Annotated in this window: 53 protein-coding genes and 2 pseudogenes; 38 read left to right on the top strand and 17 right to left on the bottom strand. The window is 51.5% G+C overall.

Going from position 1 to position 55602, the window contains the following annotated elements:
• Positions 1–122 precede the first annotated feature (122 nt).
• The 13 genes and pseudogenes from FYJ45_RS19660 to FYJ45_RS19600 form a co-directional block, all read left to right on the top strand.
• Positions 123–377, top strand: a pseudogene (locus FYJ45_RS19660) (VirB4-like conjugal transfer ATPase, CD1110 family); the annotation flags it as partial.
• Positions 358–726, top strand: a complete 369-nt coding sequence (locus tag FYJ45_RS19655) for a hypothetical protein (RefSeq protein WP_154466843.1) — start codon at positions 358–360, stop codon at positions 724–726. The pseudogene FYJ45_RS19660 and the gene FYJ45_RS19655, both read left to right, overlap by 20 nt.
• Positions 719–2416 (top strand): C40 family peptidase, encoded by a 1698-nt coding sequence (locus tag FYJ45_RS19650; protein WP_154466841.1) that lies wholly within the window; start codon positions 719–721, stop codon positions 2414–2416. Before FYJ45_RS19655 ends, FYJ45_RS19650 begins: the two co-directional genes overlap by 8 nt.
• A 25-nt stretch (positions 2417–2441) precedes the next feature.
• The gene (locus tag FYJ45_RS19645; protein WP_155521203.1) at positions 2442–2687 is read left to right on the top strand and encodes a DUF4315 family protein; all 246 of its coding nucleotides are present in this window, start codon (positions 2442–2444) and stop codon (positions 2685–2687) included.
• The gene (locus tag FYJ45_RS19640; protein WP_154466839.1) at positions 2677–3435 is read left to right on the top strand and encodes a DUF4366 domain-containing protein; all 759 of its coding nucleotides are present in this window, start codon (positions 2677–2679) and stop codon (positions 3433–3435) included. The genes FYJ45_RS19645 and FYJ45_RS19640 overlap by 11 nt, the downstream gene beginning before the upstream one ends.
• Positions 3432–3626, top strand: a complete 195-nt coding sequence (locus tag FYJ45_RS19635) for a hypothetical protein (RefSeq protein WP_025579406.1) — start codon at positions 3432–3434, stop codon at positions 3624–3626. Before FYJ45_RS19640 ends, FYJ45_RS19635 begins: the two co-directional genes overlap by 4 nt.
• A complete protein-coding gene (locus FYJ45_RS19630) occupies positions 3623–4306 on the top strand; it encodes a conjugal transfer protein TraG (RefSeq protein WP_154466837.1) in 684 nt (227 codons plus the stop codon). Before FYJ45_RS19635 ends, FYJ45_RS19630 begins: the two co-directional genes overlap by 4 nt.
• Positions 4293–6395, top strand: a complete 2103-nt coding sequence (locus FYJ45_RS19625) for a type IA DNA topoisomerase (protein WP_154466835.1) — start codon at positions 4293–4295, stop codon at positions 6393–6395. Before FYJ45_RS19630 ends, FYJ45_RS19625 begins: the two co-directional genes overlap by 14 nt.
• Positions 6392–6673, top strand: coding sequence for a hypothetical protein (locus FYJ45_RS19620; protein WP_002578878.1), 282 nt, complete (start codon positions 6392–6394; stop codon positions 6671–6673). The genes FYJ45_RS19625 and FYJ45_RS19620 overlap by 4 nt, the downstream gene beginning before the upstream one ends.
• A 2-nt stretch (positions 6674–6675) precedes the next feature.
• Positions 6676–9447 carry an LPD28 domain-containing protein gene (locus tag FYJ45_RS19615; RefSeq protein WP_154466833.1) on the top strand — a complete coding sequence of 924 codons (2772 nt, stop codon included), beginning with the start codon at positions 6676–6678 and terminating at the stop codon, positions 9445–9447.
• 1 nt (position 9448) lies between these two features.
• Positions 9449–9664 carry a transposon-transfer assisting family protein gene (locus FYJ45_RS19610; RefSeq protein WP_154466831.1) on the top strand — a complete coding sequence of 72 codons (216 nt, stop codon included), beginning with the start codon at positions 9449–9451 and terminating at the stop codon, positions 9662–9664.
• Positions 9665–9757: 93 nt separating this feature from the next.
• On the top strand, positions 9758–9985 hold the full coding sequence (locus FYJ45_RS19605) for a hypothetical protein (RefSeq protein WP_021659625.1): 228 nt from the start codon (positions 9758–9760) through the stop codon (positions 9983–9985).
• Between the two features lie 29 nt (positions 9986–10014).
• Entirely contained in the window at positions 10015–10638 is a 624-nt protein-coding gene (locus FYJ45_RS19600) for a class I SAM-dependent methyltransferase (RefSeq protein ID WP_154466829.1), read from the top strand.
• Here FYJ45_RS19600 and FYJ45_RS31875 read toward each other — a convergent pair.
• Together FYJ45_RS31875 and FYJ45_RS31870 are read right to left on the bottom strand one after the other, a co-directional pair.
• The gene (locus FYJ45_RS31875; RefSeq protein ID WP_321170268.1) at positions 10583–10846 is read right to left on the bottom strand and encodes a hypothetical protein; all 264 of its coding nucleotides are present in this window, start codon (positions 10844–10846) and stop codon (positions 10583–10585) included. The two genes, FYJ45_RS19600 and FYJ45_RS31875, sit on opposite strands and share 56 nt — an antisense overlap.
• A 375-nt stretch (positions 10847–11221) precedes the next feature.
• Positions 11222–11506 (bottom strand): hypothetical protein, encoded by a 285-nt coding sequence (locus FYJ45_RS31870; RefSeq protein ID WP_226915952.1) that lies wholly within the window; start codon positions 11504–11506, stop codon positions 11222–11224.
• Here FYJ45_RS31870 and FYJ45_RS30895 point away from each other — a divergent pair.
• From FYJ45_RS30895 to FYJ45_RS19520, 17 genes and pseudogenes are all read left to right on the top strand, one after another.
• On the top strand, positions 11505–11849 hold the full coding sequence (locus FYJ45_RS30895) for a TnpV protein (protein WP_330378457.1): 345 nt from the start codon (positions 11505–11507) through the stop codon (positions 11847–11849). The two genes, FYJ45_RS31870 and FYJ45_RS30895, sit on opposite strands and share 2 nt — an antisense overlap.
• A 767-nt stretch (positions 11850–12616) precedes the next feature.
• A complete protein-coding gene (locus tag FYJ45_RS19595; protein WP_330588763.1) occupies positions 12617–19117 on the top strand; it encodes an SNF2-related protein in 6501 nt (2166 codons plus the stop codon).
• Positions 19118–19119: 2 nt separating this feature from the next.
• Positions 19120–19926, top strand: a complete 807-nt coding sequence (locus tag FYJ45_RS19590) for a DUF3849 domain-containing protein (protein ID WP_154466825.1) — start codon at positions 19120–19122, stop codon at positions 19924–19926.
• 2 nt (positions 19927–19928) lie between these two features.
• Complete coding sequence (locus FYJ45_RS19585; protein WP_154466823.1) at positions 19929–20267, top strand: plasmid mobilization protein; 339 nt, start codon at positions 19929–19931, stop codon at positions 20265–20267.
• A 156-nt stretch (positions 20268–20423) separates the two neighbouring features.
• Positions 20424–20735: a CD1845 family protein gene (locus FYJ45_RS19580; protein WP_058722595.1), complete on the top strand. Its 312-nt coding sequence runs from the start codon at positions 20424–20426 to the stop codon at positions 20733–20735.
• Positions 20736–20840: 105 nt separating this feature from the next.
• Positions 20841–21881, top strand: coding sequence for a PDDEXK nuclease domain-containing protein (locus FYJ45_RS19575; RefSeq protein ID WP_154466821.1), 1041 nt, complete (start codon positions 20841–20843; stop codon positions 21879–21881).
• The gene (locus FYJ45_RS19570; protein ID WP_154466819.1) at positions 21874–22302 is read left to right on the top strand and encodes a hypothetical protein; all 429 of its coding nucleotides are present in this window, start codon (positions 21874–21876) and stop codon (positions 22300–22302) included. Before FYJ45_RS19575 ends, FYJ45_RS19570 begins: the two co-directional genes overlap by 8 nt.
• A 55-nt stretch (positions 22303–22357) precedes the next feature.
• Positions 22358–23773, top strand: coding sequence for a relaxase/mobilization nuclease domain-containing protein (locus FYJ45_RS19565; RefSeq protein WP_154466817.1), 1416 nt, complete (start codon positions 22358–22360; stop codon positions 23771–23773).
• A 220-nt stretch (positions 23774–23993) separates the two neighbouring features.
• Positions 23994–24080, top strand: a pseudogene (locus FYJ45_RS19560) (TnpV protein); the annotation flags it as partial.
• A gap of 217 nt (positions 24081–24297) precedes the next feature.
• Positions 24298–25254: a helix-turn-helix domain-containing protein gene (locus FYJ45_RS19555; RefSeq protein ID WP_321170267.1), complete on the top strand. Its 957-nt coding sequence runs from the start codon at positions 24298–24300 to the stop codon at positions 25252–25254.
• 126 nt (positions 25255–25380) lie between these two features.
• A complete protein-coding gene (locus FYJ45_RS19550) occupies positions 25381–25992 on the top strand; it encodes an MptD family putative ECF transporter S component (RefSeq protein WP_154466815.1) in 612 nt (203 codons plus the stop codon).
• The gene (locus tag FYJ45_RS19545) at positions 25989–26690 is read left to right on the top strand and encodes an energy-coupling factor transporter transmembrane component T family protein (protein ID WP_154466813.1); all 702 of its coding nucleotides are present in this window, start codon (positions 25989–25991) and stop codon (positions 26688–26690) included. Before FYJ45_RS19550 ends, FYJ45_RS19545 begins: the two co-directional genes overlap by 4 nt.
• A 10-nt stretch (positions 26691–26700) precedes the next feature.
• Positions 26701–28179, top strand: coding sequence for an ABC transporter ATP-binding protein (locus FYJ45_RS19540; protein WP_154466811.1), 1479 nt, complete (start codon positions 26701–26703; stop codon positions 28177–28179).
• A gap of 2 nt (positions 28180–28181) precedes the next feature.
• On the top strand, positions 28182–29996 hold the full coding sequence (locus tag FYJ45_RS19535) for an ABC transporter ATP-binding protein (protein ID WP_154466809.1): 1815 nt from the start codon (positions 28182–28184) through the stop codon (positions 29994–29996).
• 3 nt (positions 29997–29999) lie between these two features.
• Positions 30000–31733 carry an ABC transporter ATP-binding protein gene (locus FYJ45_RS19530; protein ID WP_154466807.1) on the top strand — a complete coding sequence of 578 codons (1734 nt, stop codon included), beginning with the start codon at positions 30000–30002 and terminating at the stop codon, positions 31731–31733.
• Between the two features lie 24 nt (positions 31734–31757).
• A complete protein-coding gene (locus tag FYJ45_RS19525) occupies positions 31758–32129 on the top strand; it encodes a metal-dependent transcriptional regulator (RefSeq protein WP_154466805.1) in 372 nt (123 codons plus the stop codon).
• Positions 32130–32593: 464 nt separating this feature from the next.
• Entirely contained in the window at positions 32594–33019 is a 426-nt protein-coding gene (locus FYJ45_RS19520; protein ID WP_154466803.1) for an RNA polymerase sigma factor, read from the top strand.
• Positions 33020–33079: 60 nt separating this feature from the next.
• On the opposite strand, the gene FYJ45_RS19515 is transcribed toward FYJ45_RS19520, so the two are convergent.
• On the bottom strand, positions 33080–33454 hold the full coding sequence (locus FYJ45_RS19515; protein ID WP_154466801.1) for a helix-turn-helix domain-containing protein: 375 nt from the start codon (positions 33452–33454) through the stop codon (positions 33080–33082).
• Positions 33455–34177: 723 nt separating this feature from the next.
• Between FYJ45_RS19515 and FYJ45_RS19510 the strand changes: the two genes are divergently transcribed.
• The 4 genes from FYJ45_RS19510 to FYJ45_RS19495 all read left to right on the top strand — a co-directional run bounded on the left by FYJ45_RS19510 (position 34178) and on the right by FYJ45_RS19495 (position 39314).
• A complete protein-coding gene (locus FYJ45_RS19510; RefSeq protein WP_057572774.1) occupies positions 34178–34390 on the top strand; it encodes a DUF6870 family protein in 213 nt (70 codons plus the stop codon).
• 122 nt (positions 34391–34512) lie between these two features.
• The gene (locus FYJ45_RS19505) at positions 34513–36141 is read left to right on the top strand and encodes a recombinase family protein (protein WP_142411306.1); all 1629 of its coding nucleotides are present in this window, start codon (positions 34513–34515) and stop codon (positions 36139–36141) included.
• 3 nt (positions 36142–36144) lie between these two features.
• On the top strand, positions 36145–37803 hold the full coding sequence (locus FYJ45_RS19500) for a recombinase family protein (protein WP_321170265.1): 1659 nt from the start codon (positions 36145–36147) through the stop codon (positions 37801–37803).
• Positions 37788–39314 carry a recombinase family protein gene (locus tag FYJ45_RS19495; RefSeq protein WP_321170264.1) on the top strand — a complete coding sequence of 509 codons (1527 nt, stop codon included), beginning with the start codon at positions 37788–37790 and terminating at the stop codon, positions 39312–39314. The genes FYJ45_RS19500 and FYJ45_RS19495 overlap by 16 nt, the downstream gene beginning before the upstream one ends.
• A 37-nt stretch (positions 39315–39351) precedes the next feature.
• On the opposite strand, the gene FYJ45_RS19490 is transcribed toward FYJ45_RS19495, so the two are convergent.
• The gene (locus FYJ45_RS19490; protein WP_154466799.1) at positions 39352–40332 is read right to left on the bottom strand and encodes a site-specific integrase; all 981 of its coding nucleotides are present in this window, start codon (positions 40330–40332) and stop codon (positions 39352–39354) included.
• Between the two features lie 2 nt (positions 40333–40334).
• A complete protein-coding gene (locus FYJ45_RS19485; protein ID WP_154466798.1) occupies positions 40335–40529 on the bottom strand; it encodes a helix-turn-helix domain-containing protein in 195 nt (64 codons plus the stop codon).
• A gap of 301 nt (positions 40530–40830) precedes the next feature.
• On the opposite strand from FYJ45_RS19485, the gene FYJ45_RS19480 reads away from it, so the two are divergent.
• Entirely contained in the window at positions 40831–41319 is a 489-nt protein-coding gene (locus FYJ45_RS19480) for a helix-turn-helix domain-containing protein (RefSeq protein WP_154466796.1), read from the top strand.
• Between the two features lie 197 nt (positions 41320–41516).
• On the opposite strand, the gene guaA is transcribed toward FYJ45_RS19480, so the two are convergent.
• The 6 genes from guaA to FYJ45_RS19450 all read right to left on the bottom strand — a co-directional run bounded on the left by guaA (position 41517) and on the right by FYJ45_RS19450 (position 47708).
• Positions 41517–43058 carry a glutamine-hydrolyzing GMP synthase gene (gene guaA / locus FYJ45_RS19475; protein WP_154466794.1) on the bottom strand — a complete coding sequence of 514 codons (1542 nt, stop codon included), beginning with the start codon at positions 43056–43058 and terminating at the stop codon, positions 41517–41519.
• 428 nt (positions 43059–43486) lie between these two features.
• Positions 43487–44827 carry an MATE family efflux transporter gene (locus FYJ45_RS19470; RefSeq protein ID WP_154466792.1) on the bottom strand — a complete coding sequence of 447 codons (1341 nt, stop codon included), beginning with the start codon at positions 44825–44827 and terminating at the stop codon, positions 43487–43489.
• Positions 44828–44927: 100 nt separating this feature from the next.
• A complete protein-coding gene (spoIIID, locus tag FYJ45_RS19465; protein WP_025487534.1) occupies positions 44928–45194 on the bottom strand; it encodes a sporulation transcriptional regulator SpoIIID in 267 nt (88 codons plus the stop codon).
• 435 nt (positions 45195–45629) lie between these two features.
• Positions 45630–46901, bottom strand: a complete 1272-nt coding sequence (locus tag FYJ45_RS19460; RefSeq protein ID WP_154466790.1) for a PTS ascorbate transporter subunit IIC — start codon at positions 46899–46901, stop codon at positions 45630–45632.
• Positions 46902–46926: 25 nt separating this feature from the next.
• Positions 46927–47217, bottom strand: coding sequence for a PTS sugar transporter subunit IIB (locus FYJ45_RS19455; protein ID WP_154466788.1), 291 nt, complete (start codon positions 47215–47217; stop codon positions 46927–46929).
• Between the two features lie 35 nt (positions 47218–47252).
• The gene (locus FYJ45_RS19450; protein WP_321170262.1) at positions 47253–47708 is read right to left on the bottom strand and encodes a PTS sugar transporter subunit IIA; all 456 of its coding nucleotides are present in this window, start codon (positions 47706–47708) and stop codon (positions 47253–47255) included.
• A gap of 291 nt (positions 47709–47999) precedes the next feature.
• Here FYJ45_RS19450 and FYJ45_RS19445 point away from each other — a divergent pair, with 291 nt between their 5' ends.
• Positions 48000–50012, top strand: coding sequence for a BglG family transcription antiterminator (locus tag FYJ45_RS19445; protein WP_154466784.1), 2013 nt, complete (start codon positions 48000–48002; stop codon positions 50010–50012).
• Entirely contained in the window at positions 50002–50745 is a 744-nt protein-coding gene (locus FYJ45_RS19440; protein ID WP_154466782.1) for a sugar isomerase domain-containing protein, read from the top strand. The genes FYJ45_RS19445 and FYJ45_RS19440 overlap by 11 nt, the downstream gene beginning before the upstream one ends.
• Before the next feature lie 158 nt (positions 50746–50903).
• Here the strand turns inward: FYJ45_RS19440 and FYJ45_RS19435 are convergent, their stop codons facing one another.
• The 5 genes from FYJ45_RS19435 to FYJ45_RS30880 all read right to left on the bottom strand — a co-directional run bounded on the left by FYJ45_RS19435 (position 50904) and on the right by FYJ45_RS30880 (position 52453).
• On the bottom strand, positions 50904–51074 hold the full coding sequence (locus FYJ45_RS19435) for a response regulator (protein ID WP_154466780.1): 171 nt from the start codon (positions 51072–51074) through the stop codon (positions 50904–50906).
• Between the two features lie 128 nt (positions 51075–51202).
• Complete coding sequence (locus FYJ45_RS30890; RefSeq protein ID WP_235930904.1) at positions 51203–51535, bottom strand: extracellular solute-binding protein; 333 nt, start codon at positions 51533–51535, stop codon at positions 51203–51205.
• A gap of 44 nt (positions 51536–51579) precedes the next feature.
• Positions 51580–51702: a hypothetical protein gene (locus FYJ45_RS31495; RefSeq protein ID WP_268890956.1), complete on the bottom strand. Its 123-nt coding sequence runs from the start codon at positions 51700–51702 to the stop codon at positions 51580–51582.
• A complete protein-coding gene (locus FYJ45_RS30885; RefSeq protein WP_276893212.1) occupies positions 51684–52166 on the bottom strand; it encodes an extracellular solute-binding protein in 483 nt (160 codons plus the stop codon). Before FYJ45_RS30885 ends, FYJ45_RS31495 begins: the two co-directional genes overlap by 19 nt.
• Before the next feature lie 20 nt (positions 52167–52186).
• Entirely contained in the window at positions 52187–52453 is a 267-nt protein-coding gene (locus FYJ45_RS30880; RefSeq protein WP_235930903.1) for a hypothetical protein, read from the bottom strand.
• A gap of 314 nt (positions 52454–52767) precedes the next feature.
• On the opposite strand from FYJ45_RS30880, the gene FYJ45_RS19425 reads away from it, so the two are divergent.
• Complete coding sequence (locus FYJ45_RS19425) at positions 52768–54627, top strand: glycoside hydrolase family 2 protein (RefSeq protein WP_154466778.1); 1860 nt, start codon at positions 52768–52770, stop codon at positions 54625–54627.
• 73 nt (positions 54628–54700) lie between these two features.
• On the opposite strand, the gene FYJ45_RS19420 is transcribed toward FYJ45_RS19425, so the two are convergent.
• The gene (locus FYJ45_RS19420) at positions 54701–55282 is read right to left on the bottom strand and encodes a CDP-alcohol phosphatidyltransferase family protein (protein WP_154466776.1); all 582 of its coding nucleotides are present in this window, start codon (positions 55280–55282) and stop codon (positions 54701–54703) included.
• Between the last annotated feature and the right edge of the window lie 320 nt (positions 55283–55602).

The following is a 55602-nucleotide window of genomic DNA, read 5'->3' as shown; positions in this document are numbered from 1 at the left end:
TTGATTGTTTAGACAACGAAATCTACTAACCGATGGAACGCCGTGTGCGGTGAAAGTCGCATGCACGGTGTGAAGTGGGGGAAAAGCCTGAGATGATATCAGGGGCTTACCTATCACTATAAAACTCCGACTTCGTGTATATGCTCAACCAGGCGGGCGGAGACCGGCAGATTCTTGCCAAACAGCTGGGCATTTCCCCGCACCAGCTTTCCTATGTGACCCACTCCGGCGAGGGTGAAGGGCTTTTGTTCTACGGCTCCACCATCCTGCCCTTCGTGGACCACTTCCCGAAAAACACCGAACTCTATGCCATAATGACCACCAAACCGTTGGACTTAAAAAAGGAGGATGAACAGCATGACAAAGAAAGAAATTGAAAAAGGCGCAGGTCTGCTTCTGGCCGCCGTCAGCGGATGTGAGCAGATGGTGGAACTGCTTCGCGCCGCCGTCCATTACTGCTATGAGCAGGAAAAGACAGCAAAAAATCTCACGCCCAAGGGCTATGCCGGATTTACCCGGATTCACCATATCTGGACAGAGGGCATACCGGATGTTCCCAAGCTGTTTATAGGCAGCCCGATTCAGGATCGGGACATGGCAAGAGGAACCCTGATGGCGATTTTCCTGTCCACAACGGTCTTTCCGGCAGAAACCATTCAGATTCCGGTATATGCGGAAACCTGTGTGCTGCTGGATGACCTGATGGCGGGTGGCTGGTATGCGTAAGGAACCGCGCCTGCACTTTACAGACGAGGAACGCGCTGACCCGGCGCTGGAAAAGCCCATCCGCAAGGCTGACCGGGCCGCCGCCAAAGCAGACAAGGCGCAGGCGAAAATCTCCAAAAAGCAGGTGCGGCAAAAAACGGTGGACCCTAAGACCGGCAAAGTGACCACCAAACTGGTGCTGGAGGACAAGAAAAAACCGCCCTCCAAGCTGTCCCATGCGGTCCGGGATGCTCCGGGAGATGCGGTGCTGGGGAAACTCCACAAGGAAATCCGTGAAACGGAACAGGACAATGTGGGCGTGGAGAGCGCCCACAAGTCTGAGGAAACCGCAGAGACCGGCGTTAGGCTTGTTCGGGAAGGCTACCGCAGTCACAATCTGAAACCTTACCGCAAGGCGGCACAGGCGGAGCAAAAGCTGGAAAAGGCCAATGTAAATGCCCTGTATCAAAAGTCCCTGCGGGAAAATCCCCAGCTTACCAGCAATCCGTTTTCACGCTGGCAGCAGAAACAGACCATCAAAAAGGAATACGCCGCCGCCAAGCGCGCCGGAAACACCGCCAACACCGCAAAAAAGACCGGCAAGGCCGCCAAGACGGTCAAGGAAAAGGCACAGCAGGCCGGAGCATTTGTTATGCGCCACAAAAAAGGTTTCTTGCTTGTGGGCGCAATTTTTCTGCTCATCTGCCTGCTGCTCAACACCATGTCCTCCTGCTCCATGATGGCGCAGAGCATCGGTTCTGCCATTTCCGGCTCCACCTATCCGTCGGATGACCCGGAACTTGTTGCGGTGGAGGCCGATTACGCCGCCAGAGAAACGGCGCTGCAAGCCGAGATCGACAACATCGAAAGCAGCCATCCGGGATATGACGAGTACCGCTATGACCTTGATATGATCGGGCATGACCCCCATGAGCTGGCAGCCTACCTGTCCGCCGTGCTGCAAGGTTACACTCAGTCCAGCGCCCAAGGCGAACTGGAGCGCGTGTTTTCCGCCCAATATACCCTGACGCTCACCGAGGAAATCCAGATTCGCACCTATACGGACGAGGATGGCGACACCCACGAATACGAATACCGGATTCTTCATGTCAAGCTGGAGAGCCGCCCCATCTCCTCTCTTGCCACAGAGCTTTTGACCCCGGAGCAGCTGGAAATGTATCAGGTGTACCGGCAGACGCTTGGCAACAAGCCGCTGATCTTCGGCGGCGGCTCCACAAATACCAGTGATTCCGAGAGTTTGGACGGTGTGGAGTTTGTAAATGGCACACGCCCCGGCAACCCGGAGCTGGTGGAACTGGCCAAACGTCAGGTGGGAAATGTGGGCGGGCAGCCCTACTGGAGCTGGTACGGCTTCAATTCCCGTGTGGAATGGTGCGCCTGCTTTGTGTCCTGGTGCTATGGGCAGATGGGATTATCCGAGCCGCGCTTTGCCGCCTGCCAGTCCCAGGGCATCCCGTGGTTCCAGTCCCATGGACAATGGGGCGCGCGCGGCTATGACAACCTTGCCCCTGGCGATGCCATCTTCTTCGATTGGAATCTGGACGGCAGAGCCGACCATGTGGGCATCGTCATCGGTACAGACGGCAGCCGGGTCTATACCGTAGAGGGAAACAGCGGCGATGCCTGCAAAATCAGAAGCTACGATGTGAACTACGAGTGCATCAAGGGCTACGGTCTGATGAACTGGTGACAAATCTTTTGATAAGGAGTGATTGATTATGGCTACGAAAATCGAACGCATTGACCGGGAAATTACGAAAACCCGTGAGAAAATCGCAGAGTATCAGGAAAAGCTGAAATCGCTGGAAGCGCAGAAAACCGAAGCGGAAAATCTGGAGATCGTCCAGATGGTGCGCGCTATGCGTATGACCCCGGAGCAGTTAAGCGCCATGCTGTCCGGCGGCACACTCCCCGGTATGGATGCTCATGAAGAACAGGAGGACACCGCCCATGAAGAATAAGAGAATTTTTAAGACCCTTTCCGCCCTCTGCGCCGCATTGGTGCTGATGGGCGGTTTTTCTGTCACCGCTTTTGCTCAAGGGCCGGAGCAGCCCCAGGCGGAGGATGCCACCAACGATACCAATGTGGTGGAAGAAACTGAGGACAGTCCTGCCCTGACCCCGGAGGGCAACGCTGCCCTGGTGGATGATTTCGGCGGCAACAAGCAGCTCATCACCGTCACCACAAAATCCGGCAATTATTTCTACATCCTCATTGACCGTGCCAACGAGGACAAGGAGACCGCCGTCCATTTCTTAAATCAGGTGGACGAAGCTGACCTGATGGCGCTGATGGAGGACGGGCAATCCGCCGAGAAACCGCCTGCTGTCTGCAACTGCACGGAAAAATGTGAAGCCGGTGCTGTCAACACCAAATGCGAAGTGTGCAGTACGGACATGACCGGCTGTACCGGCAAGAAGCCGGAGCCGCCAAAGGAACCCACGGAGCCGGAGAAAAAAGAACCCGCAGGGTTAAATCCGGCTGTCCTGCTGCTGGTGCTGGCTGTGATGGGCGGCGCTGCCTTTGCCTACTTCAAATTTATTAAGGGTAAAGCCAACCATAAAAACAACAGCAATCCAGACGATTATGACTATGAGGACGGCGAGGAACTGCCGGATGAGGAAGAAACTGAACTGGAGGACGAGGAATCGGGCGAGCTGGACGCTGACAGGGGCGGCGGTGAAGAAAGTGAGGATGACACCCCATGACCCGGTTCACCGACAGCCCCTATGAACGCATGATGACACGCAGGCCGGAGGGCGGGAAGGACACTTCCCGTCCTCTCTCTTTACCCAAAAGCCACCCCTGCTATGGCTGTGGGAATTATGGGCAGCCCTGCGTGGGAGTCTGCCATCGTGAGATGGAACGATGGCTCAAAGAAAGGAAACGAAAAAAATGAGTATTCTGATTACATTTATTAAGCTGCTTGCGATTTTTGACCTGCTGGTGATCGCCGTGTATTTTGGCAGCGACATTCTCTCAACTGTGTGGAGCAAATTTCGGAAAAAGCCCATACGGGAGGAACCTTTTGATTTCTCCCTGGATACCGAAGCGGTTCCCCTGTCCATAGATTCCATTCGTCAGCTTTATTCAGGCGACGCAGCGGATTTTGTGGAAGAAACGCTCCTGCCGGATGCTGCGCAGACAATGGCAGTTTTGACAGACCGGGAACAGACAGCCGCCCGCCTGCTCTTATCCGCACTGGTAGGCTTTCTGGCAGAAGAAGCCCCCATGGATGAACGGAGCTTCCCTATGGTGATGGAACTTCTGAACTGCATGGAGGGAGAAAAAGAGGATGGATGTCAGGACCCGGTGGATATTTTGTTTGAGGAAACCGTCCGCCGTACCCGCCGCCATGAGGAATATTACAGCAATTATCAACGCTACCGATTGTTGCAGGTGGACAAAACCCGTGTCATTCTGGCCTGCCGTATCCTTATCAACGATTTGCTGGGAAAGCTGTACCGCTATGACTACCGGTTCGGCTATGACCTGCTGCTGGATGAGGAAAACAGCATTGAGAAAAAACTGCACACGCCTGTGCGGGAAGAATGGGAGGATGAAGATGATGGGATATAAACTGGTAATCGCTGAAAAGCCGTCCGTTGCCCAAAGTCTGGCCGCCGTGATCGGCGCGACTGTCCGCAAGGACGGCTATTTGGAGGGAAACGGCTGGCGTGTCAGCTGGTGCGTGGGGCATCTGGCTGGGCTGGCGGATGCCGATGTATATAACCCGGACTACGCCAAGTGGCGCTATGACGATCTGCCCATCCTGCCGGAACACTGGCAGATGGTGGTGGGTAAAGACAAGAAGAAACAGTTTGCTGTGCTGAAACAGCTGATGAACGCCCAGGATGTGACCGAGGTGGTAAACGCCTGCGATGCCGGACGCGAGGGCGAACTGATTTTCCGCAGCGTCTATGAGCTGGCGGGATGCAGCAAACCCATGAAGCGGCTCTGGATTTCCTCGATGGAGGATTCCGCTATTCGGGAGGGCTTTGCAAACCTGCGCCCCGGTGCCGATTATGACGGTCTGCGCCAAGCTGCTCTCTGCCGCGCCAAGGCAGACTGGCTGGTGGGGATCAACGCCACAAGACTGTTTTCCGTGCTGTACCACCGTACCCTCAACATCGGGCGCGTCATGTCCCCAACGCTGGCGCTCATCGTCCAACGGGAAGCCGAGATCGACACCTTCAAGCCGGTTCCGTTTTACACGGTAGTCCTGGAGTTGCCCGGTTTTTCCGTTTCCGGGGAAAGCATGGCGGACAAGGCTGCTGCCGAGCAGCTGAAAGCCGCCTGCCAGAGTGCGGATGTGACGGTCAAAAAGGTGGAATGCCGCGACAAATCGGAAAAGCCGCCCTCCCTCTATGACCTGACTACCCTCCAACGGGATGCCAACCGATTGTTGGGATATACGGCCCAGCAAACCCTGGACTACCTCCAAAATCTGTACGAAAAGAAGCTCTGCACCTATCCCCGCACGGACAGCCGCTATCTGACGAGCGATATGGCTGAAAGCCTGTCTGTGCTGGTCAATCTGGTTGCCAATGCCATGCCGTTTCGCAAAGGGATCGCCATTTCCTGTGATGCGGCTCAGGTTATCAACGACAAAAAAGTGACCGACCACCATGCAGTGATCCCTACCCGCAATCTCCAAAACGCTGACCTGTCCGGCCTGCCGGTGGGCGAAAAGGCGGTGCTGGAGCTGGTAGCACAACGCCTGTTGTGCGCGGTGGCGGAACCGCATACTTACTCAGAAACTGCTGTCACCGTGGAGTGTGCCGGTGCAGAGTTTACCGCCAAGGGCAAAACGGTGAAACGCCCCGGCTGGCGGGCGCTGGACGCTGCCTACCGCGCTGCGCTGAAAAATGCGGAGCCGGAAGCTGAGGACAAGGCTCTGCCTGAATTAACCGAAGGTCAGACGCTTGCCCTGTCCGTCGCTGCCGTCAAGGAGGGCAAAACCAGCCCGCCCAAACACTTCACCGAGGATACGCTGCTTTCCGCGATGGAAACTGCCGGGAAAGACGATATGCCGGAGGATGCGGAGCGTCAGGGTTTAGGAACCCCGGCCACCCGCGCCGGTATTCTGGAAAAGCTGGTGTCCACCGGCTTTTTGGAGCGCAAAAAGAGTAAGAAAGCTGTGCAGCTCATGCCCTCTAAAGATGCGGTGTCCCTGATCACCGTGCTGCCGGAACAGCTGCAATCGCCCCTGCTGACCGCTGAATGGGAACACCGTTTAAGCGAGATCGAGCGCGGCGAGCTGTCCCCGGAGGACTTCATGGGCGGGATCTGCGCCATGCTCCGGGAGTTGGTGGAGACCTATCAGGTCATCAAGGGGACTGAGTACCTGTTCACGCCGTCCCGCGAAGTGGTGGGCAAATGCCCCCGCTGCGGCGGCGATGTGGCGGAACTGCAAAAAGGATTTTTCTGCCAGACAGAATCCTGCAAATTTGCCATCTGGAAAAACAACAAATGGTGGGCAGCCAAGAAAAAGCAGCCTACCAAGGCACTGGTGACGGCGCTGCTCAAGGATGGCCGCGCAAGGATCACCGGTTGCTATTCCGAAAAGACCGGCAAGACCTATGATGCCACGGTGGTTCTGGAGGACGATGGGCGGTACGCCAACTTCAAGCTGGAATTTGACCGGCAGAAAGGCGGTGCAAAATGAAGCTCTCCCTTTATGAACAGGAAACCATTCTCCTCTACAATCAGGCCGAGGACACCGCCGAAGTTTATACCCATGACCGAAAACTGATGGAGAAGCTGACCCGCCTTTCCAAAAAGCACCCGGAACAGGTCTGCAAAAAGGATAAGCACAATTTTACAGTCCCCAAACGCTGTGTGTCCGTCCGGGAGCCATACAGCGCCGAGCGCCGCAAGGCTGCCAGTGAACGGGCCAAGGCTGCCGGGTACAGGCCGCCCATCCCCAAACCGAAAGCTGATTGACGATGGGCGCAAATGTATTTGAGATGGTCAAGCAGTCTGTCACCGTCCGGGAAGCCGCAGAACGATATGGGATTGAGGTCAAAAGGGGCGGCATGGCCTGCTGTCCCTTCCACGATGACAAAAATCCCAGCATGAAGCTGAACGAAGAATATTTCTACTGTTTCGGCTGCGGAGCCACCGGCGATGTGATAGACCTGACCGCCCGGCTCTACAACCTGTCCCCCAAGGAAGCCGCCGAGAAGCTGGCGCAGGATTTTGGCCTTATCTATGACAGTCAGGCTCCTCCCCGGAGGAACTATGTTCGCCAGAAAACCGAGGCGCAGAAGTTTCAGGAGAACCGGGACCATGCCTTTCGGGTTCTGGCGGACTACTTCCATCTTCTCCGCAAGTGGGAAGCGGGCTACACACCCAAAACACAGGAGGAACCCATGCACCCCCGTTTTTTAGAGGCGGTGCAGCAAAAGGATTATATCGGCTATCTGCTGGATTCTTTTCTGGAGGACAGCCCGGAGGAACAAAAGCTATGGATCGCTGAACATCAATCAACAATCGCCAATTTAGAGAGGAGAGTGAACATCATGGCTGATAAGCCCACCAACCGGGAACGGTTGCAGGAAATCACAGCGGGTATCGAACAGGGTATCAAGGAGCTGTTCGAGAGCGAAAAGTATATGCGCTATCTGTCCGTCATGTCCAAGTTTCACCGTTATTCGGTGAACAACACCATGCTCATCTATATGCAGAAGCCGGAAGCTACGCTGGTGGCTGGATTCAACAAGTGGAAAAACCAGTTTGCGCGCCATGTGAAAAAGGGCGAGCATGACATCACCATCATCGCCCCCACGCCCTACAAAAAGAAAATCGAGGAAATGAAGCGCGACCCGGACACCCATGCCCCCATTCTGGATGCAGACGGTAAGGCGGTCATGGAGGAAAAAGAAATTGAAATCCCCATGTTTCGCCCGGTTAAGGTGTTTGATGTGAGCCAGACCGATGGCAAGCCCCTGCCAGAGCTGTCCTCCAGCCTTTCGGGGACTGTGCCGCACTATGAAGCCTTTCTGGAAGCCCTGCGGCGCTCTGCCCCGGTTCCCATCGAGTTTGAGCCGATGGTCGCCAACACGGACGGCTATTTTTCCCCCGACCAGCAGCGCATCGCCATCCGGGAAGGCATGAGCGAGGTGCAGACCGTTTCTGCCACTGTCCATGAAATTGCACACAGCAAGCTCCATAATCAGAAAAAAATTCAGATTGACAATGACGAACAATATCAGGAAGTAGAGTTATTTGAGAAACCCGCTCTGTTTTCCAACGGGCGTATTTCCCGTGATGATCTGCCCGAAGGCGTTTATTGCTATGACCTGCGTGGTTCGGATGAGGACCCCGGTTCCCCGATTTGTGTTGAGGAAAGAGTGGTGGTGAACCACGCTGGTTCTGTTATTTTGACTGCTCCGTTAGAGTTTTCAGAAGAAGGCAGGCTGTATTTTACAGATGAGACCGGACTGAATTTTAACGGCGGTATGCTTACCCTCTCGCAGTTTTTGCAGGAACAGAAAAAGGACCGTCGCACAGAAGAAGTCGAAGCAGAAAGCATTTCCTATGCAGTCTGCCAGTATTTTGGCATCCAGACCGGGGAAAACAGTTTCGGGTATATCGCCACCTGGAGCAAGGACAAGGAGCTGAAGGAGCTGCGAGCCAGCCTGGAGACCATCAATAAGACTTCCTGTGAGCTGATTAACAACATCGAATGCCACTACAAGGAAATCTGTAAGGAGCGCGGCATTGACCTGACCGCCAAACAGGAGCCGGAACAGGTCAACCAGCAGACCGCAGAAGCAACCGCCACCCAGCTGCCGGATGCTCAGGAACAGTCTTTGGATGAGTACCCCATGCCCGACAGCGAAGTATCTGTTTCGGATATGCAGGAATACGGCTACTTTTACGATGGGATGCTGCCTGTCACCAGAGAACGGGCGCTGGAACTGGACGCTGCCGGTCTGACCGTCTATGTCCTCCATGAAGATAACACGGAGAGCATGGTGTTTGACACCGAAGAAATCATGGAGCATGGCGGACTTTTCGGTGTGGAACACGAGGAATGGGAGAAAAGCCCCCAGTTCCATGAAAAGGTGCTGGAACGGCAGGAACGGCAGCTGGAACGGGAGCAGGCATTTCTTGCCCATGAGGGCTGCTGCTTTGCCATTTATCAGGTGAGCCGGGACGATCCGCAGAATGTACGGTTTATGAATCTGGACTGGCTGCAATCGCACAATCTGGCCGTGGACCGAAGTAATTATGACCTGATCTACACCGCCCCGCTGAACGGTTCCGGCAGCACTATGGAGCAGCTGGAAACGCTGTATGAACAGTTCAACCTGAAAAAGCCTGTGGATTTTCACAGCCCGTCCCTGAGCGTCAGCGACATCGTTGCCATCAAGCAGGACGGTAAGGTATCCTGTCATTACTGCGACAGCGTTGGTTTCACCGAGATTCCCGGATTCCTGCCGGACAATCCGCTGAAAAATGCGGAAATGATGCTGGAGGATGACTACGGCATGATCGACGGCATCATCAACAACGGCCCAAAAGAGCCGACCGTGGCGCAGCTGGAACAGCAGGCCCGCAGCGGCCAGCCAATCTCTCTCATGGATTTAGCGGAAGCTGTCCACCGGGAGGAACGGGACAAGAAAAAGTCCGTCATGGAGCAGCTGAAAAGCCAGCCCCGGACGGAACACAAAAAGACAGCGCCTAAAAAGAGCGCGGAAAGGGAGCTTTGATATGGGAAACTTTACTTTTGAAGAAATGAACCTGCTTTGTATCTACAACACCGGCAGCCGCACCGGGCTGATGGAGGCTCTGACCGAGATGCGCGGCGAACTTTCGCCGGAGGAAACGGAACTGAGGGAACTGACCGACAGCGCCCTGATGAAGCTCCAGGCTATGAGCGACGCCGAGTTTGCCCAGCTGGAACTGTACCCGGATTTTGATGAATAAGCAAATACTTGATAATTGCTGCCTGTTGTGGTATATTTATAGTTAGTTAATGCTAACCAGTAATATCTTCGGATATAAAAAGAGGTAGATGCTATGAAAAAAACACTAATTGGCGGTTTTTTAACTTTGAGTGGAACGATTGGCATTGTTATTCTGCTGGCGGCTTGTATCTTAAATCCCGTAACGAGTTGGATAACACCACCGGGCAGATTGATTTGTACCATGCTTGAACATGGTATTGCTGTTCCCATCGGTTGTTTTTCAATCATATTTATCACTGGGTTGTTTATTTTAGGAATTGAATACAGGAAAAAGATATAAATATATCAAGAACGGGTTGGAAATGGGAAATGGGAATTGTAAAAAAATTATTTAATAGCACAAGAAAACCAGAAGGCTTGCTGGGCGAACTTATGGTGAAAAGTATGAATAAAGGCCACGCTGCTGTTTCGGATTGGGGGATGGAGCATATTACAAAATTGCACCCATCTAAAATCATAGATCTGGGGTGTGGAGGTGGGCGAAATGCAGCAGAATTATTAAAGCGATTTCCGGCTGCAACGGTGCATGCTTTAGATTACTCTGAGATTTCTGTCCAAAAAACAAAACAGTTCAATCAGCAAGCGATTAAAAACGGAAGATTGCAGGTTACTCATGCAAATGTTTTGCAGCTTCCTTTTAACGCAGACACTTTTGATTTGGCTACAGCATTTGAAACTGTATATTTCTGGCCGGGACCTCTTGAGAGTTTTAAACAGGTGTACCAAATCCTCAAAAAAGGTGGCAGGTTTTTAATTGTGAATGAATCCGATGGTACAAATAAAGCGGATGATAAGTGGTTGAAAATCATTGACAACATGAAAATTTATACTGTAGAGCAGTTAGAATTTTTTCTAACTGAAGCAGGATTTTCAGAAATCACCATCGATCACAAAAACCAAAAACATCATATCTGTATTCTGGCAAAAAAATAGGTAATAAACGTATAAGCAGCAGGAAATCTTTCAAGGTTTCCTGCTTTTCTTTTACCCAAAACTGAAAGGAGGACAAAACACCATGCCATCCAAAACAGAATTTTACCGGCAGATGGCCGACCATGTGGCGACCCAGCTCACTGGCAGCTGGCAGGAATGGGCGGGATTTCTGAACACTGCTGCCCGCCTTTACAAGTATCCATTCCATGAACAGCTGCTGATCTATGCCCAGCGCCCCGACGCTACCGCCTGTGCGGAGTATGATTTATGGAATGAAAAAATGGGCCGCTATGTGCGCCGTGGCTCCAAGGGTATCGCCCTGGTGGACGATTCCGGTGATAAACCCCGTTTGCGCTATGTGTTCGACATCACGGACACCGGGACCCGCGAACATTCCCGCACCCCCTGGCTGTGGAAGCTGGAGGAACAGCACAGGGATTCTGTGTCGGCCATGCTGGAGCGCACTTACGAGGTTGGCGGCGATGACCTTGCCCAGCAGCTGGAGGCGGTGGCCGGAAAACTGGCGGGCGAATACTGGAACGAGCATCGTCAGGACTTTCTTTATATCGTTGACGATTCCTTTTTAGAGGAATATGATGAATTTAACATCGAAGTACAGTTTAAGGCAGCCGCCACCGTCAGCATCACTTACGCATTGATGTCCCGCTGTGGACTGGAGCCGGAACGCTACTTCGACCACGAAGATTTCATGGCGATCTTTGATTTCAACACCCCGTCTACCATCGGGGCGTTGGGAACGGCGGTCAGCCAGATCAATCAACAGGTGCTGCGGCAGATCGGCGTTACCATCCGAAATGCCGAGCGTGAGGCCATCAAAGAAAGGAGACCCCAACATGAAGAATCCCATGAACTACATCCAGAACGGAGATTATCTGATTCCCGACCTGAAGCTGAGCGAACAGCCGGAGAAGCCCCTGGGCAAGTACGGCAGGATGCGGAAAGCATACCTCAAGGAACACCGTCCCATCCTATACAACCAGCTGCTGATGAGCGAGAAGCTGTACCCACACCTGCTGGAAATCGACGAGACCGCACAGAGCCGTCTGGAGCAGCTGATGCCCCAGCTGGCGAAAGACGCGGGCGCGACGGAGCAGCTGAAAGCCAGCGATCCGATGCGCTGGGTGGGCCTGATGAACACCTGCAAGGCGCAGGCCGAGGAGATTCTGATGGCGGAGCTTATTCACAGCTGAGTTTCTTCCTCTCCGAAAACGAACAAATCCGAATCATAGATGAAGCAGAGAATGTGAAAACATCCTCTGCTTTTTCTTTTGCCCAGGCGGATATTGACCATGTGCTGCGGCTGGGCGGCAACACGGATCGCCAAAGGGAGCGCATTGTGGCGGCCTTTGAGAAGCAGAAATCCACCGCCGAAATCGCAGACACTCTGAAAAATCTGTATCACGGCGGCAACGGGATCGGCAGCGTCACCGCATGGTATGCCGAGGACGGCATCCATCTTTCCCACGGCAAAACAGCCCGTTACGACAAGTCCGCCCAGGTCATTTCCTGGGAGAGCGCCGCCGAGCGTATCGGCCAGCTTTTGCAGGAGGGCCAGTTTGCCGCCAATGTGGAGCTGGCTGAGGCGGCGGGCTATGAACGCTCCCTCCTTGCGGAAAAACTTTGGCATCTGTACCACGATTTCAGCGATAAAGCCAGAGATTCCGGGTATCTGTCCTGTCTGTCCGGTATTCAGAGAAACGGGTTCCCGGAAGAAACCGCATGGCTTGCCGAGCAGCTGAACCGCCCGGAGTTCCGTCAGACCCTTGCGGAAGAATACGCTGCCTTCTGGACGGCCTACCAGCAGGACCGGGAGTTGCTGCGCTTCCACTACCACAAACCGAGAGAGATTTGGGAAAACCTGAAAGACCTGTCCCTGTCCCGCAGGACTTTTTCTTCGGACCTTTCCCAAGTGCCAACCGTCCAGCACTTCATTACCGAGGATGAGATCGACGCCGCCATGACCAGAGGCAGCGGATTTGAAAGTGGTAAAGGCCGGATTTTTACCTTTTTCCAGAAGCCCCATACGGATAAAGAAAAGGTGGATTTTCTCAAAAATGAGTACGGCACTGGCGGACACTCTCACGCCCTGTCCGGCGCTGGGGGCAGCTGGGAAGATCACGATGGAAAAGGTCTGCGTTACAAAAAGGATGGCTGCCCGGATGTGCATTTCACATGGGAGAAAGCTGCCAAACGGATTACTGATCTGATTCAAAAGGGACGCTATCTCACCAAACAGGAACAGGCAGAGTACGACAAAATCCAGGCGGAAAAGGCGCTGGCGGAGGAAGATGAAGTCCAGTCCCAGCAGCCGGATACAAACCTTGACGATTTGCAGGAGGATGTGCCGGAACAGCCAGCTCCCACGATTCGGGAACTGCATGAGCAGTACAAACCCACTGTGCTTGCCGCTGTGATGGAGGATGTGCCATACCGCAACGCCTGCGGTCACAGCGACCATGAAAATGCTGTCATTGAGGGCAATGCCGCCATCCGCCGTGCCGTTCTCGGCTCCGGTGATTTGGAGCTGATTCGGCTCTATTCCGATGTGCCGGAGTTCCGCCAACGGCTGCACCGGGAAGTAATTGACGAAACCTACCCACGGCTCCATGAAATGCTGCGTCCTCTCTCGCAGGATGACATTGACGATGCCATCCGCGCATGGAACGGAGATATTCAGAGCAAACACGCCGTTGTCCGCTACATGGAACAGCATGGGCGGGAAAAAGATACCGCTGCATGGCTGGCTCAGGAATACAGCGGCAGTGACAGCAAGAGCCTGTTTGTGATCCGCGCCGGAAGTCCGGAGGGAATTGAGCTGCCCTGGCCCAAGGTACAGCGCCGGATCGCTCAGCTTATCAAGGAGGACCGGTTCTACACCGAAGCAGAACAGGACCGGTTCGACAACATCGACCCCATCGCCATCCGGGAGGCGCTGGCCGAGCGCGGTATTGTGAATGGCGAGCTGGTGGACGAAGAAAAGCTGGGCAATGACGCATTCATTCAGCGCGTGATGGCGGATGTGGAGCAGATTGCCGCTGAAGAACAGGAGCAGTCGAACCAATCGCTTTCCGATGCCGAGTATGCCCGTCACAACCTAATTCCCGGCGAGACCACCTTTGCATTGGATGGGCGCACTTTCCGGGTCAGCAAGCTGGAGCCGGATATTGGCCGGGTGGAACTTCAAGATGTGACCTTTGCAAATGCGGTGGGATTCCCCATCTTCCGGGTGGAGCCGATTTCAGTCATTCGTCAGCATTTGGAGCAGAAGCCGGAACCTGCACAGCCCGGTTTTACCACTGAGCCGGTGACAGTTTATCCCGGTGACAAGAACCATCTGCCCTATGATGTGGTTGTTCAGACCCTGCGAACCAATGAGCCAGAGCCGCCTGCATCTGCCGCTGAGCCGGAAAAAACTCTGGATGAAGTGCTGGACGAACACCCCGTTTCCATTCAGGTAAACGGCGAGTGGCAGACCTTCCCCAATGCCAGAGCCGCCGAGGAAGCCGCTTACGGGGAATACAAGGACAACCTGCGCCGCACCGCTGAGAATTTCCGTATCACCGACGACCACCTGGGCGAAGGCGGTCCGAAAGCCAAGTTTCAGGCCAATATCGCGGCAATCAAGCTGCTGAAATATCTGGAGGAAACCACTGAACAGGCAACGCCGGAGCAGCAGAAAATTCTTTCCCGGTATGTGGGCTGGGGCGGTCTGGCCGACGCCTTTGACCCGGAGAAGCCCGCATGGGCTGCGGAATATACCCAGTTGAAAGAGCTGCTGACCCCGGAAGAATATACTGCCGCCAGAGGTTCCACCCTCAACGCGCACTACACCAGTCCCACGGTAATCCGGGCCATCTATGAGGCCGTGGGCCGCATGGGTTTTGAGACCGGCAACATCCTGGAGCCGTCCTGCGGTGTGGGCAATTTCTTCGGTATGCTGCCGGAAGAAATGCGAAACAGCCGTCTGTATGGCGTTGAGCTGGATTCCATCAGTGGACGGATTGCAAAGCAGCTCTACCCCAAGGCCGACATCACCGTGGCCGGGTTTGAGACCACCGACAGGCGAGATTTCTATGACCTTGCCATTGGTAATGTGCCTTTCGGCCAGTATCAGGTTCGAGATAAAGCCTATGACAAGCTGAATTTCAGCATCCACAACTACTTTTTTGCCAAAGCACTCGACCAGGTGCGTCCCGGCGGCGTGGTGGCCTTTGTCACCAGCCGCTATACGATGGACGCCAAGGATTCCACCGTGCGCCGGTATCTTGCTCAACGTGCCGAGCTGCTGGGAGCCATCCGTCTGCCCAATGACGCTTTCAAGAAAAACGCTGGTGCAGAGGTCGTTTCGGACATCATTTTCCTGCAAAAGCGTGACCGTCCGCTGGACATTGCACCAGAGTGGACCCAGACCGGACAGACGGAGGACGGATTTGCCATCAACCGCTATTTCCTGGACCACCCGGAAATGGTGCTGGGCCGACAGGAACCGGAAAGCACCGCCCATGGCATGGACTACACCGTGAATCCCATTGAGGGGCTGGAGCTTGCCGATCAGCTGCATGATGCCGTGAAGTACATTCGCGGCACCTACCAGGAAGCCGAGCTGCCGGAGCTGGGTGAGGGCGAAGCCATCGACACCTCCATTCCCGCCGACCCCAATGTGAAAAATTACTCCTACACCGTTGTGGACGGTGATGTGTACTACCGTGAAAATAGCCGTATGGTGCGGCCTGACTTGAATGCCACCGCCGAAGCTCGTGTAAAAGGGCTGGTGGGGCTGCGGGAATGTGTCCAGCAGCTCATTGATCTGCAAATGGACGCCGCCACACCGGACAGCGCCATCCAGGATAAACAGGCTGAACTGAACCGGCTCTATGACAGCTTTTCCGCAAAATATGGTCTTATCAATGACCGGGCGAACCGACTGGCCTTTGCCGATGATTCCAGCTACTATCTGCTCTGCGCGCTGGAAGTCATTGACGAGGACGGCAAGCTGGAACGCAAGGCGGATATGTTCACCAAGCGCACCATCAAGCCACACAAGGCGGTGGACACCGTGGATACCGCCAGTGAAGCCCTTGCCGTCTCTATCGCGGAGAAAGCCTGTGTGGATATGGCGTATATGTCGGAGCTGACTGGCAAGACCAGCGACGAACTGGCCGCCGAGCTGCAAGGCGTGATCTTCCGTGTACCGGGACAGGTGGAGAAAGACGGCACTCCCCATTATGTAACAGCCGACGAATACCTGTCCGGCAATGTGCGGCGCAAGCTGCGTCAGGCACAGCGGGCAGCACAGCAGGACCCTTCCTTTGCAGTCAATGTGGAGGCTCTTACCGCAGCCCAGCCCAAAGACCTGGACGCTTCGGAGATTGAGGTGCGCCTGGGCGCTACCTGGATCGACAAAGAGTACATCCAGCAGTTTATGTATGAGACCTTCGATACGCCGTTTTATCTCCAGCGCAATATCGAGGTCAACTATTCTTCTTTCACCGCCGAGTGGCAGATCACCGGCAAAAGCTCTGTAAGCCAGAACAATGTGGCAGCCTATACCACCTACGGAACCAGCCGTGCCAACGCCTACAAGCTTTTGGAGGATTCCTTAAACCTGCGGGATGTCCGTATCTATGACACGGTGGAGGACGCAGACGGCAAAGAGCGCCGGGTGCTGAACGCCAAAGAAACCACGCTGGCAGCCCAAAAGCAGCAGGCTATCCGGGATGCGTTTAAGGACTGGATTTGGAAAGACCCGGAGCGCCGTCGAACTCTGGTGCGCCAGTACAACGAGGAAATGAACTCCACCCGCCCCCGCGAGTATGACGGCAGCCATATTGTTTTTGGCGGCATGAACCCGTCCATTACCCTGCGGGAGCATCAGCTGAACGCCATTGCCCATGTGATGTACGGCGGCAATACGCTGCTGGCGCACGAAGTAGGCGCGGGCAAAACCTTTGAAATGGTGGCTGCCGCCATGGAGAGTAAGCGTCTGGGGCTGTGCCAGAAATCCCTCTTTGTTGTGCCGAACCACCTGACCGAGCAGTGGGCTTCGGAGTTTCTGCGGCTCTATCCTTCCGCCAACATCCTTGTCACCACGAAAAAGGACTTTGAGACCCACAACCGTAAGAAGTTCTGCGCCCGGATCGCCACCGGCGACTATGATGCCATCATCATGGGACACAGCCAGTTTGAGAAAATCCCCATCAGCCGAGAGCGTCAGGAACGGCTCCTCTATGAGCAGATCGACGAGATCACGGAAGGGATTGCCGAGGTACAGGCCAGCGGCGGCGAGCGTTTTACAGTCAAGCAGCTGGAACGCACCCGCAAATCGCTGGAAGCCAGGCTGGAAAAATTGCAGGCCGAGAGCCGCAAGGACGATGTGGTGACATTCGAGCAGCTGGGCGTGGATCGGCTGTTCGTGGACGAGGCACACAACTACAAAAACCTGTTTTTATACACCAAAATGCGGAATGTGGCAGGTCTCTCCACCAGCGATGCCCAAAAGTCCAGCGATATGTTCGCCAAGTGCCGCTATATGGACGAGATTACCGGAAACCGTGGCGTTATCTTTGCAACCGGAACCCCGGTCAGCAACTCCATGACCGAGCTTTACACCATGCAGCGGTATCTCCAGTATGACCGCCTGCAAGAACTGAGCATGACCCATTTCGACTGCTGGGCCAGCCGTTTCGGAGAAACCGTCACGGCGCTGGAACTGGCCCCGGAGGGAACCGGCTATCGGGCGCGCACTCGATTCTCCAAGTTTTTTAACCTGCCGGAGCTGATGAACCTGTTCAAAGAGGTGGCCGACATTAAGACTGCCGACCAACTGAATCTGCCTACCCCGGAAGTGGAATACCACAACATCGTGGCACAGCCCACCGAACATCAGCAGGAAATGGTGAAGGCACTCTCTGAGCGCGCTTCCGAAGTACACAGAGGCAGTGTGGACCCGTCGGTGGATAATATGCTCAAAATCACCTCGGATGGCCGCAAGCTGGGACTGGACCAGAGGATCGTCAACCAGATGCTGCCGGATGAACCTGGCACAAAGATCAATCAGTGCGTGGACAACATCATGCAGATCTGGCGGGACGGGGATGCAGACAAGCTGACCCAGTTGGTGTTCTGCGACATTTCCACGCCCCAGGCAGCTCCCTCCAAAAAGGCAGCCAAACAGCTGGACAATCCGCTGCTTCACGGGTTGGAAGAAGCAATCCCACTGGATGAACCGGAGCCTGCCTTTACCATCTATGAGGACATCCGCCAGAAACTCATTGCTCAGGGGATGCCTGCCGACCAGATTGCTTTTATCCATGAAGCCAACACCGAAGTACGGAAAAAGGAGCTGTTCTCTAAAGTCCGTACCGGTCAGGTGCGTGTACTATTAGGCAGCACCGCCAAGATGGGCGCAGGCACCAATGTGCAGGATCGCCTTGTGGCGCTGCATGATTTGGACTGCCCGTGGCGTCCGGGAGACCTTGCCCAGCGCAAGGGCCGTATCGAGCGCCAGGGCAACCAGAACCCCCTGGTCCATGTCTACCGCTATGTGACCGAGGGAACTTTTGATGCCTACCTCTGGCAGACGGTGGAAAACAAACAGAAATTCATCAGCCAGATCATGACTTCTAAATCGCCTGTGAGAAGCTGCGACGATGTGGATGAAACGGCGCTTTCCTTTGCCGAGATCAAGGCCCTGTGTGCCGGAGACCCCCGTATCAAGGAGCGTATGGATTTGGATGTGGAGGTTGCCAAGCTGAAGCTGATGAAAGCCGACCACCAGAGCAAGCAATACCGTCTGGAGGACCAGCTGCTCAAATACTTCCCCCAGGAAATCGAAACCAACAAGGGGTATATCCAGGGCTTTGAAGCCGATTTAGAAACACTGGCTGCCCACCCACACCCGGCAGATGGCTTTGCCGGTATGGAGATCCGGGGCGATGTGCTGACCGACAAAGAAAATGCCGGTGCAGCCCTGCTGGATGCCTGCAAGGAGGTCAAAACCTCCGATCCGGTGCAGATTGGCAGTTACCGGGGCTATGCCATGTCCGTGGAATTTTCCGCTTGGAAACAGGAATATACGCTCCTGCTGAAAGGACAGATGACCCACAGGGCAACTCTTGGTACAGACCCGCGCGGAAATCTTACCCGTATCGACAACGCACTGGCGCAGATGCCCCAGCGTCTGGAGGCGGTCAAAAACCAGCTGGAGAACCTTTACCAGCAGCAGGCCGCTGCCAAAGAGGAAGTTGGCAAGCCGTTCCCCTTTGAGGACGATCTGCGGGTCAAGTCCGCCCGTCTGGTGGAACTGGACACTTTGCTGAACATTGACGGCAAAGGCCACACCCAGCCGGAAACCGTGGTTGCCAAGAGTGCGCGGCCCTCGGTGCTGGACAGCCTGAAACGCCCTGTGCCACCACGCAGCCTTGAAAAGAAACCAAAACAACACGAGGAGGTACGATGATTATGAATGCAACAGATTGGAATACAGCTCTTTTTGAGAAAATGTCTGATGAACAGGATAAATTCCGGGACTGGCTGAAAAGCCAGCCCCCGGAGGAAATTCTGCACCACACCTATGAGTACACGGTCCGGGAGGACATCGTGATGGCGATGGAGCAGCTGGAGCTGACCGACGCCCAGGCCCAGGCACTTTTGGAATCTTCTTCGCCGTTGGCGGATGTGTACCGCCATTTTGAAAAGCTGGAGACCGGCTACATGGATGTGATCCGGGACAGCATTGAAAACCGTGCCGATGATGTGTGCAGGGAGCAGGAAGAATTACGAACTGCCCCTCTCTATCCCCATTCTGCCGCCTATGCGTCCCAGCATGGGGAAATGGCACAATATAACCGTTCATATCAGGCAAACAGCGCCTGCAAAGAAGCCATTGAACAGGCTATCAGCGCCCACTATGCAGAGAACCGGCTGGATACGGAGGCGGCGGTCAAAGATGTGCTGGAAAAGTTCGGGGCGGAACGGGTACAGTTCATTCTTGCCAACACCATCCAGCACAAGAACCATGACGGGCGTATCTCTCAGGACAATAAAGCCTGGGCAAAAACCATTCCCATGCCGGAGGACAGCGATGCTTCCCGCCACTGTGCCTATCTGGTTGTGGATGGGGTCAACCCCGGTCTGACCGACCTGTTTACCAGGCAGGCCAGAAAAACCATGCAGGAACCGCAGAAAAGCTCTGTCCTGCAAAAGCTCAAACAGGAACCGCCTGCCCATAAGCCTGCCGCCCCGAAGAAACAGGAGCCGGAGCGATAACCATGGCAAAGCGCAAGCGAGATGTGCCGGTCCTGTTTTGGGTTTCCCCTGCGGAGATGGATGTGATCCAGCAGAAAATGGCACAGTTTGGGACAAAAAACCTGAGCGCCTATCTGCGGAAAATGGCTGTGGACGGCTATGTGGTGCAGCTGGACTTGCCGGAACTGAAAGAACTGGTATCCCTGCTGCGCCGGAGCAGCAACAACTTAAACCAGCTGACCCGCAAGGTGCATGAGACCGGGCGGATTTATGATGCCGATTTGGAGGATATATCCCAACGGCAGGAACAGTTATGGGACGGCGTTAAGGAGATACTGACCCGGCTCGCTAAACTTTCATAATCAGGACAAATACCCCATCTGCGGAGGGAGGAACGGCGTTCTTTTCGCCGCGCCTTCCTCCGCTTTTTCTTTTTGCCCATATCCTTGCCTTTTGGCTGTGAGACAGGGATAATGGAATCAGGAACAGGAACTGTGATTTTGGGAGGAGGCATAACAATGAGGGCATTGGTGTTTTTGTTAAAACTGTTGTTGAAGATTTTGGTAGCTCCGGTAATTCTGACACTGACCCTGTTCGTTTGGATTTGTGTGGGGATCGTCTATGTTTCCGGTCTGGTGCTGGGGCTTATCAGCATGGTAATCGCCCTGCTGGGTGTGGCGGTTCTGCTGACCTGTTCCCTGCAAAACGGCATTATCCTGCTCGTGATGGCATTCCTTATTAGTCCCTATGGTCTGCCGATGGCTGCCATCTGGCTGCTGGGCAAGGTGCAGGACTTGAAGTTTGCCATTCAGGATTTGGTTTATGGATAAAATATGCCACTGATGTTATTTTACTTTCCATTGAAAATAGGATATACTATATAAGAATATATTCTGCCGCCGAGTGCGGATAGTTTTAGATAAAGGAGGGCGTGTATGGAAAATCAATTAACGCCAAACAACTCCATGATTTTGGAAATCCGAGAGCTGCTGGAAAACGCCAGAAAAAATGTTACACAGCAGGTTAATACGCAGCTTTTGACAACCTACTGGAACATTGGCCGGATTATCGTGGAGTATGAACAGCAAAATCAGATTCGCGCGGATTATGGAAAACAAACCTTAAGGGAACTTTCCAAAGAGCTGACACGGGAATTTGGAAAAGGTTTTTCTCGTTCTAATTTGCAAAATATGCGGGCATTTTATCTTGCTTATGAAAAATGCCAGACAGTGTCTGGCAAATTGTCCTGGTCTCATTACTGTGAACTTTTGAGTATTACGGATGAGAACAAACGCAGCTTTTACGAGAAAGAATCTATCAATTCGGGCTGGTCAGTTCGGGAGCTGAAACGGCAGATTGACAGCTCGCTGTATGAACGGCTGCTACTTTCCAGCGGAGATGCGAATAAAGAAAAGGTCCTCTCTCTGGCGCAGAAAGGGATTAAAATCAATCAGCCAGCTGACATCATCCGTGATCCCTATGTGTTCGAGTTTTTGGGTGTGCCGGAGAACAAGCCCATATTGGAAAGCGATTTGGAAAAAGCTCTTGTCGTACAGATCGAAAAGTTTCTTTTGGAACTTGGACGGGGCTTCATGTTTGTCGGAACCCAGCAGCGCGTGACCCTGAACAACACCCACTACTATGTGGACATGGTATTTTACAATAAAATCCTCCGTGCTTATGTACTGATTGAACTGAAAACGAAAAAACTGACACCAGAGGCTGCCGGTCAGCTCAATATGTACTTAAACTACTATGCGGCAGAAGTCAACGACCCTGACGATAACCCGCCTATCGGTATTATCCTCTGTACGGAAAAAGACAGCATCGCGGCGGAATATGCCTTGGGCGGTCTGTCCAACAATATCTTCGCATCCCGGTATGTTCTCTATATGCCGGACAAGGAACAGCTGATTGCTCAGGTAGAGGCTGTCTTGAAAAACTGGCACGATAAGAAAGATAACTGCCATGACTGAAAAAGAACTGATTGGAAAAGTACATTCAGCGGTCTATCATCAATGCCAGTGCCGTGGTTATGCGACTCCGGTAGATGTACTGATGGAGATCGGTGTCCTGCCAAAACAGAAATATGAGGACTGGCGGTTTGGGCGGGTTGATTATCTGGAACGGGTATGTACTGTCAATCTGCGCAAACTCTCATTCATCATGCACCAGATGCGGGTGTACGCACAAAAAACTGGCTTAAAACCCTCCTTCTGTTACTACAAGAAATGGGGTGTAAAAAAGAAAAATGGGCAGGGACACAAGCCGGTGATTCCGCTGCGGTTCAGCAAAAGCGGAAATCTGGAAATTGAGAAATGGTATGCAACTCATTTTGTGGATACCAAACGGATTGCAGTCTTAAAAGCACAGCAGCCTGTTGAAAATTTAGATTAACCAAAGGACAGCTCACACAGCTGTCCTTTTCTTTTTTGGAAAGGAGGCTCCATCTATGGCAACCACACGCATCATGCCCCTGCATATCGGCAAGGGCCGCACCGAAAGTCAGGCAATCAGCGACATCATTGATTATGTGGCAAATCCGCAAAAGACCGACAACGGAAAACTGATTACCGGCTATGGCTGTGACAGCCGGACCGCCGATGCGGAGTTTCTGCTGGCGAAGCGGCAGTATATCGCCGCCACCGGGCGGGTGCGCGGGGCGGACGATGTGATCGCTTACCATGTGCGCCAGTCATTCAAACCCGGTGAAATCACGCCGGAGGAAGCCAACCGCCTGGGCATAGAATTTGCCAAGCGGTTCACCAAGGGCAATCACGCCTTTGTGGTCTGCACTCACATAGACAAATCGCACGTTCATAATCACATCATCTGGTCGGCGGTCAATGCAGATTGTGACCGAAAATTCCGCAACTTTTGGGGCAGCACCAGAGCCGTCCGACGCTTGAGCGATACCATCTGTATCGAGAACGGATTGTCTATTGTGGAGAATCCCAAGCCCCACGGAAAAAGCTACAACAAATGGCTGGGTGATCAGGCCAAGCCCTCCCATCGGGAGCAGCTGCGGGTGATGATTGACCGTGTGCTGGAGCAGAAACCGGCGGACTTTGATGCGCTGCTGAAGCTGCTTTCCGAAATGGGCTGTGAAGTATCCCGGCGCGGGAAAGCAATCCGGCTCAAAGCACCCGGCTGGAAGAATGTAGCCCGCATGGATGACAAGCTGGGGGCCGGGTACAGTGAAGCAGAAATCCGTGCGGTGCTGGCCGGTGAAAAACAGCATACGCCCCGTAAAAAATCCATCGTGCAGCCGGAGCCGCCCAAGGTCAATCTGCTGGTGGACATTCAGGCAAAATTGCAGGCTGGAAAAGGTGCAGGCTATGCTCGATGGGCTAAAGTTTTTAATCTGAAACAAATGGCGCAGACCATGAATTACCTGTCAGAGAACAATCTGCTGGAGTATGTGGTTTTGGAAGAAAAGGCTGCGGCTACCACGGCACATCACAATGATCTTTCGGCGCAGATCAAAGCGGCTGAAAAGCGCATGGCAGAGATTGCTGTTCTGCGTACTCACATCGTAAATTATGCCAAGACCCGTGAGGTCTATGTGGCATACCGCAAGGCGGGTTATTCTCGAAAATTTCGGGAGGAACATGAGGAAGAAATCCTGCTCCATCAGGCGGCAAAAAATGCCTTTGACGAGATGGGCGTGAAGAAGCTGCCCAAGGTCAAAGACCTGCAAGCCGAGTACGCAAAGCTGCTGGAGGAAAAGAAGAAAACCTACGCCGAGTACCGGCGTTCCCGTGAGGAAATGCGGGAGCTTTTAACGGCAAAGGCCAATGTGGATCGGCTGCTGAAAATGGACGAGGAACAGAAAAAAGAACAGGAAAAAGGCCACGGCCAGCGGTGAGCCGGTCATGGTCCAAAGCGTTCGCAGAACGCGCAGCCACAGAATGAAATTCTGTGTTCAAGGGGGCTTGGGGGCGCTGCCCCGGGCAAGCAAAGCGGAGGGGAAAATCACGGCAGGATTTTTCCCTCTGCGGGCCGAGTGTATTAACACCGGCATTGCTTGCCGGTATTATCCCTGAATCGGAATAATTTTGGAACAACCACCGTTCTCACTATTCCGCATGATGGAGGCGGCGGGCGTCATTGAGGAACTGAAAGCCCGTGACCCCATGCGCTGGGTGGGCCTGATGAACACGCTGAAAGCGTAGGCGGAGGAAATTGTGCTGACAGAGCTGATTTATCAATAATTTTGCAAGCGGAGGCTGCTACTTGCGGCCTCTGTTTGTTTTGCAATTCCGCCATATCTTTTCCTTGAACTTTTATCCTAAATGAAATATAAAGAATATGTCGTCAGAGGTTGACGAGAGCAAAAAAACAATTTAACATATAATTAGTTACCGCTAACCAAAAAGGAGGAAGATATGAGTGAAAGAGTCACATGGAACAGAATGGTACGGTGAATATGCTACGCTAACTGATGAACATAATGATTATGTTCAAATCGAATATAAATGTAATGGAACAGGTCGTCTCTATGACTACACTCTTTTCCCTGGTATTGACTTAATTTTTATGGATTTTAACTGCTCAGATACATTCCATGAGCCTATTCCTAATAAGAATATCATCGAAATCCGTCATTACCAAAAAGGACGCGTTGAGTTTGAGCTAAGAAATAATAAAGTTTTCCACATGAAAGAGGGAGAATTTTGCATCAATGCCCTTGCTAATATTCCTGCGGCCTATTCCTTTCCCTTTGGATATAGTGTAGGACTAAGCTGTGTGATTGATAAGGATTCTGTCGATGTGGAAACACAACAGATTTTTTCGTACTACAACATTGATGTTCTAAATCTCGGACGAGAATTGGAATTAGAAAAAAAGTGGTTTTTATGTCGGACACCACAGCGGTTGTTACATATCTTCGATGAATTGTACGCTGCAAAAGGTGTTGAAGGGCAAGATTACTTCCGCATCAAATTATTGGAACTCTTTTATCATATCAAACAACTGCGGATAGAAGATCAATATGAGGCAACATATTATGCTAAAGAGCAAATTGAAATCATCAAACGCATCCGTCAAGAGCTTATAGAAAACCTCGACAAAAAAATATCCATAGAAGAACTCCTGCGAAAAGAACCAATGAGCAAGGTCACATTTCAAGCTATTTTCAAGCAGATTTATGGTGATACGCCCTATGCTCATATCAAAAAATATAAAATGAATCTTGCGGCTGTTTATTTGCAGGAAACAGATCAATCAATCACTCAAATAGCTGGTGAACTTGGTTATTCAAATATTAGTAAGTTTGCGAGGGCTTTTCAAGAAGTGTTTGGAATGCTTCCAAAGGATTATCGTAAAGTAAAAAAATCAAATTAACTTTTGGGCTGTTTGGGCCGACTGTCTTTTCATTTGGAGTAGTTAGCGGATGCGAACTACTGTATAATAGCGTTGTGGTTAGTTTTGGCTAACCACAACGCTATTATATTTAAGGAGGGTTCTGGAATGGAACAAACGTTAAAGAAAAAACTTGGCGTTCGCGATATTATGACGATTGCCGCAATGATGGTCATCAATTTCGCAATTGCAATGGTGATTGGTACGGTTACATTGCCTTTCCCAGCAGTATATTTATACGGCTCTGCTGGTATTGATGCCTTTATTGGAGCAACATTTTATTTGGTTGCGGCAAATCGCATTAACAAACACGGATTGTTGTTTGCTTGGGCTACGGTTTATGGACTAATCCAAGGTGTTATGGGTTATATGTTCTTGGTTCCCTATTTCTTGATTGTAGCCCTCATTGCCGAGTTATGCATGGTTGGCAAGAATACATACCGAAGTGCAGTTCGCAACCGAATTGGCTGGATGGTCAACTCAATCGGAAATTTTGTAGGCTGTGCCGTACCGCTGTGGTGGTCTTGGGACAGCTATCAGGAAATGGCAGCAAGCAGCGGTTTTGATGCAAATACCTTGAATATGCAGCTCTCTATGGTGACTTCTCCGGAGCTGATGCTTCTGGGTGTTGTCATTACTGCGGTTCTTGCAATTCTTGGTACATTGTTCGGCCAGCGGTTGCTTAGAAAGCATTTCCAAAAAGCAGGTATTGTAGGATGATGGCCGGAGAAAAAAAGCAAAAACGCATTGACCAGATCGATGGGCGCACAGTTCTTTTCCTTACGCTGTGCGCCTGCATCGTGACCTTTCTTACAACAAGTTTTTTAGGGCATGGTTGTTTTAGCTTTTTGATCTTTTTAATCCTCTGCTGGTTCGGCTTATATAAACAGGCTCTGGGATGCTTTGCGGTCTATTTAGTGGCGATTGTATGGCTGATGATCGAGACAAAATATCAGATCAGCATCCCCTCTCCGCTACTACTCAGCATGATTTACAAGCTGTTGCTTCCCGCTATGCCAGCTTATCTTCTGGCTAAAATCCCGTCCGGGAAACTGACAGCCTGCCTGCGAAAAATGCCGATTCCTACCCGTATCATGCTTGTATTGATTGTCATGCTCCGCTTTGCTCCGACTGTGCTACATGAATTTGGAGAAGTCAGGGAGGCCATGAAAATTCGTGGTTTCTTAAAATCGGTTGGCAATGTTTTGAAACACCCAATGGACACATTGGAATATGCCATTGTCCCGATGGTATTTCGCTCCTTAAAGATCGCGGACGAGTTAGCCGCTTCTTCCATAGTCAGGGGAATTGAAAGCCCCTACAAGAAAGAAAGCTACTATGTCAGCCGGATCGCTGTGCTGGATTGCGTTTTGATTGTTGTCAGCGTGGGAGCTGCCGTGTGCTGCTGTCTTTTATAGGAGGAATGGAATGGGAAAAGAAATTATGATCCGTGACCTGACCTTTTCCTATGGCGGGAACGGAAATCAACTGGAACATATATCATTAGACATTGCCGCCGGGGAGGTCATTGTTATGACCGGCCCATCGGGAAGTGGGAAAAGCTCTTTGACAAGAGTAATTAACGGCCTGATCCCCTACTTTTACGAGGGAGAATTAAGCGGTGAGGTTTTTGTGGATGGAAAACTGCTGAAAGAGATTCCTTCCTGGGAACGCGGCAAAATCGCAGGAAATGTATTTCAAGACCCGAGGAGCCAGTTTTTTGCCAATGAGGTCGCAGGCGAGATTGCTTTTGGCTGTGAGAACTACGGTTATTCCCATGAGGAAATTCAGAACCATGTTCACCGGGCAGCGGCGAACATCAAGATTCAGGATATTTTGGATCACAGCCTGCACAGCCTGTCCTATGGAATGCGTCAGAAGGTTGCGATTGCATCCGCAGAGGCGATTGATCCTGAAATCTATGTCATGGATGAACCGTCTGCCAATCTGGATATTGCATCTACCTACCGCTTTGCAGATATTATTCACGATTTGAAGAAGAAGGGAAAAACCATCATTATAGCGGAACACCGGCTTTATTATCTGATGGATCTGACAGACCGTTTCCTGTGTGTCCAGAAAGGGAAAATTGTGCGGGAATTTACTGCACAGCAGATGAAAGCTCTGACTAATAAGGAAATCCAGGCGCTGGGGCTTCGCACTCCTAACCTGCATCAGATTGAGCAGACGGAAATCCCGTCTGCGGCAACCAGTGAGGTTGTTCTGGAAGTGAAAAAACTGAACCACTCTTTTGGTGAAACAATTGTAGCTAAGGATATTGACTTTCAATGCCGTAAGGGAGAAGTGATTGCCCTGATCGGCCCCAACGGAACGGGCAAAAGCACCATAGGGCGAATCTTGGCAGGGCTTTTGAAAGAGAAATCCGGCGAAGTCGTTTTATTCGGAAAGCATTGCAGACCCAAAGACCGCTTGGGAAAGGTCTGGTACATTCCCCAGGATTTAGACAGTCAGCTATTCGGTGAGGATTTGCTGGACGAACTGACTACTGGCTCAGAGGCCAGCCTGGAGCGGAAGCAAGCGGCAGAAGAAATTCTGGAAGCCCTGGAACTGACGCCGTTCATCAAACAGCATCCCTCTACGCTGTCAGGAGGGCAAAAGCAGAGGCTGGCTCTTGGCGTAGCTCTGATACACGAAGCACCTATTATCATACTTGACGAACCTACAAGTGGGCTGGATGGCACGAATATGCGGAATGTCAGCCGGATGATCCGCAAACTGGCGAAAATGGGGCGCACCATTATCGTCATTACCCATGACGCAGAGTGTGCGCTTGCCTGTTGCGAGCGGGCAATGCGCCTTGAAAACGGATATATTACTGATGATTTTCAAATCAGAGGAGCAGAGCTTCTTTTAGAAAAAATTGGGTATGACCAAAAGGAGGGTTAGGAATGACACGGCAAAATGAGAAACAGCCGAAGGCGAAGACTGGACTGGCGCGTTGCCTGGAATTAGCTTCGGGTCATAAATGGCTTTTGTTTCTATCAGGGTTTCTGGCTGCACTGGCAGCAATTTGTTCTTTTGCACCTTATTTATCAATTTATTACATCGTTCGGGAAATCCTGTTTGTTTACCCGGATATGTCGCTCTTGAATGTTTCTGCAATCTCAACCTGGGGCTGGCTTGCCCTGGCTGGTATTTTGGGGAACATCGTATTTTACTTTTTTGCCTTACTGTGTTCCCACATTGCAGCGTTTGGAACGCTTTATGAATTGAAGGTGGCCTTTGCCGACCACATTATGCACATTCCGCTTGGGTATCATCTGACCTTGGGCAGCGGCAAACTGAGAAAAATCATGGACGAAAACATTGAAAGTGTTGAGAAATTCATCGCTCACCAGCTCCCGGACTTTGTGGCCTCTTTGGTCGCGCCGCTTGTTCTGGTTATCATTCTTCTTGGAATTGACTGGCGGTATGGCGTGGTTTGTCTGGTCGGTATTGTTCTGGCCTTTATCGTGCAGTTTGCGGGCTTCAACGGAGAAGCAAAGGAAAAAATGCACCGTTTTCAGACCGCCCAGGAGAACATGAACAGCGCCTCTGTGGAATATGTACGTGGTATGTCGGAGATCAAAGCATTTAATCAGACCGCCGATTCCTTTAAGCGGTTGGGCAAATCCATTACAGACTATACCTCTTTTGTGTTGGAGTACGCATTGGGCTGGCAGAACTGTATGCCTGCTTTTACAACGATCATCAACAATATTTATCTGCTTTTGATTCCGGTGGGCATTCTGATCGGGATGCACACTACGGATTTCAGGGAGTATTCGCTGACATTTATTTTCTACCTGATTATTGTCCATGCGATTTCCGGTGTCCTGAATAAAATCATGTATATCTCTGAGTCCTTTACGCAGATTGACGGCAGCGTGGAGCGTATGGATGAAATCCTGCGTATCCCGGCCCTGCCCGAAAAGAGTACGGCGCAAGCAATCGAAAACTATGGGATTGCTTTCCGGGATGTCAGCTTTTCCTACGAAGCCGATTCCCAGGTCAAGGCCCTGTCTCATGTTTCTTTCTTTGCGGATCAGGGCAAGGTGACAGCCATTGTCGGCCCCTCCGGTGGCGGTAAAAGTACCATCGCCAGCCTAATCTCCCGGTTTTATGATGTGACGGACGGAAGTATTCAGATCGGCGGCGTTGACATTCGGGATATTCCTCTGGATGCGCTGATGGATAAGGTCAGCTTCGTATTTCAGGATACGTTCCTGTTCAAACAGAGCATCCTGGATAACATCCGCATGGGAAATTCAGATGCTACGGAGGAACAGGTGATTGCGGCGGCAAAGGCGGCAAGATGCCACGAATTTATCGAGCAACTTCCAAACGGTTATCAGACTGTGATTGGAAGCACCGGCGTTCATCTCTCAGGTGGTGAACGCCAACGGATTGCCATTGCAAGGGCTATCGTAAAGGATGCCCCTATCATCGTACTGGACGAAGCAACCGCATTCAGCGACCCGGAAAATGAGTACCTGATTCAAAAAGCCTTTGAAAAGCTAATCCAGAATAAAACGGTTGTAATGATTGCCCATCGTCTGTCTACGATTCGCAACGCTGGCCAGATCCTTGTCATGGAAAAAGGACACCTGATTGAATCTGGCACCCATGACGAGTTGCTGAAGAAGGGTGGAAAATACGCGCAGATGTGGAGCAGCTATACGGAGTCGATCAACTGGAAAATCAGTACGGGAAAGGCGGTGTGATCTATGAGTAAGCTGAAAGAAAAGTTAATGCTGTCGGAGAAAGGCTACTCCGACCTAAAAAAAGCAATTACAGCCTGCACAATAACCAATATTGTGCTGCTGCTTCCTTCAATGGTGGCCTGCCTACTCTTTTGGGAACTGCTGAAACCGTTCACCGGAGAGGCAATTTCATGGGACGCACTGTGGAAGCTGCTGGGACTGGGAGTGGTTGCGGCTATTCTGGTATTCCTGGCTGCAAAAAATGATTATAGAAAAACCTACATTGCTTCTTATAAAGAGGCCAGCACGACCAGACTTCGGATCGCAGAACATCTTCGCAAGCTCCCCATGAGCTTCTTTAACACAAAAGATTTATCTGATATTACCACAAACATGATGGCGGATTGCAGCAGCATGGAATCCATGCTCAGCAGTACCATTCCGCCGCTGATCGCAAATATTATCTCTGTCACCCTGATCTGTATTTGTCTGGCATTTTTTGACTGGAGAATGGCCCTTGCGATTTTCTGCACGATGCCGATCACATTTCTTATCATCTGGTGCGGACGCAAACTGCAACTCCGTCTGTTTGACAAACAGGTGGATGTGAAATTGGAGGCGTCCAGCCAGATTCAGGAATACTTGGAAGGTATAAAGATTATCAAAGCCTGTGGTCTTGGTGGTTCCCGTTTCTCTACGCTGGATAAAGCACTCCAAGCCATGAGAAAAATCGCCATCAGGGTGGAACTGGCCTCTGGTATTCTGGTTCAGGGAGCCAGCCTGGTTCTGCAAGCAGGTCTTGGTATCACCATTTTTATCGGGACGGTACTGATAACTGGCGGTCAAATTGAACTGCTCCCTTTGCTGGTGCTGTTCATGTTCTCCACGCAGATTTACGGCCCAATCCTTGCCATCCTTTCGCAGTTAACCTCTCTGTTTCATTTGGGGACTGTTACCAACCGTATGCGTACCCTGCTAACCACGCCCGCTATGGAGGGCGAGGATAAGGATGTATCCAAGTATGACATTGAACTGAAAAGCGTCACTTTCGGATACAATCAGGACGATGTTATCAAGGATGTATCTTTTTCTATTCCAACTGGCAGCGTAACAGCCCTGGTAGGGCCTTCCGGTAGCGGCAAAAGCACAATTTCCAAACTCATTGCCCGCTTTTGGGATGTAAGAAAAGGTCAGATTTCCATTGGTGGTATGGATGTTCGCACCATTGAACCGGAACACCTGATGCGCTGTATGTCCTTTGTATTTCAGGATGTGACCTTGTTCAACGACACTGTTTTTAATAACATCCGCGTAGGCAACATGAACGCTACCGAAGAGCAGGTCATGGCAGCGGCAAAGGCAGCGTACTGTAACGAATTTATCCAGCGATTGCCGGATGGTTATCAGACTATCTTGGGGGAGAACGGCAGCACTCTTTCTGGCGGAGAACGTCAGCGAATCTCCATTGCCCGCGCTCTGCTGAAAGATGCCCCGATTATTCTTCTTGATGAAGCAACAGCATCTCTTGACCCGGAGAACGAGGTTTTAATCCAGCGGGCCATTGCAAAGCTGGTGGAGGGTAAGACGGTCATTATGATTGCTCACCGGCTTCGTACCGTTGTGGATGCCGACCAAATTCTCGTTCTTGATAACGGTAGACTGGTGGAACACGGTACCCATGATGAATTGATGAAAAAGAACGGATTGTACCATAAACTGTTCCATATCCAACAGGAGAGTCTTGGTTGGGCTGTGTAAATTGTTTTAGAAGGGAGATGTTCCATGAAACTTCATGCGTCCGGGGAGGACTATCTGGAAACCATCCTTGTTCTCCATAAGAAAACGGGTATGGTGCGCTCCGTAGATGTGGCCCGGCACATGGGAGTGTCAAAGCCAAGCGTATGTGTGGCAGTAAACACTTTGAAAGACGGCGGCTTTCTTACGATGGACGAAGATCACTTTCTCCATCTGACCGATGTGGGCCGCGAGATGGCTGAAAAAATCTATAAGCGTCACTGCTTCTTTACTGAGCAGCTTATCGCCGCAGGCGTTGACCCCAAGACTGCGGAGGCCGACGCCTGCCGGATTGAACACATCATCAGCGACGAGAGCTTTTCGCGGCTGAAGGAGGCAGCTGCACAGGGGCAAGACTAAACTAAATATGCCAAGCTATCCTGCCCCGCCAGACGGGGAAAGAAAAAAACCGTTGCAGGGCAGGTAGCTTTGTGCGCTCATAATGGATTTTCAAAGACTGCGGCGGTTTTGAGTACATCAAGGCCGCCGTTCCTTATGCCCTCAACAAAGGAGTGACGCCTATACGCTGACACGGCGGCTTTAGGAGGGAGCCGCCGTGAAACAAAGACTGTTTCGACATGATTCGGCAGGGATTTACCTGTCAAAAAAAGCCTGACCGTCAATCAACCTCCATCTGCTTATAAACAGGCACTATCGTGGCTGGTCTATAAGTGTCATAAATCCTATTTTAGCAGCGCCAGCCGCCGTTCTTCGGATGCTGGCGCTTTTGCTTGTCGTTTTTTCGGGAATTTCCCCGAAAGGTGCCGCTCACCGCCTTCATTTCGGTTCACTCATCAACCTGTGAATCGAAATGGAGGTACATAATGCAGAAGATCAATCTTCGGGAACTGTATCCCGATGTGTATAAAACCGATGTCTTTGTGGACGTGGCCGAGGAAGTGCTGGCGGCAATCCGGGGCCAGGAGAAGGACGATGCTGCCTACGAGCGCCGGAAGTTCCGGTACAAGGCCCATTACTCTCTGAACCGGGAGGATGGCATTGAAAACGATGCCCTCAACCGGCCGCTCATTCCGGAGGAAATCTTGGAGCAGAAGCAGCTACGGGAGGAAGTGTACGCCGCGCTGATGCAGCTGCCTGCCATCCAGGCCCGACGTATCTACGCCAGGTTCTACCTGGGCATGACCGTGGCCGAGATTGCCCGGATCGAGGGCGCGGACCGCCGCCGCGTGTGGGATAGCATCCGGCGCGGACTGAAGAAACTGGCGCGTCTGCTGGGAACGGCCCGATAATATGACCGCCGCATAGTGGCAAAAAAATAGCTGGTGGAGGATTGTTATTCCTCCACCAGCTTACTTATCCTCTAAATGTTCATCTGGATCAACCCCAGCTGTCTTTACCATCTCTTTCAGCTCATCAGCCAACGCGCGGGTCGAGTTTAACAGCACTTTTCTGGCAGCCGGAGGGCACGAAAGGTAAAGCTGCCGCATATCGTTGGCGGCTTGCTCATCTTCTGGCAAATCGAGATTCATCAGGGAATCCAAGGACAAATTCAAGACTTTGCAAAAAGCACGCAGAACCTCAAAGGAAGGGTTCTTTACCCCTCTTTCACAGCTTTGAACGTGCTTCAGCGAAAAATGGCTCTGATCTGCGAGTTCCTGTTGCGTCAGTCCTTTTTCCTTACGCGCTTTTTGTATCCTTCGTCCCAATTCTTTTAACAGTTCCATAAGTACTATCGTCTCCTTAATAATATTTTATCGTGCCCATTTTTCTGTCGGAAGAACCTTATAAAAGGTATTTTTAAGTACGATAGTACCTATTTTATTTTGCTTGCTGGGTACTTGCTCTTCACTAAACTCCTTGTAAGGCGGCAAGACCAAAAATATTTTCAAAAAAATCGCATTACCAGACAGGACAAATCACCTATTTTTGTCATGGTTGTCAAGAAGGAGTTTTTTCTTCTCTGTTCTTTGACAACCGAATAGACGGCATTTCTGGTACATAGCCCATGTACGAGCGAATCAGGCGCGCCGCCAAGAAGGACAAGCCAAAGAGGTGATGAACCGGCTGTCCTGAGCGATCAACGCAAGCCTGAAACCCGGAGGTGGCACTTCGGGTCGCGGTGACTGCATGGGGGCTTAAAGATACTTCCTCACGGCCTCCTAAAGACTTGGGGGGAACCCTGCGGCGCACGAGTAAAACGACGCTGCGGAGTTATGACAGCCGCGCCAGCGGAGACCAGGAATGTCCCTATCGTCAGGGGCGCGTGGCAAATGTGACGAAAGTAACGGATATTATCTGAAAGGCTGCGTCCATTTGCTGTTAGCAACAACAAGGCATCATTTGGGTGCAGTCCTTTCTTTTCAAAGTCAGATACCATGAGCTGGCAGCTCTGGTTGCCAGCTCATTCATGTGATTTTGAAACCGACTTCAAAGAAAGGAGAACACTTATGAGCCAGCTAACACAAACATCAACCGATGAATTGGTTGACATCCGTGAAGTCACGGTAGATAAAGACCTCCCCAAAGAGGAACGGATCGCGGCCTTTCTTCACCAGATCAAAAACCCCTATCGCTTTCGCTGCGGCGATTTTGTGGTAAACGCTGCATTTTCCAGCAACGGGGTCACATTGGAGGAATGCCTGCAAGGGATTTTAAGGTAATCGACATCCTCGCTCTTTTTCCAAAAGCGTGCTACGATGTGTATGGAAAAGGATGAAAACTGAAAACCTCGAAATCCACTCTTTTCTTGCGGGAGCTTCCGGGAGGAAAGGAGTGCTTTTTCATGCCAAAATATCAGGCAACAGCTTACATTCGTCTGTCTTACACAGATGATCGCTCCAGCGAGAGCGACAGCGTTACCAACCAGCGGAAGCTGATTGAGAACTTCATTGAACGAAACCCGGACATCCAAATCGTATCCGAAAAAATCGACGATGGTTACAGCGGTATCATTTTTGACCGTCCGGCGTTTAAGGAAATGATGCAGGACATCACCGATGGCAAGATCAACTGTGTCATTGTAAAGGACCTCTCCCGCCTGGGACGAGAGTACATTGAAACCGGACGCTACCTGCGCCGGGTATTCCCAACTTATGGGGTCCGCTTTATTGCCATCACGGATAACATCGACACCGCCCATGAAGGCAGCGGTGACGATCTGACCGTATCCGTCAAAAACATTATGAACGAAGCCTACTGCCGGGATATTTCCATCAAGACCCGTACCTCTTTGGATATAAAGCGCCGTAACGGAGATTTTGTTGGAGCCTTTCCCGTTTACGGCTATATGAAGTCTGAGGAAAACAAAAACCTGCTTGTACCTGACCCGTATGCTTCCCGCGTTGTCCAGGACATCTTCCGTATGCGCCTGGATGGGACGAGCGCCCTGCGAATCGCCACCGTGCTGAATGAAATGGGCATCCTCTCCCCCCTTGCTTATAAGAAAAACAATGGTTTTCCTTATGCCAAACACGGCTATGCCGACAAAGAGGATTGCAAGTGGTCTGCTACAACGATCATCCGCATTTTGCAGGATGAAACCTATATCGGCACATTGGTACAGGGGAAGCAAGGCTCCCCGCACTACAAAATCAAGCAGATGGAGCAGCGGCCGTCCTCTGAATGGATTCGCGTCCCTGATGCCCATGAACCGCTGATTGCCAAGCAGGATTTTGAACTTGTCCAGCGTATCCGCAGACTGGATACCCGGACTTCTCCCAAGCAGGATACGGTGTATCTGTTTTCCGGTGTCTTAATCTGCGGGTGCTGTGGGAGCCGCATGACGCGGAAAACGAACCGGGTCAAGGGCAAGGAATATCACTATTATTATTGCCCCACCGGGAAAAAGCATGGCTGCACCAACCCGGTAATGCTCAAGGAAAGCGATCTTGTCGAGTGCGTCAAGGACAGTCTGAAAGGCTACATCGACAATGTGAGCTGCCTGCAAGCCATCCTGGACGGTATCGACCAGAGCAGCATCAACCAAGCACTTGCCAATGAATACGCCTCCCACATCGCCGCCAATGAGCAGCAGGTGGAACAGGCGCTTGAATTTAAGGCCCGACTGTATGAAAGCCTGATTACCGGCACCATCAGCAAAGAGGAATATACCGACTATAAGGCCAGATACACGAGGATTGCGGAAAACGCGAAAGAGAGTATTCGGGTCTTAAAGGAAAAGCTGGCTGATGTTCTGGAGAACCGGAGTGAACGGAACCGCTGGATTTCCCACTTCACACAGTTTTCTACGATGGAGACCCTGGACCGCAAAGCTGTGGTTCACATGATACAGAGTATCAAGGTGATTGGAAAAAAGGAATTGGAGATCACCTTTACATACCAGGACGAATACCAGAAAGCGATCCAGCTGATCCAGCTGGCAGAGCAAACAAGCCAAAGAAAGGTGGGATGATTTGTGGCAAGAAAAAGCAGAAAGGAAACTGTGGTGCTTCCTGCACCGGAGATAGATCCCTCTTGCCGCGCTGGAATTTATGTGCGGCTTTCCGTTGAGGATAAGCATACCCACACCGTTTCTATCGAAACCCAGCAGCTGATTATCGCCCGGTATCTGGAGCAGAACCCGGAGATTATTGTGGTACAGACCTACATTGACAATGGCGCAACGGGTACGAACTTCCACCGCCCCGGCTTCCAGCAGATGCTCTCCGATATTGAAGCGGGTCTTATCAACTGCGTCATTGTAAAGGACCTCTCCCGCCTGGGGCGAAATGTCATAGACACAGGCTACTATATCGAGCGTTACTTTCCCATGCAGAAAGTCCGCTTTATTGCCGTAAATGACCGCTACGATTCTTCTTCCCCGGATAATGCCCACGATGGTATCATCATCCCGCTGCGGAACATGATTAACGAAGCCTATGCGATGGATATTGCCAGGAAAATCAAAGCCCAGCAGCGACAGGCTATGAAAGACGGCAAGTATGTTGGTGGGCGCACACCCTATGGATATTTGAAAGCTCCAGATGATTGCCACCAGCTGATTGTTGATCCTGTGGCTGCCGAGGTAGTCAAAACCATGTTCCAATGGGCCGCCGAGGGCGCAGGATTAAACACCATAGCGGTACGATTGAACGAGGCCGGGTATCTCTCTCCCAGCCACTACAAGAGGACTTTGGGAGAGATCACCCATGAAAATCTGGTAGGCAATGGGCATTGGCAAACCCGCACCGTAGCCAAAATTCTTCGCGCAGAGGTTTATACCGGAGATCTGGTGCAAGGGGTATCTAAAATCATTGACCACAAGCAGGTCAGAGCCAGCGCCGATGAATGGACAACGGTACGCGGCACCCATGAAGCCATCATCAGCCGGGAGCTGTTTGCCGCTGTTCAGAAAGCGTTGGACCAGGCTGCACAGCAGGCAAAAGACAGGGAGATCCATTCCTGGTCCCCCAATCTTTTGAAAGGCAAAATCTTCTGCGCCCACTGCGGACGCAGCCTTCACCGACAGAAATGCGTCCGCAGAAAGTCACAGGAGGTATATGTCTACCACTGTATCAGCAACAACCGTATCAAAAAGGGCGTTTGTCCTGGTGCATTTATCTTTGAAAAAGAGCTGCTGGATACCTTGGCCGATATGATACAGGAACAGCTTGATACCACGCTGGGGCAATACTCTCTTGGTCTGGAAAACCTCTCCAAAGAAGCCGAGGAACAGAAAAACATACAGGCTAAAATCGCCAGCCGGAAACAGGAAATCCAGCAGCTGCGAACCTATCAGCGCGGATTGTATGAGGGCCTGATCCAGAACCATCTGTCAAAAGACGAGTATTTTACCTTCAAAGAAAAATACGAAGCCAAAATTGAGGCCATCAGCAAAGAAATCGAGCAGCTGAAAGCAGGGCTTGCGATTCTCGCCAAGCAGCTGGAACAGTATAAAATGCCGTCCCAGGATGCACAGCATATCAAGGAAGATCGCCAGCTGACGGCAGCTCTGATTGACCGCCTGATTGACCGTGTAGAGGTCTCAAGAGAAAAGCGGATTACGGTTCGTTTCCGCTTCCAGAGCGAATTTGAGCATTGTGAGGAGGTGCTGAGCCAGTGCAGAAATATGTGATTGCCCTTTATATCCGCCTTTCCCTGGAGGATTATAAATACGACAGTATGAGCATTGAAAACCAGCACCTTGCGCTGAACGAATTTGTTTCTTCCATGCCGGAGTCCACTCATGCAGAAGTCCTTGAGTTTATCGACAACGGGTATAGCGGGACAAACTTCGAACGCCCCAAAGTCCAGGAGCTGATTGAGATGGTGCGGGCCAATAAGATCGACTGCATCATCGTAAAAGACTTTTCCCGGTTTGGACGAAACAGCATTGAGACTGGCTATTTCATTGAGCGTGTGTTCCCTCTGTTTCACACTCGGTTCATTTCTATCAACGATGATTTTGACAGCGATCAGCACAAGGGCGATACCGGCGGTATGGATGTGGCTTTCAAGTATCTGATCAGCGAGTATTACAGCCGGGATATGTCCATCAAGACCAAAAGCGCCAAGTACGCCAAAATGCAGCGCGGCGAATACCAGAGCAAAGTTTGCCCTTACGGGTATCGCAAAAGCGCCAATGGCAGAATGGAACCGAACCCGGAAACCGCTGCTGTGGTACAGCTCATTTTCCAACTTGCCGCAACCGGAATTGGAGCGGCAGCCGTTACCAGGGAACTCTTTAAGCGAGGCATACCGACCCCCGGAGAATACAAAGCAGCGCATGGGCAGCAGTACCACGATGTCTCCCGCTCCCGTGGACGCTGGAGCAGTTCTACGGTTCTCCGTATCCTGGAGGACGAACGCTATATCGGCTCCTATGTAATCGGGCGTCGTGCAGTCATTGAAGTGGGCGGCACAAGAAGCCGCAAGAAGGACCGGGACAAATGGTTCATTATTCCCGACCATCATCCGGCAATCGTTGACAAAGAACTATTTGAAAAGGTGCAGGCTGTGCAGCGCCGATTCTCCTTGCCGACCAAGAAAACCAGGGAGTACCCACTAAAAGGCAAGGTCTATTGTGGCTGCTGCGATCATGCACTCTCCCGCATCGCCCAAAAGAGACCGTTTTATATGTGCCGCCATTCTACCGCTGATGTGAACAGCCGCTGCCGCGATGTCCGGGCAGATGTTGCTGGGCTGGAAGAAGCCGTCCTCCTCACTTTGAAAAAGCAGCTGGAAATCCTGCTGCCCGTACATAAAGACGGCACCATTCACCTGGAGGCTACCGCTGCCAAATGCTCTGAGTATGAGAAGCAGCTGGAAGCCTTGAGGGATCAGAAGCAATCTCTCTTTGAACGGTATCTCCTGGGGCAGATCGAGCTGGACACTTATAAATTGGAGAAAGCAGTTTATGACGCAGAAATACTGAAAGTCAAAAATGCCTATGCTGCTGTCACCGCCCAGGCAAAGCTGAAGCGAGAAGAACAGGCCCGCCAAAGCAGCCGACAAGAGATCGTTCACTCGATTGTAGAAGCGGATGTGCTGACGTCTGAGCTGACCGATCTGCTGATTGAAAAGGTGTATGTATTCCCCGACAACCGCATTGAGATTGTTTACAAAATCCATGACCTCTTTGAATAATTGAAGATACAAAAACGGAAAACCCAGGCTATCAAATCTATCTTGGTAGCTTGGGTTTTCTGCTTTTCAGAATTATATTTTTTGTCGTGTGCTTGACATACGGGTGACGAATATCGTGGATTCGGATGCGCGGCACACCGGCCTCTTTGGAACCCCGATCCATCTCCCGATGGAGATAACTTTTGGTGACGGTAAACATTCGGTCATCTGCTCCAATGCCGTAGAGCATTTTGAGGTAATCCTGAATTTCCTCGGCTAAAAATTGCGGCATGGTGATGACGCGATTGCTCTTTTCCGTCTTGGGGGTGGTAATCAGATCCTGGCCGTTCAGCCGCTGGTAGGATTTGTTGATGGTGACAGTGCACTTCTCAAAATCAAAGTCTGCCGGGGTCAAAGCCAGAAGTTCTCCCTCTCGGATACCGCACCAGTAAAGCATCTCAAAAGCATAGAAGGACAGCGGCTTGTCCATCATCACATCGGCAAATTTCAAATACTGCTCCTTAGTCCAGAACATCATCTCCCGGTTTTTCTTTTTTCCCATGCTGCCTGCCTTTTTACAAGGGTTATCCCGGAGGTTGTAATACCGTACTGCGTGGTTGAAGATGGCGCTGAGTTGATTGTGAACCGTTTTCAGGTACACCGGCGAGTAGGGCTTGCCGTTCTCGTCCTTGTGGTTCAGCATCTCGTTCTGCCAGGTGATAATCTGTTGGGCGGTGATGTTGCACATCTTCAGCTTACCGAAGTAGGGGAGCAGTTTGGTGCGGATAATATGCTCCTTTGTGGCCCAGGTGTTTTCCTTAAGCCGGGTTTTCATATCTGCCGTGTAGAGGTCCACGAAGCTCTTAAAGGTCATGTCCAGGTCGGCGCTGGTCTTGTTGAGCTGTTCCCGCTCCCAGGCTTGTGCCTCCCGTTTGGTCCTGAAACCCCGCTTCTGGGTCTGCTTGCGCTCGCCGTTCCAGTCAGTATAGCGGTAGACCGCCCGCCAGGTGTTGGTTTTTTCTTCCTTATAGACTGCCATGATTAGCCCTTCTTTCCCGTCTTGCCGTAGCAAAACTTCTCCATGAAAAAGTTTCGATTGACCCGCCCGGAGATGGTCAGATAGCCCTTCTCACGGAGTTCGGCGTTGAGCTTGTGGATCACCTTGTAGGCGTGGGACTTGGAGATGCCCAGCTCCTGGGCCACTTCCTCCACGCGTATAAAGTTTTGTGCCTGCATTGAAAATACCTTCCTTTCCTCATTGATGGCTGCTGCGGCTGGATATTGTGTTCCATAAATGCCTCCTCACTTTCGTCCGCCATTTTTTCCCGGATGTATAACCAGGGATTGCGGCAGTTCTTTTTTATTTATCGATTCTAAGCTATTATGCTTAGTCCATTATCATTATACTAAGCAAAATAGCTTGTGTCAATCGGAGTACGCAAAATAAATTAAATAAAATTGTTTAGGATTCTCTTGACTTTACTAAGCATTTCTGCTACGCTTTTCCTAAGAACAACCAACGATTGGAGTGGATGATATGGCGATTGGCGAACGGATTCACTTTTTCCGTCTCCTGCGGGGGATGACTCAGAAATATCTCGGCATGGCGCTGGGCTTCCCGGAGAAGTCTGCCGATGTGCGCCTTGCTCAGTACGAAACAGGATCAAGGACCCCAAAGGCAGACCTTACCGCCGCCTTAGCCAAGGTACTGGATGTCTCTCCCCATGCCCTCTCCGTCCCGGACATAGACTCCTATGTGGGGCTCATGCACACCCTGTTTACCCTGGAGGATAACTACGGACTCAAGATCAGCGAGATAGATGGAGAAGTCTGCTTGAAGGTTGATATGCGGAAGAACAAGGACGCCGCCCGACTGCACGAGATGCTCTGTTCCTGGCAGCAGGCCGCTGCCATGCTGGAGGCGGGCGAAATCTCCAAAGAGGATTACGACAAGTGGCGCTACCATTACCCGGAGTTTGATAAAGCTCAAACCTATGTGAAGGTGCCGCCCCAGGATTTCTTTTGACCCTCTCACTTGTAGGCCACGGGAGAGGCTGTTTGTTGCACAGGATAATAATAAAAAGAAAAAGAGAGCTAACTGACTAATCAAAATCAGTTAGCTCTCTTTTTATGAATAATGAAAAAATGTTGCCAAATCGTTGCCACAAAGGGCCTTAACCCCTCAAAAACCCAGCAAAATCAGGCTTTTCCGGGCCTCTGAAATCATTCCCACTCAATCGTCGCCGGCGGCTTCCCCGTACAATCATAAAGCACCCGGTTCACATTCTTCACCTCATTCACAATCCTGCTGCTCACTCTCCCAATCAGCTCCCAGGGAAGCTCAGCGAATTCCGCAGTCATGAAATCGGTAGTGGTCACGGCGCGCAGAGCGACTGCATAATCATAAGTCCGCTCATCCCCCATAACCCCAACGGAGCGCATATTGGTAAGCGCTGCAAAATACTGATCCGGCTTATTCGGAATATCAGCCTTTGCAATCTCTTCCCGGTAAATCGCATCCGCATCCTGCAGCATCCGGACCTTATCCTCCGTCACCTCTCCGATAATCCGGATAGCAAGTCCCGGGCCGGGGAAGGGCTGACGGCTGATCAGCTTTTCAGGAATGCCAAGCTCACGGCCAGCCGCACGCACCTCATCCTTAAAGAGCAGGCGGAGCGGCTCCACGATTTCCTTGAAATCCACATAATCCGGCAGGCCGCCCACATTATGGTGGCTCTTGATCACGGCGGATTTGCCCAGGCCGCTTTCAATCACATCCGGATAAATGGTTCCCTGCACCAGGAAATCCACAGCGCCAATTTTCTGCGCCTCTTCTTCAAACACGCGGATGAATTCCTCGCCGATTATCTTTCTTTTATCTTCCGGCTCCACTGCGCCGGCAAGCTTTTCATAAAAACGCTTCTGCGCGTTCACACGGATAAAATTCAAATCATAAGGGCCATTGGGTCCGAATACCTCTTCCACCTCGTCCCCTTCGTTTTTGCGAAGCAGGCCGTGATCCACAAAAACACAGGTAAGCTGTTTCCCCACAGCTTTTGACAGCAGCACGGCAGCCACGGAAGAATCCACGCCGCCGGAAAGTGCGCACAGCACCTTGCCGTTTCCGATTCTTTCACGCAGCGCCTGAATGCTTGTCTCCACAAAGGAGTCCATCTTCCAGTCTCCAGCGCAGCCACAGATATCAAACAGGAAATTCGCCAGCATTTTCTTTCCTTCCTGGGTATGCATTACCTCAGGATGGAACTGCACACAATACAGGCCTTTTTCCACGTTCTCGGCTGCAGCCACAGGGCAGACCGGCGTGGAGGCCTTTATTTCAAATCCGGGGGCGGGCTGGGATATATAATCTGTATGGCTCATCCAGCAGACAGAAGTCCCGGATACGTTGGTGAACATTTTTCCAGTGGTGTCAAAATGTACCTCCGTCTTGCCATATTCCCGCACAGGCGCTGTGGAAACCCTGCCGCCCAACAGGTGGTTCATCAGCTGCGCGCCGTAGCAGATGCCCAGCACCGGAATTCCCAGTTCAAAAATACCTTTATCACAGGAAGGAGAATCGTCGCCGTATACGCTGTTGGGGCCGCCCGTAAAAATAATGCCTTTGGGATTCATTTTCCGGATTTCCTCAAGACTCATCGTATGGGGGTGAACCTCGCAGTACACATTGCATTCCCTGACTCTTCTGGCAATCAGCTGATTGTACTGCCCGCCGAAGTCCAGGACAATAACCATTTCTCTTTCCATTTTTTCCTCCATTCTGCCGCAGGGCGGCACGACCGTATATTACGGGTAAAATCACAGGCAACTTTTTTCAGTAAATATTGTATCCATTAAAAATACATTTCATTATAAAATAATCCCTGCCTGTTTGTCAAAACCTTTTCTTTCCGAATTTGTCCGTATTTTCCCAGTTTATAACAGTTCAGCCTTCGGCCGAACTGTTACTGCATCCGCCCGTTATAAGTCGCTTTCGGCGAGGGGCGGATGCCTGCCGCCACCACGTTTTCTTACGGTCTGCGCAGTAAATGCGCTGACCTGCCTGAACTGTTACCCCGGTTTTCTTGCTGATTTTTCCCCATTTTACACAATCCGGCCATGGAGGGGCCTGCCTTCGGCTCATGCATCCTGCCGCAGTTAGCATTTTCCACCTGGCATTTCCGCCGGTCGTATCCCTACTGTTCCCTCTGCCTGTGCATCGCCATTTCCCATTTATGTCCTCTGTACCTGCATGTGTAGCAGATCGCGCGGAAAATCCAGTCCACCACCATAGCCGCCCAGACGCCCAGAAGTCCCAGATTGAACTCATAAGTAAACAGGTAGGAGGCGCCTACGCGGAACACCCACATAGAGAGGATAGCGACTGCCATGGTCCAGATGACATCCCCTGCAGAACGCAATGTGTTTGGCAGAGTAAAGGACGGCACCCAGAAAAGGATCACCATGATATTATGGAAGCGCACCACCTCTATGGCCATCTTTGCAGCTTCAGGCCCCAGGTTGTACATTTTAATCAGCAGCGGCATTCCAAAAAACATCAGAACTGAAATTACAGCGGTGATGCCGATGGCTATCTTCATCAGTTTTTTCGTATAATATCTTGCCTGTTTGTATTCGCCCGCACCCACGCATACGGCGGAAACCGAAACCAGCGCAAGGTTGATTGCGCCGCCCGCAAGGATATTCCAGGAGGCCAGTGTATTTGACACGGCATTTGCCGCGATGGCTGAGGTCCCCATTGTGGCTACAACGCTCAGCACCAGAATTTTGCCCAGCTGAAACATGCTATTTTCCATGCCGTTGGGTATTGCAATGTAGAGTATCTTCTTAATTAAATCCCCGTTAAAACGGAACCTGACCTGTCCGCAGAAATTGATCTCCCGCTTAGGATTAAACATCATGCAGAAAATTACGATAGCCCCCACGAAACGGGACACCGTGGTGGGAATCGCAGCGCCCGCAACACCCCATTTCAGTCCGAAAATACATATCGCATTGCCGGTGATGTTGATCGCGTTGATAAGCAGGGAAATCCACATGGTAACCTTGGCGTTATTCATGGAGCGGAATATTGCCGCGCAGGAATTATAAATCGCCAGCCCGGAAAAAGAAAGCGCCGTAATAATAAGGTAGGTTTTGGCAGACTGCATAACCTCCGGCTCGATTTTGCCGAACATCAGGAGCAGCAGCTTGTCATGAAAACCGATAAAAATAATGGATATGGCCAGCGCCAGCGTGGTGGCGAACATGATGATCTGCCAGGCCGCTTTGCTCGCCTCCTCCGGGTGCTTCTGCCCCAGAAAATGTCCGGCCACCACCGCGCCGCCTGTAGCAAGCGCTGAAAAAACATTAATCAGCAGGATGTTCACCGTATCCACCAGGGATACCCCTGATACGGCCGCCTCCCCGACAACGGATATCATGATGGTGTCCGCCATGCCGACAGCTATTGCCAGCGTCTGTTCGATGACCAGGGGAGTGATCAGTTTTTTCAGGTCCTTGTTTGAATATAACATTTGAGTTTTCCTGCCCTTATATTTTTCTTTTGTACTCTGCATAATTTTTAGCTTTTCAGTTTCTTTACAATCAGCTTATCTTTACACAGTAATTGCTTATTTATTTTATTCCGTTTTGTGACTGATGTAAATACTTTTCTCTGGTCGCAAGACCGCCCCTGATGTGGCGCTCCGACTTATTTACATCTAATACTTTCCTGGCTTCCTTGGCTAATGCAGGATTAATCTGAGACAGGCGTTCCGTAACATCCTTATGTACGGTTGACTTGCTGATGCCGAACTGTTTCGCAGTCTGTCGTACAGTGGCATTGTAGTCAATAATATAGTTGGCAATATCGATTGCTCGCTCCTCGATATAATCTTTCACGGAATTCCCCCGGAAAACTTGTTTTTACAATGTATGCGGGGATAGAAACCTGTATGTCAACTTTTCCGGGGATAAAATCAAAACTGTTTTTCGTTCACTGTCTGTCCCATTCTTCGAATGCGCCCTCCCACATTTTCTTCCCGAAAGGCCGCACAGTATCGCCTGTGCGTTCTGCATATTTCGAAGCATATTTAATGAAAAATATAAATGCTCTCTTCTGAAACGAAGCTCCTTTATGCGGATTTTGCTCCAAACCGGAACCCTTTCAAACTGCTCCGCCCCAAACCCGCCAGACTCTCTTCACTCTAAAAACCCCCTGCATCCGCCGCCGGATAAATTCCGGCATCCCGCAGATGCAGGGGGTTTTCTTTTTATTATGTCATCCTAAACTGTCTCTATTTTCCATTACCCTTCATAAATAACGAAAACCTGCAATTAATGGAGCAGTCTTGCAATAGCCCCTTCCACGATGCCCCACAGCGAGAAGTCCTGGCCGCCGTAAACAAGCATCCAGTTGTTGATGGTATTTCCAAAGAAATAGGAACCGAAGCCTACCAGGAATACCATAATAATACCGCTGAGAGCCGCGCCTACAATACAGCCCCTGATACCGCCGGTGGCGTTGCCGATGATGGACGCACAGCCGATTTCAAAGAAGCAGGTAAAGGTCAGCGGAATGATAACCGTAGGGAACATTCCTGCCGTGAGGATAATTGTAATTGTTGATGTAATCATGGCTACGATGAAGCCGATAATCAGCGCATTGGGTGCACAGTTGAAAATAACAGGGCAGTCCAGCGCCGGGATAGCTCCCGGAACCACCTTTACTGCAATTCCCTTGAAAGCGGGAACGATTTCCGCAATCAGCATACGGACGCCGAGAAGCATGATGGTAACGCCCACGCCGAAGTAAATCGCCTTTGTGAAAATAAAGGTGAATATACCGGTCTTTCCGCCTGCATAGCCCCAGACTTCTCCGGGAACCAGGCCGTTGGCCTTCAAAATAAAGAACATTACAATGTATGTAATACAGATAACAATAGATCCTGTAATGGATACCTCACGCAGGAAGCCAAGACTCTTGGGGAACTTGATATCCTCCGTGGATTTTTCCTTGTTGCCGATGACCTTGCCCAGATAACCGGAAATCAGGGAAAGCACGGTGGTGGGGTGGCCGATGGTGAAGCTGTCGTCCCCGGTCACTTCCTTAACCAGCGGACGCATCAGGTTCGGGGATATTACCATATAAGCTGCCGTAAAAATGGTGGCCAGACCGATCAGCTTGCCGCCTGTCAGCCCTGCGTCAACACCCGCAGCAATAAATACATAGGGGAACCAATACAGCATATGTCCTGTCAGGAATACGGATTTCCATTTTGTAAAGCGGGCAAACAAAAGGTTAAATGCGAATGCAATCAGCATTACGATACCGATCTGTGTGCCGTACACGGACATATCAATGTCCGGCTTGCCGTTGGCCGCAGGCATCATGGTATTAAAAGCCGCCGCCAGGCCGTCAATGGAATTGCCTGTGATAATCCCGGTACCCTGGGACAGAACAAAGAAGCCGATTGCGGTCATCATCGTACCGCGGACCACCTCGCTGAACTGCTTCTTTTGCAGCAAAAGACCAATCATAGCGATTAATGCCAGGAAAATAGCACCCTGACCGAAGATCTCATTAATGATAAAATTCAATACAACCATAAATCCCTCTCCCTCCTATGAAACACTATTTTTCCAAACTTTCAAAGTATTCCAGCGTTTTCTGCGTTACTTCCTTCTTATTTACGAAGCTGCCGATCGTCACTACCGGAACCTTACTGCGTTCCTGAACACGTCCGGCAAGCTCCTCCGATGTAAAAATCACGTCGCAGGGCGTTGAAGTGCATGTGCCGACATCTCCGCAGAATACCTCCGCATCCAGCTTATTTTCCTTCAGGATTTCTTCTATTTTCATTTTCAGGAAAAGGGAAGAACCGCATCCGAAGCCGCACACTGTCTGAATTCTTATTGTGCCCATCCATTTTACCTCCTTCTCTTTAATCTCTGCCTGATTCAGGCAGGCATTTCCTTTCCGGCCATTATCCGGACCACCTCTTCCACACTGGTCGCTTTGGCAATCATATCGATCCGCTCCTCCGCAAGCAGTGTTTCAGCGACCCTGGACAGAGTGTCCAGATGTGAGGTACTGTCCGTACATCCCAGGCACAGAAGCACGGACACCGGGTCATTGGGTGAGCCAAACTCAACCGGAGTATCCAGTGTAATCAACGCCATGTCGCTTTTTACCACATCTTCACACGGTGCTGCATGGGCCAGCGCAAAGCCGGGCATTATCACGATATAAGGCCCCAGCTCCTTCACAGACTGAATCATTTTTTCCACATAAGCGGGCCTGATGCTTCCTTCCTCCACCAGAACCGCCCCTGCCTTACGCACAGCCTCCTCCCAGTCAGCCGCTTTTTCTTTGATTCGTATATGACTCTCATTGAGTATTTTATCCAAAGACACGACCTCCTTTTATCATTTTTTGTGCATTTAGCATAACATTTCTCAGGGTCAATGCCTAGTTCATTTTCTTTCACATTCTTTGGAAACAACCTTGCCTTTTCTCTCCCCTTCCCCGCCCTTATAATGAAATTATATTGGAATTTTATGTTTGGATACCTGAAATTTATATACTCCCCGGGCCGGCCAAAAGGTGGAGCTGTAAAGCAGACAGCGCGGCAGACTGTGAGAAGAGGCAGGGGAATACATAAATTTCAGGTGTACAGGCATACAATACGGAAAGGGGGATAATGCATGAACAGGCAGACAAGCAAACTGCTTACCATACTTCTTAATTCGCCCGGCCAGTATTTTCATTATGAAGAGCTGGCGGCGCGTTTTCATGTCAGTACCCGCTCGATGCGTAATTATGTCCAATCCATCCTGGAATTCCTGGAGGATCAGAACCTGCAGCCCGTTCTGTCGGTTTCCGAAGGGGGAATTGCATTTACCGGAGGAGCCGAGGAAAGCAGCCTCCTGCTGCAGGCCGCTGTGGATAATGATTTTTACCTGTACCGGCTCTCTCCGGAGGAACGCAGCCATATCATCCTGCTGACTTTGCTTATCAGTGATGATTTCTGCAATATTTTTGCGCTGTCGGAAAAATTCAATGTCAGCCGCACCACCATCTTAAAGGATATGGAGCAGGTGAAGGTTTTTCTGTCCCGCTACAACATCAGCTTCGATCCGGCCATGAACAGAGGTTATCTGCTCCGGCCCACGGAACGGCAGCGCAGGGACATGATCATGCGGATAATCCAGTCGGCCATGGGCGCGGTTTTTTCCCTGCACAGGGAAGTGAATATATATGAACGCTTCCTTTATGATGAGTGGGATTTGGAAAACTATTTTCCGTTCCTCAAGCAGCTCCTTCTGGATGTGGAACAGCAGTATGAGCTGGATGTATCCGATGCGTGTTTTGAAGAGCTGCTGCTCATGCTCTCCATCATTACCGTCCGTCTGGAAAGAGGCGCCTGCATCAGGGAAAGCACGCTGGAGGAAAAAACCTTTCAGAATCTTCTTGTTTACGAGCTTGCCGGAAATATCCTGGAGGTGCTGGGCCGTCGTTATCACCTGGCCGTGAGCGAGGCTGAGATCCAGTATCTGGCCTCCAAGCTGTATTATTGCCGTTTTTACAGCCGGGCGCCCATAGAAAATGCCCAGGACGTAAAGCTGCACATGGCGCTGACCAGCTTCCTTATGAAAATAAGCGGTGAAATGGATATCCCGCTGTATGAGGACAATAAAATCGTCAACCAGTTGGAAAGCCATCTGCGCGATATTGACAAGGCGCATGCCGAGGGCGTTCCTCTGGAAAATGATTATACGGAGCAGATGATTTCAGAATATCCGGAATATTTTCAGCTGATCTGCCATCATCTTCCCACGCTGGAGGCCACCACCGGCTATACCTATACCAGGGACGACATCGCGGTAATCCTCATCTACCTTGTAGTAGCCGTGGAACGGCATTTTAAAAATGATATCCTGCCCAAGGTGATCGTGGTATGCCACACGGGCATCGGCACCGCCAATTTTCTTGCGGAGCGGCTGAGCACCAATTTCAATATCAGAATCATGGCGGTTACCTCCAACCACAAGCTGCCGGATATCATGAAAAACTACGATTTTGATCTGATAATATCCACCATCACGCTGTCGGAGCCGGAGGAGCTGTGGGTCAAGGTTTCCCCCATGCTGGAGGACGAGGACATCCTGCGGCTGCAAAAGCTTTTCATGGATATCAAAAAGGATAAAAAAAGAATGAACGTACAACCCCGGCCCCGTGAAAGCATGCCCGGCATCCGTTCCGTGCTCCGGGAGGAAAACATCCTGCTGGACACGCCCTGCGGCGACTGGAAGTCGGTAATACAGAGAGCCGCCGGCCCGCTCCTGATGAGCGGCAGCATCGATACCAGTTATATCGATGCCATGATACAGTCCTTTGAAACCAACGGTTCCTATTTTGTTTACTGCCCCGGCGTGGCGCTGGCTCATGCAGGCCCCGGGGACGGCGTGCATTTCTTCGGCCTGTCCCTGATCCGGCTGAAAAAACCGGTTCCCTTTGGCCACCGCCTGCACGATCCGGTCCGCTGGTGCATCTGCCTTGCCATCCAGGAAAAGGACGAAAGAATCCAGTACGTCCTGCGGCTGATGGATCTGCTGAGCAATCCCCGCATCCTCCGGGAAATGGACGGCATCCGGGACAGAAAGGAGCTGCTTGCATATCTTCTTGAAAAAGAAAGGGAGGAATCATATGAACAGTAAAAGCTTTGACTATCTTACACATGTGGAAGAGATTCTGGAACGGTTAAAAAATACCCAGTGGGAATCCATGGATGCCTGCGCAGGGAAGATGGCGGAGGCGATTGCCGGCGGCCATTCCGTCTTTGCCTTCGGCGCATCCCACGCCGGCATCCTGGCCCAGGAGCTGTTCTACCGTACCGGCGGGCTGGCAGTCCTCAACGCAATCCTGCCTTCGGAATTCATGCTTAACACCCGGCCCGTCACCCAGACAAGCACCATGGAAAAGCTGGACGGCTACCCAACTGCCATCCTGAAGCATACCCCCATTCATGAAGGCGATGTGCTTCTGCTCCATTCCGTTTCCGGACGAAACACCGCCGCCATCGAAATGGCAATAGAGGCCCGGAAAATGGGGGTATCCACCATTGCAATCACCAATATGGAATATACCAGCCAGGTGAGCAGCCGCCATAAAAGCGGTAAAAAGCTGTACGAGGTCTGCGACATCGTTATTGACAACTGCGGTGATTTTGAAGACTCCAGCATGCTGCTGCCCGGCATGAACCAGAAAATCGGCCCCACCTCCAGCGCGGTAGGCTGTACCATCGTCAATATGATCGTGATCCGCACCGTGGAGTACCTGCAGGAAATGGGCATTGAACCGCCGATTTTCCACAGCGCCAACGTGGACGGCGGAGAAGAATTCAATAATGTTCTGTTTGAAAAGTATAAGGAGCAGATTCATTATATGTAACTGTCATTGGCAGACACTGAGAAAAATAAATATAACATACACAAGCCTTACCTGCCTCCTGACAGAGAAAGCTGGAAGCAGGGCATATGCCTGCCAGGCGCATAAAAAGCCGGCGGAGGTTCTTCACCCTCCGCCGGCTTTTACGGCCGCGTGCCCAATTACATCACATCTAATTCCCCGGGCCTGTTCTTTTCCATCCGGTTTTCTTTTCCGATAATCCGCCGCATCGTCCGGATGAGGTCTTCCATCTGAAAAGGCTTCGCCAGATGGGCGTTCATCCCGCTTTCCAGGGATTTTTTCACATCCTCTTCAAAGGCGTTGGCGCTCATCGCTACAATGGGGACCGTCCTGGCATCCGGCCTGCCGGAGGCTCTTATCGGTGCTGTCGCCCGTCACCCATTCCTCTAAAATCACGATTTCCCGGGTAAATTCAATATTTTTCTCCCTTGCCTGAGGTTCAATCCGCCACAAGCGTATCGTATGTTTTCTCCGGCACCTCAAGTCCGGCTTCCTCAATGATCTTATCCAGCTCAGCCTTGTCATTGGCAGCCTTTTTTACCGGAAGATAGCCGGAAGAGCAGCCGAATTCAATGTTGTTCTCCGCCTGGGTAAACCACTTCAGGAATTCCGTGCAGGCATACTCCTTCGTCTCATCCGTTTTGGTCACCACCATGCCCGCGCCCTGCTGCACCGCATAATTCTCACCGCCTTCGAACACGGGCGCCGGAAGGATGATGTATTCTATGGGGTAGGTCTCCTCCTCCAGCTCCACCGCATCCGGGAAATACATGGCGGAGGTCGTAGAACCTGTATAGGAAATAAGCTCGCCTATTTTTACTCGGAGCGGAACCTGCCGTAAGCGCTGAAATATCCTTTCACATAGGGAACGTACCAGGTATCCCAGATACGCTTCATCACAGCTTTATCCACCTGAAGCGTCACCTGTTGGTTTTCCACCTTGAAAATCTCGGTTCCCAGCTGCATGGAGCCGATAATAAACAGATTGGCCATCGCATCCCTGCCGTAAAAAGCCTTGCCGTCATTGGGTATCTGTCCGTCCATTCATAATATTCCCCGGCTGTTTCCGTCAGCCCCTCCATCGTTGACAGGGAGGACAGCTGGGCGCCGGTAGCCTGGGAGAATTTATCCCAGTCCGTTTTATCCAGCATGAAGATTTCGCTGGATTTGGCCGTGGGAAAAATAAACAACTGGCTGCCTTCCCCAATCCTGCCCTCTTCCACGTAGGAGTCCACATATTCGCTCAGCTCCTCCTGGGTGATATAAGGGGAAATGTCGGCCAGATAGCCCATCTGCTGGATTTCATAGGCCGTATCCGCATAGCAGGAGAACATATCCGGGGCGTCCTCGCTGCCCACCTCCTTCTTCAGGGCGGACATTACCACCTCTTCCAACTGGTTCACGTCGCCTTTGCTGGCGCTTTTTACAAAAATGCCCTTTTCAGTCCCACCGTATCGTTGAATTCCTTAACAAGCGCGTCGAAAGCGGTCTGCTGGGCGCCGTTATAATAATGCCATGCCGTTACCGTCTCCGGGTTGTCCGGATCCAGCTTTCCCTTCTCCTTACCGCACCCGGCCAACAGGGCCATTCCTGCCGCCGCCAGGCAAAGCAAAACAGACAGCCTCACCTTTTTCATGCCTCCCGTCCGTGTTTCTGCCTTCCCCGGCATCTTCCCTCTGAATAATCTCATGGCACGCTTTCCTCCCCAAAAATATTTAGTGTAACAGTTCAGGCGGGCTGAACCGTTACTGCATCCGACCTGGAAATCGCCGCGCGTGTGGCCGGATGCCTGCTGCCGCCACGTTTTCTCACGGACTGCGCAGTAAATGCGCAGTACTGTCTGAACTAATATGTAATAATTACCTGTATCGTTACATTATACATGATTCCTGTGTACTTTGCACCCTTTCCCTGCTATTTTTCCGGACGAAAAAATGCTATACTGTAACCAGTTACCCACAAAGCTTTTGAATACATGCCCGTCAGGCAGAAAGGTGGAATACGATGGGAAAAAAGAAGGATAACGGCGCACCGGCTCTGTGCAGCACCCGGTGGACCCGCAGCATAGATTCCGGCAATGCATGGAAGGAATATCCCCGTCCCGCTATGGTACGGGCATCCTATATCAATCTGAACGGAATGTGGGATTACTGTTTTACCCCTTTCCCCGGCATTCCTGCCCGTTTTGAGGGAAGGATACCGGTCCCCTTTTCTCCGGAAGCCCCGCTGTCCGGCGTGGGACGAAGGCTTTCGCCGGACGAATTCCTGTGGTACCGCCGCAGCTTTGCCCTCCCCAAACGGCAGGAGGGCCAAAGGGTGCTGCTCCATTTCGGGGCCGTGGATCAGGAATGTGCCGTCTTTATAAATGGGAAACCAGCCGGGGAGCACACGGGCGGCTATCTCCCCTTCACGCTGGATATTACGGATATGGCCAAAGAAGCCTCCAATGAGCTGCTGGTGCGCGTGCGGGATTACAGTGATACCTCCTATTACAGCAGGGGAAAACAGAAGCTTGATAAGGGAGGGATGTTCTATACCGCCCAGAGCGGTATCTGGCAGACCGTGTGGCTGGAGCTTGTCCCCGATCCCTATATTGCGTCCGTCCTTTTTACGCCGGATTATGACGGCTCCTGCTGCCGTGTGCGGGTTTCTGCCGGAGGCTGCAGACCAGGAAGTCCTATCCGCTGTACGGTGCGTCCGGAAACGGAAGAGGACAGACAATACCGGGACGATCCGGCGCGGCCCGCAGCCGGCGTACAGCCCTCCGGCGCAGTGTGCGTCCGGACCCTTTCCCCTGACCGAGAGGCGGTACTTCCCCTGCCTGCTTTCCACGCCTGGACCCCGGAAGATCCCTTCCTTTATCACGCAGCCTTGGAAATGGGGGATGACAGGGTGGAATGCTATTTTGCCATGCGCAAATGCGATATCCAAACCGACGGCAACGGCCTGCGCCGTATCTTCCTGAATAACCGGCCTTATATGCAGGCCGGCGTCCTGGATCAGGGCTACTGGCCGGACGGCCTTTACACCGCGCCCTGTGATGAGGCATTTATTTATGATATCAGGGCCATGAAGGAGCTGGGCTTCAATATGCTTCGCAAGCATATCAAAATAGAGCCGCAGCGCTGGTACTATCACTGCGACAGGCTGGGAATGCTGGTGTGGCAGGATATGGTATGCGGCGGCAGCTCCTACCGCCACTGGTTCGTCACCTACCTTGCCACCCTTTTTAACGCCATGCACGTTACCATTAAGGACGGCAGGCACAGCCGCAGCCTTCTTTCCCGCAGGGATGCGGAGGGGCGGAAGCAATTTTTCCGTGAAACAAGGGATACGGTAGAAGCCCTGCGCATCCATCCGTCCATCGTTTGCTGGGTTCCTTTTAATGAGGGCTGGGGACAGTTCGACTCCCTGAAGGCCGCGGATTTTGTACGCAGCCTGGATCCCACAAGGCTGATAGACCACGCCAGCGGCTGGTTTGACCAGAAGGGCGGCGACCTGTGCAGCCTGCACTATTATTTCTTTACCCTGAAATTCCGGCCGGAGCCTGTCCGCGCCCTGGCGCTTACCGAGTTCGGCGGCTATTCCTGGCAGATTCCGGGGCACAGCTACAGCGAGAAGCTCTACGGCTACGGAAAATATGACAGCCGCCAGGCTCTCACCCGGGGCTACCGCCGCCTTCTGGCCTCCACCATTCTTCCTGCGGTAAAGCAGGGCATTTCCGCCACCATCTACACCCAGCTGTCCGATGTGGAGGAGGAGGTAAACGGATTGTACACCTATGACCGGGAAATCCTGAAGCCGAACGGTGAAACGGTCCGCAGACTGAATCAGGAGCTGAAAAATGCCGTTAACCGGCACTGATCAGCTCCTGCAGATTTCTTTCTTTTTATAGCCTTTCTTCTTATGGCCTTCCTTCTTACGGCCTTAAGGACAGTTATTTTCCGCAAGGCTCGCTTTCCTTCCACATTTTCCGGAAAACGGGAATGTACATGATGAGGCTGAACAGCATGACAGCGCCGCAGACAAATATCAGCAGATTGGCGGCCGTCAGGCTGATTCCGGGGAACAGCAGCAGAATGAACAGCAGCACGTAAAGCACCGCGGTGCACACCTTGCCGAACCACATGGCGCCGTCCAGCTTCTTCCCCCTGGGAAGAAGCAGCAGCCCCATGATTCCCATAAATCCTTCTTTCAGGATAAAAAGCGCCAGCACCGCCCGCATCAGCGGATAACGCACAGCGAAGCAGAGCACCAGCGCTCCCTGCGTCAGCTTGTCCGCCAGCGGATCGATAAACTTCCCAAGCTCTGTAATCATATTGAATTTCCTGGCAACCTTGCCGTCAAACATATCCGTCAGCCCTGAGATCCCAACCAGCACCGCCGCCGTATAATAATCCGACACCCCGTCCGCATGCACATAGATCCAGGAAAAAACCGGAATCAGAAGGATACGGAAATATCCCATCAGATTGGGTATGGAAAAAATCTCTTTTGCTGTCATCTTTGGTTTATTCATAGCTGTGATGTCCTTTCCCGGCCCTCGGCCTGCCCTCGGCCTGCGCTCCGTAAGCTTACCTTCCGTCAATGCCGTACCGGAAAGCTTTTCCGCCGCAACAGTCTGTTCCCTTCACTGCGGCTTCATCGCAGCCGCCATATTACCTCCCATTATACCTTCCGCCGCCCGTCTTAGCAATCCTGCGGCAAAATAAACAGCTCTGAAAGGCGAAAATTTCTCGCACAAAAATTACTGATAAGCACTGAAGATTTAGCCGATGCATGATAAAATAAAAAAAAGTTTTTCGCAAAGGAGAAAATTTATCGTGACAAGGGCTGAAC

This window comes from Eisenbergiella porci (genome assembly GCF_009696275.1).
Classification (GTDB): domain Bacteria; phylum Bacillota; class Clostridia; order Lachnospirales; family Lachnospiraceae; genus Eisenbergiella; species Eisenbergiella porci.
The sequence above is the reverse complement of the archived record's forward strand: the minus strand, read 5'-3'. Positions and strand labels throughout refer to the sequence as shown.

Excerpts from the sequence above, each read along its gene's own strand:
- FYJ45_RS19605 (WP_021659625.1), top strand. The coding sequence starts at position 9,758 with ATGAAAAAAACACTAATTGGCGGTTTTTTAACTTTGAGTGGAACGATT.
- FYJ45_RS19600 (WP_154466829.1), top strand. The coding sequence starts at position 10,015 with ATGGGAATTGTAAAAAAATTATTTAATAGCACAAGAAAACCAGAAGGC.
- FYJ45_RS19460 (WP_154466790.1), bottom strand. The coding sequence starts at position 46,901 with ATGGTTGTATTGAATTTTATCATTAATGAGATCTTCGGTCAGGGTGCT.
- FYJ45_RS19590 (WP_154466825.1), top strand. The coding sequence starts at position 19,120 with ATGAATGCAACAGATTGGAATACAGCTCTTTTTGAGAAAATGTCTGAT.
- FYJ45_RS19570 (WP_154466819.1), top strand. The coding sequence starts at position 21,874 with ATGACTGAAAAAGAACTGATTGGAAAAGTACATTCAGCGGTCTATCAT.
- FYJ45_RS19420 (WP_154466776.1), bottom strand. The coding sequence starts at position 55,282 with ATGAATAAACCAAAGATGACAGCAAAAGAGATTTTTTCCATACCCAAT.
- FYJ45_RS19635 (WP_025579406.1), top strand. The coding sequence starts at position 3,432 with ATGACCCGGTTCACCGACAGCCCCTATGAACGCATGATGACACGCAGG.
- FYJ45_RS19540 (WP_154466811.1), top strand. The coding sequence starts at position 26,701 with ATGGGAAAAGAAATTATGATCCGTGACCTGACCTTTTCCTATGGCGGG.
- FYJ45_RS19565 (WP_154466817.1), top strand. The coding sequence starts at position 22,358 with ATGGCAACCACACGCATCATGCCCCTGCATATCGGCAAGGGCCGCACC.
- FYJ45_RS30880 (WP_235930903.1), bottom strand. The coding sequence starts at position 52,453 with ATGAGATTATTCAGAGGGAAGATGCCGGGGAAGGCAGAAACACGGACG.
- FYJ45_RS19550 (WP_154466815.1), top strand. The coding sequence starts at position 25,381 with ATGGAACAAACGTTAAAGAAAAAACTTGGCGTTCGCGATATTATGACG.
- FYJ45_RS19610 (WP_154466831.1), top strand. The coding sequence starts at position 9,449 with ATGGGAAACTTTACTTTTGAAGAAATGAACCTGCTTTGTATCTACAAC.
- FYJ45_RS19545 (WP_154466813.1), top strand. The coding sequence starts at position 25,989 with ATGATGGCCGGAGAAAAAAAGCAAAAACGCATTGACCAGATCGATGGG.
- FYJ45_RS19445 (WP_154466784.1), top strand. The coding sequence starts at position 48,000 with ATGAACAGGCAGACAAGCAAACTGCTTACCATACTTCTTAATTCGCCC.
- FYJ45_RS19530 (WP_154466807.1), top strand. The coding sequence starts at position 30,000 with ATGAGTAAGCTGAAAGAAAAGTTAATGCTGTCGGAGAAAGGCTACTCC.
- FYJ45_RS19480 (WP_154466796.1), top strand. The coding sequence starts at position 40,831 with ATGGCGATTGGCGAACGGATTCACTTTTTCCGTCTCCTGCGGGGGATG.
- FYJ45_RS19505 (WP_142411306.1), top strand. The coding sequence starts at position 34,513 with ATGCCAAAATATCAGGCAACAGCTTACATTCGTCTGTCTTACACAGAT.
- FYJ45_RS19620 (WP_002578878.1), top strand. The coding sequence starts at position 6,392 with ATGAAGCTCTCCCTTTATGAACAGGAAACCATTCTCCTCTACAATCAG.
- FYJ45_RS30895 (WP_330378457.1), top strand. The coding sequence starts at position 11,505 with ATGAACTACATCCAGAACGGAGATTATCTGATTCCCGACCTGAAGCTG.
- FYJ45_RS19640 (WP_154466839.1), top strand. The coding sequence starts at position 2,677 with ATGAAGAATAAGAGAATTTTTAAGACCCTTTCCGCCCTCTGCGCCGCA.
- guaA (WP_154466794.1), bottom strand. The coding sequence starts at position 43,058 with ATGGAAAGAGAAATGGTTATTGTCCTGGACTTCGGCGGGCAGTACAAT.
- FYJ45_RS19615 (WP_154466833.1), top strand. The coding sequence starts at position 6,676 with ATGGGCGCAAATGTATTTGAGATGGTCAAGCAGTCTGTCACCGTCCGG.
- FYJ45_RS19520 (WP_154466803.1), top strand. The coding sequence starts at position 32,594 with ATGCAGAAGATCAATCTTCGGGAACTGTATCCCGATGTGTATAAAACC.
- FYJ45_RS19515 (WP_154466801.1), bottom strand. The coding sequence starts at position 33,454 with ATGGAACTGTTAAAAGAATTGGGACGAAGGATACAAAAAGCGCGTAAG.
- FYJ45_RS19485 (WP_154466798.1), bottom strand. The coding sequence starts at position 40,529 with ATGCAGGCACAAAACTTTATACGCGTGGAGGAAGTGGCCCAGGAGCTG.
- FYJ45_RS19630 (WP_154466837.1), top strand. The coding sequence starts at position 3,623 with ATGAGTATTCTGATTACATTTATTAAGCTGCTTGCGATTTTTGACCTG.
- FYJ45_RS19655 (WP_154466843.1), top strand. The coding sequence starts at position 358 with ATGACAAAGAAAGAAATTGAAAAAGGCGCAGGTCTGCTTCTGGCCGCC.
- FYJ45_RS19440 (WP_154466782.1), top strand. The coding sequence starts at position 50,002 with ATGAACAGTAAAAGCTTTGACTATCTTACACATGTGGAAGAGATTCTG.
- FYJ45_RS19525 (WP_154466805.1), top strand. The coding sequence starts at position 31,758 with ATGAAACTTCATGCGTCCGGGGAGGACTATCTGGAAACCATCCTTGTT.
- FYJ45_RS19425 (WP_154466778.1), top strand. The coding sequence starts at position 52,768 with ATGGGAAAAAAGAAGGATAACGGCGCACCGGCTCTGTGCAGCACCCGG.
- FYJ45_RS19650 (WP_154466841.1), top strand. The coding sequence starts at position 719 with ATGCGTAAGGAACCGCGCCTGCACTTTACAGACGAGGAACGCGCTGAC.
- FYJ45_RS19585 (WP_154466823.1), top strand. The coding sequence starts at position 19,929 with ATGGCAAAGCGCAAGCGAGATGTGCCGGTCCTGTTTTGGGTTTCCCCT.
- FYJ45_RS19625 (WP_154466835.1), top strand. The coding sequence starts at position 4,293 with ATGATGGGATATAAACTGGTAATCGCTGAAAAGCCGTCCGTTGCCCAA.
- FYJ45_RS19510 (WP_057572774.1), top strand. The coding sequence starts at position 34,178 with ATGAGCCAGCTAACACAAACATCAACCGATGAATTGGTTGACATCCGT.
- FYJ45_RS19490 (WP_154466799.1), bottom strand. The coding sequence starts at position 40,332 with ATGGCAGTCTATAAGGAAGAAAAAACCAACACCTGGCGGGCGGTCTAC.
- FYJ45_RS19580 (WP_058722595.1), top strand. The coding sequence starts at position 20,424 with ATGAGGGCATTGGTGTTTTTGTTAAAACTGTTGTTGAAGATTTTGGTA.
- FYJ45_RS19575 (WP_154466821.1), top strand. The coding sequence starts at position 20,841 with ATGGAAAATCAATTAACGCCAAACAACTCCATGATTTTGGAAATCCGA.
- FYJ45_RS30890 (WP_235930904.1), bottom strand. The coding sequence starts at position 51,535 with ATGTATTTCCCGGATGCGGTGGAGCTGGAGGAGGAGACCTACCCCATA.
- FYJ45_RS19455 (WP_154466788.1), bottom strand. The coding sequence starts at position 47,217 with ATGGGCACAATAAGAATTCAGACAGTGTGCGGCTTCGGATGCGGTTCT.
- FYJ45_RS19595 (WP_330588763.1), top strand. The coding sequence starts at position 12,617 with ATGACCAGAGGCAGCGGATTTGAAAGTGGTAAAGGCCGGATTTTTACC.
- FYJ45_RS19470 (WP_154466792.1), bottom strand. The coding sequence starts at position 44,827 with ATGTTATATTCAAACAAGGACCTGAAAAAACTGATCACTCCCCTGGTC.
- FYJ45_RS31870 (WP_226915952.1), bottom strand. The coding sequence starts at position 11,506 with ATGGGATTCTTCATGTTGGGGTCTCCTTTCTTTGATGGCCTCACGCTC.
- FYJ45_RS31875 (WP_321170268.1), bottom strand. The coding sequence starts at position 10,846 with ATGGAATGGATACTTGTAAAGGCGGGCAGCAGTGTTCAGAAATCCCGC.
- FYJ45_RS19435 (WP_154466780.1), bottom strand. The coding sequence starts at position 51,074 with ATGAGCGCCAACGCCTTTGAAGAGGATGTGAAAAAATCCCTGGAAAGC.
- FYJ45_RS19535 (WP_154466809.1), top strand. The coding sequence starts at position 28,182 with ATGACACGGCAAAATGAGAAACAGCCGAAGGCGAAGACTGGACTGGCG.